Origin of the sequence: Ruegeria sp. Ofav3-42 (assembly GCF_022347725.1) — a bacterium.
Lineage (GTDB): Bacteria > Pseudomonadota > Alphaproteobacteria > Rhodobacterales > Rhodobacteraceae > Ruegeria.
This window is the reverse complement of the sequence record NZ_JAKRGB010000006.1, coordinates 112821-167552: the sequence shown is the minus strand read 5'-3', so window position 1 is coordinate 167552 and position 54732 is coordinate 112821. Positions and strand designations below refer to the sequence as shown.

Annotated in this window: 62 protein-coding genes and 1 pseudogene (1 of these 63 cut by a window edge); 32 read left to right on the top strand and 31 right to left on the bottom strand. The window is 57.7% G+C overall.

The window, feature by feature from the left end; translation table 11 throughout:
• Positions 1-11: 11 nt before the first annotated feature.
• From MHN28_RS11165 to MHN28_RS11155, 3 genes are all read left to right on the top strand, one after another.
• Complete coding sequence (locus MHN28_RS11165) at positions 12-227, top strand: DUF2007 domain-containing protein (RefSeq protein ID WP_170387439.1); 216 nt, start codon at positions 12-14, stop codon at positions 225-227.
• A complete protein-coding gene (locus MHN28_RS11160) occupies positions 224-997 on the top strand; it encodes a tRNA1(Val) (adenine(37)-N6)-methyltransferase (protein ID WP_239339049.1) in 774 nt (257 codons plus the stop codon). Before MHN28_RS11165 ends, MHN28_RS11160 begins: the two co-directional genes overlap by 4 nt.
• A 121-nt stretch (positions 998-1118) precedes the next feature.
• Positions 1119-1283, top strand: a complete 165-nt coding sequence (locus MHN28_RS11155) for a YdcH family protein (protein ID WP_170742008.1) — start codon at positions 1119-1121, stop codon at positions 1281-1283.
• Here the strand turns inward: MHN28_RS11155 and MHN28_RS11150 are convergent.
• The 11 genes from MHN28_RS11150 to MHN28_RS11100 form a co-directional block, all read right to left on the bottom strand.
• Complete coding sequence (locus tag MHN28_RS11150; protein WP_239339045.1) at positions 1280-2146, bottom strand: DMT family transporter; 867 nt, start codon at positions 2144-2146, stop codon at positions 1280-1282. The two genes, MHN28_RS11155 and MHN28_RS11150, sit on opposite strands and share 4 nt — an antisense overlap.
• A complete protein-coding gene (locus MHN28_RS11145) occupies positions 2143-3090 on the bottom strand; it encodes a transcriptional regulator GcvA (protein ID WP_239339042.1) in 948 nt (315 codons plus the stop codon). Before MHN28_RS11145 ends, MHN28_RS11150 begins: the two co-directional genes overlap by 4 nt.
• Positions 3091-3392: 302 nt before the next feature.
• Complete coding sequence (gene phbB, locus MHN28_RS11140) at positions 3393-4115, bottom strand: acetoacetyl-CoA reductase (RefSeq protein ID WP_155149791.1); 723 nt, start codon at positions 4113-4115, stop codon at positions 3393-3395.
• 187 nt (positions 4116-4302) lie between these two features.
• Positions 4303-5478, bottom strand: coding sequence for an acetyl-CoA C-acetyltransferase (locus MHN28_RS11135; RefSeq protein WP_239339040.1), 1176 nt, complete (start codon positions 5476-5478; stop codon positions 4303-4305).
• Positions 5479-5661: 183 nt separating this feature from the next.
• On the bottom strand, positions 5662-6495 hold the full coding sequence (locus MHN28_RS11130) for an EAL domain-containing protein (protein WP_239339038.1): 834 nt from the start codon (positions 6493-6495) through the stop codon (positions 5662-5664).
• 102 nt (positions 6496-6597) lie between these two features.
• Complete coding sequence (locus MHN28_RS11125; protein WP_239339036.1) at positions 6598-6786, bottom strand: hypothetical protein; 189 nt, start codon at positions 6784-6786, stop codon at positions 6598-6600.
• A gap of 92 nt (positions 6787-6878) precedes the next feature.
• Entirely contained in the window at positions 6879-7850 is a 972-nt protein-coding gene (locus MHN28_RS11120; RefSeq protein WP_239339034.1) for a sterol desaturase family protein, read from the bottom strand.
• Entirely contained in the window at positions 7847-8233 is a 387-nt protein-coding gene (locus tag MHN28_RS11115) for a hypothetical protein (protein WP_239339032.1), read from the bottom strand. The genes MHN28_RS11120 and MHN28_RS11115 overlap by 4 nt, the downstream gene beginning before the upstream one ends.
• Before the next feature lie 60 nt (positions 8234-8293).
• Positions 8294-8623: a hypothetical protein gene (locus tag MHN28_RS11110; protein WP_239339030.1), complete on the bottom strand. Its 330-nt coding sequence runs from the start codon at positions 8621-8623 to the stop codon at positions 8294-8296.
• 90 nt (positions 8624-8713) lie between these two features.
• Positions 8714-9076, bottom strand: coding sequence for a hypothetical protein (locus MHN28_RS11105; RefSeq protein WP_239339028.1), 363 nt, complete (start codon positions 9074-9076; stop codon positions 8714-8716).
• Positions 9077-9137: 61 nt separating this feature from the next.
• Positions 9138-9704 (bottom strand): TlpA disulfide reductase family protein, encoded by a 567-nt coding sequence (locus tag MHN28_RS11100; protein ID WP_239339026.1) that lies wholly within the window; start codon positions 9702-9704, stop codon positions 9138-9140.
• Positions 9705-9725: 21 nt separating this feature from the next.
• Here MHN28_RS11100 and argH point away from each other — a divergent pair, with 21 nt between their 5' ends.
• The 5 genes from argH (at position 9726) to MHN28_RS11075 (ending at position 15440) form a co-directional block, all read left to right on the top strand.
• Positions 9726-11114 (top strand): argininosuccinate lyase, encoded by a 1389-nt coding sequence (gene argH, locus MHN28_RS11095; protein ID WP_239339024.1) that lies wholly within the window; start codon positions 9726-9728, stop codon positions 11112-11114.
• Positions 11114-11296, top strand: a complete 183-nt coding sequence (locus tag MHN28_RS11090; RefSeq protein ID WP_239339021.1) for an argininosuccinate lyase — start codon at positions 11114-11116, stop codon at positions 11294-11296. Before argH ends, MHN28_RS11090 begins: the two co-directional genes overlap by 1 nt.
• 84 nt (positions 11297-11380) lie before the next feature.
• Positions 11381-11530 (top strand): hypothetical protein, encoded by a 150-nt coding sequence (locus MHN28_RS11085; protein ID WP_239339018.1) that lies wholly within the window; start codon positions 11381-11383, stop codon positions 11528-11530.
• Positions 11531-11594: 64 nt separating this feature from the next.
• Positions 11595-12860 carry a diaminopimelate decarboxylase gene (lysA, locus tag MHN28_RS11080; protein WP_239339016.1) on the top strand — a complete coding sequence of 422 codons (1266 nt, stop codon included), beginning with the start codon at positions 11595-11597 and terminating at the stop codon, positions 12858-12860.
• 36 nt (positions 12861-12896) lie between these two features.
• Positions 12897-15440, top strand: coding sequence for a TIGR02302 family protein (locus MHN28_RS11075; protein WP_370645690.1), 2544 nt, complete (start codon positions 12897-12899; stop codon positions 15438-15440).
• A gap of 9 nt (positions 15441-15449) precedes the next feature.
• Here MHN28_RS11075 and MHN28_RS11070 read toward each other — a convergent pair whose 3' ends face one another.
• Entirely contained in the window at positions 15450-16187 is a 738-nt protein-coding gene (locus MHN28_RS11070) for a zinc-ribbon domain-containing protein (RefSeq protein WP_239339014.1), read from the bottom strand.
• Between the two features lie 183 nt (positions 16188-16370).
• Here MHN28_RS11070 and MHN28_RS11065 point away from each other — a divergent pair, with 183 nt between their 5' ends.
• From MHN28_RS11065 to MHN28_RS11050, 4 genes are read left to right on the top strand one after another with little or no spacing between them, the layout of a single operon-like run.
• On the top strand, positions 16371-17048 hold the full coding sequence (locus tag MHN28_RS11065; RefSeq protein WP_239339012.1) for an ATP-binding cassette domain-containing protein: 678 nt from the start codon (positions 16371-16373) through the stop codon (positions 17046-17048).
• Positions 17045-17944, top strand: a complete 900-nt coding sequence (locus MHN28_RS11060) for an ABC transporter permease (protein ID WP_239339010.1) — start codon at positions 17045-17047, stop codon at positions 17942-17944. Before MHN28_RS11065 ends, MHN28_RS11060 begins: the two co-directional genes overlap by 4 nt.
• Positions 17944-18684: a 1-acyl-sn-glycerol-3-phosphate acyltransferase gene (locus MHN28_RS11055; RefSeq protein WP_239339008.1), complete on the top strand. Its 741-nt coding sequence runs from the start codon at positions 17944-17946 to the stop codon at positions 18682-18684. The genes MHN28_RS11060 and MHN28_RS11055 overlap by 1 nt, the downstream gene beginning before the upstream one ends.
• Positions 18671-19276 carry a pyridoxamine 5'-phosphate oxidase family protein gene (locus tag MHN28_RS11050; protein ID WP_239339006.1) on the top strand — a complete coding sequence of 202 codons (606 nt, stop codon included), beginning with the start codon at positions 18671-18673 and terminating at the stop codon, positions 19274-19276. The genes MHN28_RS11055 and MHN28_RS11050 overlap by 14 nt, the downstream gene beginning before the upstream one ends.
• A 9-nt stretch (positions 19277-19285) precedes the next feature.
• Here the strand turns inward: MHN28_RS11050 and MHN28_RS11045 are convergent, their stop codons facing one another.
• Positions 19286-19879, bottom strand: coding sequence for an NAD(P)H-dependent oxidoreductase (locus MHN28_RS11045; protein WP_239339004.1), 594 nt, complete (start codon positions 19877-19879; stop codon positions 19286-19288).
• Between the two features lie 102 nt (positions 19880-19981).
• Between MHN28_RS11045 and MHN28_RS11040 the strand changes: the two genes are divergently transcribed.
• Entirely contained in the window at positions 19982-20560 is a 579-nt protein-coding gene (locus tag MHN28_RS11040) for a TetR/AcrR family transcriptional regulator (RefSeq protein WP_239339002.1), read from the top strand.
• A gap of 20 nt (positions 20561-20580) precedes the next feature.
• On the opposite strand, the gene lpdA is transcribed toward MHN28_RS11040, so the two are convergent.
• From lpdA to mdh, 12 genes are all read right to left on the bottom strand, one after another.
• Positions 20581-21969, bottom strand: a complete 1389-nt coding sequence (gene lpdA, locus MHN28_RS11035) for a dihydrolipoyl dehydrogenase (protein ID WP_239339000.1) — start codon at positions 21967-21969, stop codon at positions 20581-20583.
• A 90-nt stretch (positions 21970-22059) separates the two neighbouring features.
• Complete coding sequence (locus MHN28_RS11030; protein WP_239338998.1) at positions 22060-22449, bottom strand: MAPEG family protein; 390 nt, start codon at positions 22447-22449, stop codon at positions 22060-22062.
• An 81-nt stretch (positions 22450-22530) separates the two neighbouring features.
• Complete coding sequence (locus MHN28_RS11025; RefSeq protein ID WP_239338996.1) at positions 22531-22800, bottom strand: hypothetical protein; 270 nt, start codon at positions 22798-22800, stop codon at positions 22531-22533.
• A 2-nt stretch (positions 22801-22802) separates the two neighbouring features.
• A complete protein-coding gene (odhB, locus tag MHN28_RS11020; RefSeq protein WP_239338994.1) occupies positions 22803-24320 on the bottom strand; it encodes a 2-oxoglutarate dehydrogenase complex dihydrolipoyllysine-residue succinyltransferase in 1518 nt (505 codons plus the stop codon).
• Between the two features lie 3 nt (positions 24321-24323).
• A complete protein-coding gene (locus MHN28_RS11015) occupies positions 24324-27281 on the bottom strand; it encodes a 2-oxoglutarate dehydrogenase E1 component (RefSeq protein ID WP_239338992.1) in 2958 nt (985 codons plus the stop codon).
• Positions 27278-27820: a DUF805 domain-containing protein gene (locus tag MHN28_RS11010; RefSeq protein ID WP_370645700.1), complete on the bottom strand. Its 543-nt coding sequence runs from the start codon at positions 27818-27820 to the stop codon at positions 27278-27280. Before MHN28_RS11010 ends, MHN28_RS11015 begins: the two co-directional genes overlap by 4 nt.
• A 2-nt stretch (positions 27821-27822) precedes the next feature.
• Entirely contained in the window at positions 27823-28518 is a 696-nt protein-coding gene (locus MHN28_RS11005; protein WP_239338988.1) for a hypothetical protein, read from the bottom strand.
• Position 28519: 1 nt separating this feature from the next.
• Positions 28520-29401, bottom strand: a complete 882-nt coding sequence (sucD, locus tag MHN28_RS11000) for a succinate--CoA ligase subunit alpha (protein WP_170350627.1) — start codon at positions 29399-29401, stop codon at positions 28520-28522.
• Between the two features lies 1 nt (position 29402).
• Entirely contained in the window at positions 29403-29903 is a 501-nt protein-coding gene (locus tag MHN28_RS24990) for an STM3941 family protein (protein WP_370645698.1), read from the bottom strand.
• Between the two features lie 36 nt (positions 29904-29939).
• Positions 29940-31133, bottom strand: a complete 1194-nt coding sequence (sucC, locus tag MHN28_RS10995) for an ADP-forming succinate--CoA ligase subunit beta (RefSeq protein ID WP_239338986.1) — start codon at positions 31131-31133, stop codon at positions 29940-29942.
• Between the two features lie 225 nt (positions 31134-31358).
• A complete protein-coding gene (locus MHN28_RS10990; protein ID WP_239338984.1) occupies positions 31359-32207 on the bottom strand; it encodes a putative nucleotide-diphospho-sugar transferase in 849 nt (282 codons plus the stop codon).
• A 70-nt stretch (positions 32208-32277) separates the two neighbouring features.
• Positions 32278-33240, bottom strand: coding sequence for a malate dehydrogenase (mdh, locus tag MHN28_RS10985; RefSeq protein ID WP_239338982.1), 963 nt, complete (start codon positions 33238-33240; stop codon positions 32278-32280).
• Positions 33241-33400: 160 nt separating this feature from the next.
• Here mdh and MHN28_RS10980 point away from each other — a divergent pair, with 160 nt between their 5' ends.
• On the top strand, positions 33401-34156 hold the full coding sequence (locus MHN28_RS10980) for a sulfite exporter TauE/SafE family protein (protein ID WP_239338980.1): 756 nt from the start codon (positions 33401-33403) through the stop codon (positions 34154-34156).
• Here the strand turns inward: MHN28_RS10980 and MHN28_RS10975 are convergent, their stop codons facing one another.
• Complete coding sequence (locus MHN28_RS10975) at positions 34157-34456, bottom strand: hypothetical protein (RefSeq protein WP_239338978.1); 300 nt, start codon at positions 34454-34456, stop codon at positions 34157-34159. It lies immediately after the preceding gene.
• 170 nt (positions 34457-34626) lie between these two features.
• On the opposite strand from MHN28_RS10975, the gene MHN28_RS10970 reads away from it, so the two are divergent.
• The 9 genes from MHN28_RS10970 (at position 34627) to MHN28_RS10930 (ending at position 41708) form a co-directional block, all read left to right on the top strand.
• Positions 34627-35484, top strand: a complete 858-nt coding sequence (locus MHN28_RS10970) for a CoA ester lyase (protein ID WP_239338976.1) — start codon at positions 34627-34629, stop codon at positions 35482-35484.
• 6 nt (positions 35485-35490) lie between these two features.
• Positions 35491-36045 (top strand): NnrU family protein, encoded by a 555-nt coding sequence (locus MHN28_RS10965; RefSeq protein WP_239338974.1) that lies wholly within the window; start codon positions 35491-35493, stop codon positions 36043-36045.
• A gap of 12 nt (positions 36046-36057) precedes the next feature.
• Positions 36058-36264 carry a DUF1737 domain-containing protein gene (locus tag MHN28_RS10960; protein WP_170332370.1) on the top strand — a complete coding sequence of 69 codons (207 nt, stop codon included), beginning with the start codon at positions 36058-36060 and terminating at the stop codon, positions 36262-36264.
• Positions 36264-37292, top strand: coding sequence for a MaoC family dehydratase (locus MHN28_RS10955; RefSeq protein ID WP_239338972.1), 1029 nt, complete (start codon positions 36264-36266; stop codon positions 37290-37292). Before MHN28_RS10960 ends, MHN28_RS10955 begins: the two co-directional genes overlap by 1 nt.
• Before the next feature lie 45 nt (positions 37293-37337).
• Positions 37338-38000 (top strand): DUF1194 domain-containing protein, encoded by a 663-nt coding sequence (locus MHN28_RS10950; protein ID WP_239338969.1) that lies wholly within the window; start codon positions 37338-37340, stop codon positions 37998-38000.
• A gap of 199 nt (positions 38001-38199) precedes the next feature.
• A complete protein-coding gene (gene sdhC, locus MHN28_RS10945) occupies positions 38200-38583 on the top strand; it encodes a succinate dehydrogenase, cytochrome b556 subunit (protein WP_239338967.1) in 384 nt (127 codons plus the stop codon).
• 11 nt (positions 38584-38594) lie between these two features.
• Positions 38595-38966, top strand: a complete 372-nt coding sequence (gene sdhD, locus MHN28_RS10940; protein WP_239338965.1) for a succinate dehydrogenase, hydrophobic membrane anchor protein — start codon at positions 38595-38597, stop codon at positions 38964-38966.
• 23 nt (positions 38967-38989) lie between these two features.
• Positions 38990-40798 (top strand): succinate dehydrogenase flavoprotein subunit, encoded by a 1809-nt coding sequence (gene sdhA, locus MHN28_RS10935; protein WP_239338963.1) that lies wholly within the window; start codon positions 38990-38992, stop codon positions 40796-40798.
• A gap of 208 nt (positions 40799-41006) precedes the next feature.
• Complete coding sequence (locus tag MHN28_RS10930) at positions 41007-41708, top strand: hypothetical protein (protein ID WP_239338961.1); 702 nt, start codon at positions 41007-41009, stop codon at positions 41706-41708.
• 13 nt (positions 41709-41721) lie between these two features.
• Here the strand turns inward: MHN28_RS10930 and MHN28_RS10925 are convergent, their stop codons facing one another.
• Positions 41722-42777 carry a glycosyltransferase family 4 protein gene (locus MHN28_RS10925; RefSeq protein ID WP_239338959.1) on the bottom strand — a complete coding sequence of 352 codons (1056 nt, stop codon included), beginning with the start codon at positions 42775-42777 and terminating at the stop codon, positions 41722-41724.
• Between the two features lie 162 nt (positions 42778-42939).
• Between MHN28_RS10925 and MHN28_RS10920 the strand changes: the two genes are divergently transcribed.
• Positions 42940-43719 (top strand): succinate dehydrogenase iron-sulfur subunit, encoded by a 780-nt coding sequence (locus MHN28_RS10920; RefSeq protein WP_170562789.1) that lies wholly within the window; start codon positions 42940-42942, stop codon positions 43717-43719.
• Positions 43720-43856: 137 nt separating this feature from the next.
• Entirely contained in the window at positions 43857-44003 is a 147-nt protein-coding gene (locus tag MHN28_RS10915) for a hypothetical protein (RefSeq protein WP_239338957.1), read from the top strand.
• A 274-nt stretch (positions 44004-44277) separates the two neighbouring features.
• Here the strand turns inward: MHN28_RS10915 and deoD are convergent, their stop codons facing one another.
• From deoD to MHN28_RS10900, 3 genes and pseudogenes are all read right to left on the bottom strand, one after another.
• On the bottom strand, positions 44278-44991 hold the full coding sequence (deoD, locus tag MHN28_RS10910) for a purine-nucleoside phosphorylase (protein ID WP_239338955.1): 714 nt from the start codon (positions 44989-44991) through the stop codon (positions 44278-44280).
• Between the two features lie 24 nt (positions 44992-45015).
• Positions 45016-45336, bottom strand: a complete 321-nt coding sequence (locus tag MHN28_RS10905) for an H-NS family nucleoid-associated regulatory protein (RefSeq protein ID WP_255732652.1) — start codon at positions 45334-45336, stop codon at positions 45016-45018.
• A 119-nt stretch (positions 45337-45455) separates the two neighbouring features.
• A pseudogene (locus MHN28_RS10900) lies at positions 45456-47432 on the bottom strand (methylmalonyl-CoA mutase family protein); the annotation flags it as partial.
• 135 nt (positions 47433-47567) lie between these two features.
• Here MHN28_RS10900 and MHN28_RS10895 point away from each other — a divergent pair.
• From MHN28_RS10895 to MHN28_RS10865, 7 genes are all read left to right on the top strand, one after another.
• A complete protein-coding gene (locus MHN28_RS10895) occupies positions 47568-48956 on the top strand; it encodes a 1-acyl-sn-glycerol-3-phosphate acyltransferase (protein ID WP_239338951.1) in 1389 nt (462 codons plus the stop codon).
• Positions 48957-49068: 112 nt separating this feature from the next.
• Positions 49069-50355, top strand: a complete 1287-nt coding sequence (ccrA, locus tag MHN28_RS10890) for a crotonyl-CoA carboxylase/reductase (RefSeq protein WP_239338949.1) — start codon at positions 49069-49071, stop codon at positions 50353-50355.
• Between the two features lie 208 nt (positions 50356-50563).
• The gene (locus MHN28_RS10885; protein WP_239338946.1) at positions 50564-50782 is read left to right on the top strand and encodes a hypothetical protein; all 219 of its coding nucleotides are present in this window, start codon (positions 50564-50566) and stop codon (positions 50780-50782) included.
• Positions 50721-51440: a LuxR family transcriptional regulator gene (locus tag MHN28_RS10880; protein ID WP_239338943.1), complete on the top strand. Its 720-nt coding sequence runs from the start codon at positions 50721-50723 to the stop codon at positions 51438-51440. The genes MHN28_RS10885 and MHN28_RS10880 overlap by 62 nt, the downstream gene beginning before the upstream one ends.
• A gap of 82 nt (positions 51441-51522) precedes the next feature.
• Positions 51523-52161: an acyl-homoserine-lactone synthase gene (locus tag MHN28_RS10875; protein ID WP_239338940.1), complete on the top strand. Its 639-nt coding sequence runs from the start codon at positions 51523-51525 to the stop codon at positions 52159-52161.
• Positions 52162-52221: 60 nt separating this feature from the next.
• Positions 52222-53754, top strand: coding sequence for an ATP-dependent RecD-like DNA helicase (locus MHN28_RS10870; protein WP_239338937.1), 1533 nt, complete (start codon positions 52222-52224; stop codon positions 53752-53754).
• A complete protein-coding gene (locus MHN28_RS10865) occupies positions 53751-54479 on the top strand; it encodes an SDR family oxidoreductase (RefSeq protein ID WP_239338934.1) in 729 nt (242 codons plus the stop codon). Before MHN28_RS10870 ends, MHN28_RS10865 begins: the two co-directional genes overlap by 4 nt.
• Before the next feature lie 7 nt (positions 54480-54486).
• Here the strand turns inward: MHN28_RS10865 and MHN28_RS10860 are convergent, their stop codons facing one another.
• Positions 54487-54732, bottom strand: partial view of a TIGR02186 family protein gene (locus tag MHN28_RS10860; protein ID WP_239338932.1) — the 3' portion only. The gene runs 519 nt beyond the window's last position; the window shows 246 of its 765 coding nt (coding positions 520-765); its start codon lies beyond the right edge, outside the window; its stop codon occupies positions 54487-54489.

Genomic DNA, 54732 nt, shown 5'->3' with positions numbered 1-54732 from the left:
CATCCATCCCCATGAAAGAACTTTTGCGCAGCACCGATCCGACGATCCTGGCCTTTGCATCCGCCCTTCTTGAAGGCGAGGATATAGACTGCTTTCAGATGGACGTAAATATGAGCATCCTCGAAGGAGGCATCGGAATCTTTCCGCGACGCCTGATGGTGCGGGCGGATGACCTGACCCGCGCGGAACGGGTGATGCGTGACAACGACATTCCGCTGGGCAGATGAGCCTGTTTTCCGACAGTGAACTGACCCGAAACGATTTTCTCGGCGGGCGAGTGCGACTACTGCAGCCGCGTTCGGGATATCGTGCTGGTGTCGATCCGGTCCTGCTGGCCGCTGCGGTCCCGGCGACACGTGGTCACACCGTTTTGGAACTGGGCTGTGGCGCCGGTGCCGCGATCCTGTGCCTGATGGCCCGCGTTCCGGGGCTGCAGGGTGTCGGGGTCGAACTCCAGGCGGACTATGCTGATCTGGCGCGTCGAAACGCAGTTGAGAACAGTGCGCCGCTGGAGGTGATTGAAGCTGATTTGGGCGTCTTGCCTGCTGACCTCAAACAACGGCAATTCGACCATGTGATTGCCAACCCCCCCTATTATCGTGCGGGGGCGCACAGTTCGGCCTCTGACAAAGGGCGCAGTGTCGCTTTGGGTGAGCAAACGCCACTGAGTCAGTGGTTCGAAACTGCGGCCAAACGTCTCACGCCGCGTGGGTACCTGCACATGATCCAGAAAGCCGACCGCCTGCCCGACATGTTGGTGGCGTGCACTGGGCGGCTGGGGTCGGTCGAAGCGTTGCCCTTGGCGGCCAGAACCGGTCGCAAGGCCGAACTGGTGATTTTGCGCGCCAGAAAGGGTGGGCGGGCCGATTTTCAGCTGCATGCTCCGTTGATATTGCACGAAGGGGATCGTCACGAACTTGATGGTGAAAGCTATGCACCGCAGGTCTCGAAAGTGTTGCGTGAAGGGGCCGCGTTGCCCGGGTTTTCTGGCCAATAGGCATTAACCAGCCGAATTTGTCGGATTTATTACAGATTCTGTGCGTCTGCGGCGTGACAGGCTGGAAACGATGTGGTCAACTTCTTACGTGAAACTCAGACACCAACAAAGGAGTATCGCCATGAGCGTGAGCGCACACCTGACCGAACTGAAGAAAAAGCACGAAAATCTCGGTCTTGAAGTTGAACAAGCCCAACGCTCGCCAGGCATCGATGATCTCCATATCGCTCAACTCAAAAAGCAAAAACTAAAGCTGAAGGAAGAGATCGAGCGCCTGTCAAACTAGCGTTCCATACTAGCCCGCGCGGCAATCGCCGCGCCGCCAGTTATCAATAAGGCCGCGATCGCAAGACCCCCAGACGGGACGGCGATCCCGGCCAAAACCAAAGCAAGCGTAGACAACAGGGGTGCCGCGTATGAAGCTGTGCCAAGGACCTGTATGTCACCCTGCTTTACGCCGATATCCCAGACATAGAACGCCAATCCAACTGGCCCCAGGCCCAGTGCAATAACTGATGCCCAGCCAAAGGCGCTGTCGGGCCAGACCGTATCCTCAACGGCAAAGTGCATTACACCGGACGCGATGGCCGCGGCGATGCAGAATATGGCGACAGAACTGGTAGGGGTATCGCCCAGCCGGCGTGACAGAACGGAATAGCTCGACCACGTCAGGGCGCACAGTAAGGCCAGCGCGTAACCCGGTAGGTGGTCGAATTGAAACCCGGCCCCGCCTCCGCCTGCGATAATCACAGCAGCCCCGGCAAAACCCAGGCAGGCACCGATCAAATGCCCAACGCGCAATTGTTCGCCGGGCAGCAACCCGGAAAACAGCACGATCAGCAATGGCCAGAGATAGGCGATCAGCCCGGCTTCGGCCGCCGGGGCCATCCGCAGCGCTGAAAAATACAATGCGTGGTATCCAAACAATCCAACTGTGCCAAACAAGTATGTGGTCCACGGGACGTCGACTAGCTGACGCAGGCCGCCGTTGCTCCAAGCCCAGATCAGGCCCAGAGTGCCACCGATCGAAAAGCAAATCGTATTCAGTAAAAGCGGCGGCGTGGGTGAAGAACCCACGGTAAACAGCGCCAGCAGAGACCACAGAAGAACGGCGCCAAATCCGATGGCCGTAGCGCGTGTTTTGGTCATGGCATCAGAACCTCTTCGACCGGGACAATGTGGAACTCATCCGAGATATGCGCCGTCTTCTCAATCTCGGACATGAACCAGTCGCGGAATGCTGCGATCTGAGGCCTGTTTTCCGCGCCCGGCAGGCACAAAAACCGAAACCGCCCACGCGTTTCGATAGCCGTTTTGAAAGGCGCGACAAGGCGGCCTTCGGTCAGGTCTTTGATGATCATTGCCCGGCGCCCCAGCACCGCACCAACACCTGCGACAGCGGCGTCAATGGCGTGATCCGCGTTCGAGAAATGCGCACCGTGTGTGGGCGCAAAGTCCACCCCAACGGCCCGGAACCAGGTTGGCCAGTCGCTAGGGGGCTGCAGGAAGGCAATTGAATCGTCAAAGATCAGGGGGGCTTCTTTCAGGCTTTCCGGGGTCGGGAACTGGGCGGCCAGTTCCGGGGTCATCACAGGGGTCAGCCACTCCTTGCGGACCGGAAGGGAATACAGCCCCTCATCCCCGCCATAGCCGAACCTGATGGCGACATCCACATCGTCCCGTTCAAGGTCCATGTTTCGCAACGTTGCCGAGAACTTGAGATCGATCTCGGGATGCGCCCTGGCAAACTCATACAGACGCGGCGCGAGCCACTTTGCCGTCAGCGCAGGCCCTGCCGTCACCGTCAGGCTGGTATCGTTGCCCTGCCGCCTTGCGGCTTGCCAGGCCGTCTGAAGTGCGGCGAACCCTTCTGCTGCACCGGGGGCAAGGGCGCGCCCGGCTTCGGTCAATTCAACCGCCCGATTCAGGCGATGAAACAAAGGGCGGCCTAGGTGTTCCTCAAGTGATTTGATCTGGAAGGAAAGGGCGGCCGGGGTGACATGCAGTTCCTCCGCAGCCTTGGCAAAGGACATATGGCGCGCGGCGGCATCAAAGGCACGCAAGGCAGTCAGAGGGGGAAGATAGTCGCTCATTTTGACACAAGTAAAACTTAACTGAACTGAGGAAAAAGCTCGTTTGTTAGCCTAATGCATAAGCTGCATATTGGGTGCAAGTCAAACAAAGCTGAACTGAAAGGAAGACTGCCATGATCGAAATGACGACCAACCCAGCAGCTGCCCGCGCCTTTCAGCGGGCCCATGCCGAACGCGGTAAAATTGTCAAATACGCCCTGAATTGGCTTTTCGGTTCCCGCTGAACGCAGCGCGCGCGTTCTTACGGGATAAAAAAGGGCCGGTCCGCAAGGACCGGCCCGTTGTCTTTTCTGCGCCTTGGATCAGACGAAGAACTGTGCACCGTTGGCCGAAATGGTCGAGCCGTTGATGAACTGAGAATCGTCGGATGCAAGGAACGCAACGCAACGCGCGATTTCTTCCGGCTCACCCAGGCGGCCGGCCGGGATCTGGCCGATGATGGATTCGCGGACTTTCTCCGGTACCGCCATGACCATCTCAGTCGCGATATAGCCTGGGCAGATAGCGTTTGCGGTGATGCCTGCGCGTGCGCCTTCTTGTGCCAGAGATTTCACGATGCCCAGATCGCCCGCTTTGGTCGCGGCATAGTTCACCTGCGCAAACTGGCCTTTCTGACCGTTGATTGAGCTGATGACGATAACGCGGCCGAACTTGCGCTCGCGCATACCGTTCCAGACGGGGTGTACGGTGTTGAACACGCCGGTCAGGTTGGTGTCGATCACCTGGTGCCACTGCTCGGGCGTCATCTTGTGGAACGGCGCGTCGCGGGTGATGCCCGCGTTGGCGACAACGATGTCGATCGGGCCGACTTCGGCTTCGACCTTTTCGATGCCGGCTTTGGATTCGTCATAATCGGCCACATTCCACTTGTAGGTGGCGATGCCAGTCTCTTCGGTGAACTTCGCGGCGGCTTCGTCGTTCCCCGCATAGGTGGCTGCAACGTTGTACCCTTCGGCCTTGAGCGCCTTGGAAATTGCTGCGCCGATGCCGCGGGAGCCGCCGGTAACGAGTGCTGTACGTGCCATTTAGGAATCCTCCAATTTAAGTCGTCTTGGTAATGCTGTTACTTTGAGAGGTGATCGTGCGCAATATTGTTTCGTCATGAAATTTGAATTTCCGGTTAGCAATATCGTCGCATCTAAGGGGTAAGACCCCAATGTAACAAAAAAGGGCGCCCAGCGGACGCCCTTTACTATTTGGTTATCAACGCACTTAGTCGCGCTCCACGCACAGTGCTACACCCATGCCGCCACCGATGCACAGGGTCGCGAGACCTTTCTTCGCATCGCGGCGCTTCATTTCGAACAGAAGCGTGTTCAGAACGCGGCAGCCCGAAGCACCGATCGGGTGGCCGATGGCGATGGCACCGCCGTTCACATTCACGATCGACGGGTCCCAGCCCATGTCCTTGTTCACAGCGCAGGCTTGCGCGGCAAAGGCTTCGTTCGCCTCGACCAGATCCAGATCGTCAACCGACCAGCCAGCTTTTTCCAGCGCCTTGCGCGACGCGTAAATCGGGCCGACGCCCATGATCGACGGGTCCAGACCAGCGGTTGCGTAGGACGCGATGCGGGCCAGAGGCTCAATCCCGCGCTTTTCGGCGTTCTCGGCCGACATCAGCAACGTTGCCGCCGCGCCGTCGTTCAGACCGGATGCGTTTGCGGCCGTGACCGAACCGTCCTTAGTGAAGGCTGGGCGCAGTTTGGCCATCGCTTCCATAGTTGCGCCGTGGCGGATGTATTCGTCCTTGTCCATCACGATATCGCCCTTGCGGGTCTTGATTGTGAAGGGCACGATCTCGTCTGCGAATTTGCCCGCCTTTTGCGCGGCCTCGGCCTTGTTCTGCGAGGCGACGGCGAATTCGTCCTGCATGTCGCGGCTGATTTGCCACTTCTCGGCGACGTTTTCAGCGGTCTGCCCCATGTGATAGCCGTTGAACGCATCCCACAGACCGTCGCGGATCATGGTGTCGATGTACTTCATGTCGCCCATCTTGTGACCGGCGCGCAGCGCAGCGGCGTGGGGCGAAAGGGTCATGTTTTCCTGACCACCGGCGGCCACGATATCGGCATCGCCGAGCTGGATGTGCTGAGCACCCAAAGCCACGGCGCGCAGGCCGGAACCGCACACCTGGTTGATCCCCCAGGCCGCGCTTTCCTGCGGCAGACCTGCATTGATATGCGCCTGACGGGCGGGGTTCTGACCCTGCGCAGCCGTCAGCACTTGACCCATAATGGTTTCGCTGACTTCGCCTTTGTCCACGCCTGCGCGTTCTACCACGGCCTCCAGTACGGCGGCGCCCAGATCATGCGCGGGTGTGTTTGCAAACGAGCCGCCAAAGCTGCCGACACCGGTGCGCGCGGCGGATGCGATTACTACGTTGGTCATTTAGACAATCCTTTACCGTCAAGGTCCTGCGGGATATTCGACGGCGCGGATCGCACAGAGGAAACTCTGTGATAGCAAGAGCGCCTCATGTTCCCCGCTCCAACTCCTCATGGCATAGCGCAACGCTGCAGTTGCAGCAACGGTTAGCTTGTCTCAGGCAGGTTGTGGATCGGCCAATTCACTCTAACTGGCTGTAAGCTTGCGGTTTTCCGCCTTCCAGGGGGCGTAAACGGTTGGGGCGCCGAACAGAAACCCCTGCAAACAGTCGACACCGTTAGCGATAAGGAATTCGGCATCCTTTTGCGTTTCGACTGATTCGGCGGTGATCAGGATCTCGAATTCCCGGGCCACAGCAATCAAGGCCCGTACAAGCGCCTGATTGTCCGTGTTATCGTGGATGCCGTGGATGAACTGGCCGTCGATCTTGGCGGCATCAAAGAAAAACTCTCGGAAATGGCGAAAACTGAAATTGCTTGCGCCAAAGTCATCCAGGGCGAAGGCGATACCGCGCGGCTGCAGCCGGTCCATAAAGTCGATGACCAGTTCCGGCACTGTCATGGCCGAGCTTTCCGAGATTTCCAAAATCAGCCTTTCGCCAATCCCGGCGTCCTTTTTCAGAAACCGTTCCAGAACCCGCGACCAGCGGGCATAGCCGATCGAGCGGGCAGACATGTTGATCGACAGACGAATGTCCGGGTTTTTGATGAGTGTGCGCAGACCCATTTCAAGCGCGACGCAGTCCAGCTCGCGACCGATAGGCGTGTTTTCCAGCTGTGGCATGAACTCGCGCGCAGGGATGACCCGACCGGTTTCGTCGAGAACGCGGATGAAGCCCTCATAGAAGGCGACGTCCTGTGGAGCGTTGGCCTGCATGACCGGTTGGAAGGCCAGTTTGCACTGTTTGTGCTTTACGGCTTCGGTCGCCATATCGACTGTGGATGCGTCGCGGGATTTGACGGCCGCGTTCAGCGGGCTGTCCCCACCTTCAGGCAAATCTGCCAGGTCCTTTTTCCGCATGTGCAACCCGTTTCCCTTTGTGTCGCCGGTTCGGTGACGATTTCAGGGGAAAGGTATGAATCTGCGGTTAAGACAAACCTATTTGAAGATGGATGATTTGGACTAGCGGGATGTTTCCCAGATGCGCCCAAGTGCGGCAAAGCCGCCGACAACCGCGCCCATGAAGCCCAAAAGCATCATGCCGAAGCCCAGTGCGACAATTGCAACCGCGCCACTGGCCAGAGCGGTCAACATGGCCAGCACCATACCAGTCAGACCCATTACGGTGGACAGGGTTGTCAATCTGGTCATCTGGGCCTCCGGTCACTCAACACTTTGCACATCGGGTGGATATGGGGCGTGAGGGCCGGATTTCAAGAATCGGGTCGGTCGGTTCGGCGGGATCAGGCCTGTTTTGCCTGTGTATTGGGCTGTTTGGCCTCAAATTGTTCGAATCCGGGCGTTCCGCGATCTTCGGGGTAGCGCGCCAAATGCTTGGCTTTGATCTGCTCGGAATTGTCCCGGCTGCCGTTGTGGCTGTAGCCCGGAGGCGCAAAACAATAAGCCAGCCGCTGACGCAGTGTCAGACCCGGCTGAGTTGCGTCGCGCCAGATACCGACCCATTCGTGGAAGGCCACGCGCAGCGGGTTGAACGTGCCGATGTTGTGAACCAGACCATAGTCGACGCGGTCATCCTCTTGTTCGGGTACAAAAGTGCCGAACATTTTGTCCCAGATGATAAAGACACCAGCATAGTTGCAATCGAGATACCGCGCATTGCGACCGTGATGGGCGCGGTGGTGGCTGGGCGTGTTCATCACGGCCTCGAACCAGCGGGGCATTTTGCCAATGGCCTCGGTGTGGATCCAGAACTGGTAGATCAGGTTCAGGCCGCCACAGAACAGCACCATGGCAGGGTGAAACCCCAGCAGGATCAACGGCGCGCGGACAACCATCATGAAAGTGAACGTATAGGTCCAGGTCTGCCGCAGCGCCGTTGTCAGGTTGTAATGCTGAGAGCTGTGGTGGTTCACATGGCTGGCCCAGACCCAGCGGATCCGGTGGCCAAAGCGGTGCACCCAGTAATAGCGCAGATCATCCAGCACAAAGCACAGGATGATGACGGGGATCGACGTACCCAGGTTCAAGGGGGTGATCTGCCATAGCCACATGAAGAACGCGTAGGCAATGAAGCCCAGCAAAAAGCCAGAGGCGATGTTGCCTGCCCCCATGATCAGTGATGTTACCGCGTCCCGCGTCTCATACCGGCCGCCTTTGCCTTTGACGGCGATCCACAGAAATTCGGCCAGAATGCCGGCAATGAAGAAGGGGACGGCCCATTGCACGGCGTCCGGGAAAGTCACTTGGTCGGTCATGCGGGCTCCATCAGGTGCTGCCAATGGCGGCGTTCGAGTTCGTCGAGGTGGATAATGGCTTTGGGGGCTCCGAATTCGTGGAACTGAACCTCAAAACCTTGCGGATGCTCCAGTAAGTCAAAATCCAGCAGGTGCCGGGCGACAGTGTCTGCACCGAAAGACCACAACAGCCCGTTTCCGGCATCGGTCCGGATCAAAGCCGCGTGACCGTCATGCGAAACTGTGACGTCGATGACTGCGTCGTCGGGCGCATGGCGCAGCCATTCCGACCGCGCGCTTTCGGGTGTCAGCATGCGTAAGCGCGACTTGCCCGTCAGATGCAACATCGCCGTTATCCCGGCGATGCCTCCGACCACCAGAACCAATAGAATTTCAAGCGGCATTCCGTCCTCCCGCCCGGCAGAGTGCAAAGCAGCAGGCAAACTGTCAAAGGTGGCGTGGCGTCAGCTATGTTCGAGACTGTCCAGAATCTCATACTGAACAACGCGCTGGACAAAAGGCACCAACCCATCCGGGCCCGAGGCGCGATCCTTGAGGTGGATGCAGATATCTGGCCTGCGTGCCGCAATAATACCCACCATCTCTCCGCGAACCTTGTCGTCAAGTCCGGCGCCCATGATTGCGCAGGATATGCGTGGTTCTTCGTCCAATTGTCGTCTGACTTCTTCCTGATCATGCGCGCCAAGCCACTGAATCGGCAGGTGATCCAGTTGACGCGCGACATCTCCGATTACATTGGGCAGTTTCCCAATCAACAGAACTACCGGTTTCATCGCACTCTCCCTTCCTTCAAGTCGCAAAGGAAAACCGGCCCGTTAGGGCCGGTTTCAGAGTATCACAAAATAAGAAGCTGTGCCGCTGCCTTAGTTGGAGACGGTATAGACAACGGCGTCACCTTTGCCCTTGTTCCTTGTGAACTGCACCTGATCGCCGTCGATCGATACTGTCAGGCAGTCTTGTGGAAACGCCCTTTGACCGACCACAACGTTTCGACAAAAGAACCTCTTGTTCCAGACCCATGCCCCAGTGAGCTTCGCATTGTTGCGGCCAACGCCGTCAATTTTCCCGTCAGGGGTAATGACCAGCCACGTGTCCCCACTGACCAGCTTTTTACCGACGACAGCCTCGAGAAACTGGTTTTCTTTTCGAAGATCTTTAGCCGCGGCGGAACCGGCGGTTATCAAAGAAAGGCTGGCCAGCACGGCCACAGCGCAAACGCGTCTCATAAAAATCCTCCTGGTTAAAACCCCAGGAGGATACCATGATTCGCCCCGTTTCTCTGGTCGGTTAGCTTTCAGCGCCCACCAGGGTCGACACGATCGCCTTGGCACTGTCCGAATTCCACTCGGCGTCGCCGATCAGGCGGGCGATTTCGTTGCCGTCGGGGTCAAGAATGACGGTGATCGGCAAGGCGATAACACCCATTTCCCGTGCGACGGCTGATTTAGGGTCCTGATGACGCGGCAGGTTGTTGATGCCGTTTTCCTCGAAGAATTTCTTGATACCGGCCGGCGAATTGCGCCCGGTTGCCAGTGTCAGGACCTCGAATTTTTCGCCGCCGAATTCCTCCTGCAGCTCCGCAATCTGCGGCATTTCCTTGCGGCAAGGTGCGCACCATGTGGCCCAGAAGTTCAACAGGACATACTTGCCCTTATAATCCTCCAGCGTCGCGACGCCTCCGTCATCTTCAAGCTGGAACTCTACCGCTTCGACGGGTTTGGGCTCTTTGTGCAGGATCAGCCGCTTCAGCGTTCCATCGCGCAGAGGGGCCAGAGTTTCGGCATCTGTGGCCAAAGCCGCGTTTGCACCCAGCGCAAGGGCCATATAAAGGGGGATCAGACGAAATAGGCGCATATCAACTCCGGGTTTTCCAACATGACCGATCAATCCTCGAACCAGATGTGGGGCGGCCGCTTTGCCGCCGGTCCAGACGCGATCATGGAGGCGATCAACGCCTCGATCGGGTTCGATCAGCGGATGGCAGCCCAGGACATCGCAGGCTCGCGCGCCCATGCCGCCATGCTCGCGGCCACAGGCGTTATAACTGATAGTGATGCGCAGGCCATTCGGGAAGGGCTGCTCACCGTTTTGTCAGAAATCCAGAACGGGGAATTTCAGTTCTCGACCGCGCTGGAAGACATCCACATGAATGTCGAAGCGCGCCTGAAGGAGGTCATTGGTGAGCCAGCAGGCCGTCTACACACAGGCCGGTCGCGGAATGATCAGGTGGCGACCGATTTCAAACTCTGGGTCCGTGATCAGCTGGACGCGGCGGAAACCGGCCTTTTGGCCCTGATCCGCGCGCTTTTGGCGCAGGCTGAGGCAGGTGCTGATTGGGTGATGCCCGGCTTTACCCACCTGCAAACCGCGCAGCCGGTGACATGGGGCCATCACATGATGGCCTATGTCGAGATGTTTGGTCGTGACCTGTCCCGTGTCCGCGATGCGCGCGCCCGGATGAACGAATCCCCGTTGGGTGCTGCGGCACTGGCCGGAACGTCTTTCCCAATCGACCGTCAGATGACAGCCGAAGCGCTGGGCTTTGACCGCCCTGCCGCGAACTCGCTGGATGCGGTCAGCGACCGCGATTTCGCGCTGGAGTTCCTGTCGACCGCTTCGATCTGCGCCGTGCACCTGTCGCGCTTTGCCGAAGAACTGGTGATCTGGTCCTCGGCCCAGTTCCGGTTTGTGACGTTGTCCGACCGGTTCTCGACCGGTTCGTCCATCATGCCGCAGAAGAAAAACCCCGATGCGGCGGAACTGATCCGCGCCAAAGTGGGGCGTATCTACGGGGCCAACACCGCGTTGATGATGGTGATGAAAGGCCTGCCGCTGGCCTATTCCAAGGACATGCAGGAAGACAAGGAACAGGTCTTTGATGCTGCCGATAACTGGATGCTGGCGCTGGCCGCGATGGAAGGCATGGTCAAGGACATGACCGCCAACCGCGAAAGCCTTGCCACTGCCGCGGGCTCGGGTTTCTCGACTGCGACCGATCTGGCCGACTGGCTGGTGCGTGTGCTGGGGCTGCCGTTCCGTGATGCGCACCATGTCACCGGATCGCTTGTGGCGATGGCCGAAAGCAAAGGTTGCGACTTGCCCGATCTGAAGCTGGCAGACATGCAATCGGTCCACGCTGACATCACCGATGATGTCTTTTCTGTCCTTACCGTCGAAAATTCAGTAAACTCCCGCCAATCCTATGGTGGCACGGCCCCCGATCAGGTCCGCGCCCAGATTGAGCGATGGAAGGCGCTGGTGTGATGCAGATACTACGTGTGGTCCTTCTGATCTCGGCCGGGATTGCCCTGGCCGGGTGCGGTGCGGATGGCGAACCCATTCAGCCCTCGATGAGCGCTAATATCGGCGTCGGCAGCAGCGGTACCTATGGTGGTGTCGGCGTGGGACTGCGTCGCGGCGGGTTTGGCGTTTTCCTGGGGCTGTAACGAAGATTTGCATTTTGCCTGCGGCATGCCCATCTACCGGGCATGAATGGCCTTGCGCCAAAGCTCTGAAAAGAAGACCAAACAATGAAAATTATCGGCCTGATCCTCTCACTCGCTGTTCTGGCGGCCTGCGATCCATCGTACAAACCCCGCCCTGAACCTGCGGACACCTCAAGCGGATCCGGTATCAAAGTATCGGGCTATGGCCGCGTTGGCGTCTCGACGTCCAACTGATACAACACGCGACCTGCGCAGAATCCATTGATCCGCGAGGTCGTTTTGGTCTAAGCGCGCAGGTATGGATCACTTTCTCTACCGCGACGGCGCGCTTTACGCCGAGGATGTCCCGATCTCCGAAATCGCAGCCGCGGTCGGAACCCCGTTTTATGTCTATTCCACCGCCACGCTGTTGCGGCACTTCCAGCTGTTTGATGACGCGCTGGAAGGGACCGACCACCTTGTCTGCTATGCGATGAAAGCGGCCAGCAATCAGGCGATCCTGAAGACGCTGGCGCAGGCAGGTGCGGGAATGGACGTGGTCTCGGGCGGGGAATACCTGCGCGCCAAAGCGGCAGGCGTGCCGGGCGACAAGATCGTGTTCTCGGGCGTCGGTAAAACCGCGGATGAGATCCGAACCGCGCTGAGCGGTGGCATTCGCCAGTTCAACGTGGAATCTGAACCCGAGATGGAAGTGATCAACGCTATCGCGTTGGAACTGGGGCTGGTCGCGCCGATCACCGTTCGGGTGAACCCGGATGTGGACGCCAAGACCCATGCCAAGATCGCCACAGGCAAGTCCGAGAACAAGTTCGGCATCCCAATCGCCCGCGCCTCCGAGGTCTATGCCCATGCGGCCAGCCTGCCGGGGTTGGAGGTGATCGGTATCGACGTCCATATCGGCTCGCAATTGACTGAGTTGGAGCCGTTCGAACTGGCCTATACCAAAGTGGCGGAACTGACCGAAAAACTGCGCTCGGAAGGGCACAACATTCGTCGCCTCGATCTGGGCGGTGGTTTGGGAATTCCCTACACGCGTTCGAATGATGCGCCGCCGCTGCCTGTGGAGTACGGCGCGCTTATCAAGAAAACACTGGGCCATCTGGATTGCGAGATCGAGATCGAACCGGGGCGTCTGATCGCCGGGAATGCCGGTCTGATGGTCAGCAAGGTGATCTATGTTAAATCGGGCGAAGGTCGCGACTTCTTGATCCTTGATGGCGCTATGAACGACCTGATCCGCCCCGCCATGTACGAGGCACATCACGACATCGTCGCCGTTCAGGAGCCCGCGCCGGGTGTGGAACAACAGCCCTACGACATCGTCGGTCCGGTCTGCGAAACCGGCGATACCTTTGCCAAACAACGCAACATGCCGCCGCTGGAACCGGGCGATCTGGTCGCTTTCCGCAGTGCCGGGGCTTATGGCGCGGTGATGGCCAGCGAATATAATACGCGCCCCCTGATCCCCGAGGTTCTGGTGCACGGGGATCAATTTGCAGTTATTCGTGAACGCCCAAGCTTTGACGAAATCATAAACCGCGATACCATACCCACGTGGCTTTGACGCGATAGGCGCGCGGGCCCGGTCAGGAGGCCCGCCTTGAGCGCTAGACACAACCTGCCGATCCCAAAACTGTCCCTGTGGCTGACGCACGCAGGGATGCTGGCCGAGCAGGTTTTACGCGCGTTTTGGCCGTTTTTTTCGGTTTTGATGGCAATTCTCGCGGCTTTGATGCTGGGCTTGCAGGATGAAGTCCGGGTCGAATTCGTTTGGGGTGTCGGCGCATTGTCGCTTCTGGGCCTGTTCGCCACGCTGTTTGTTGGCGCAAGGCGATTCCATTTCCCCACCCGGGCCGAGGCGCTGATGCGGCTGGATGCGGCCCTTCCAGGGCGGCCCATTCAGGCCTTGATGGATGAACAGGCCATCGGTGCGATGGACGCGGATTCGGTGGCATTATGGCATGCGCATCAGAACCGAATGGCGCAGCGTGTCGCAATGGCCGAACCGGTCAAGCCTGACCTGCGGCTGGCCAGCCGCGATCCTTACGCACTGCGCTATTCAGCTTTGATGGCGTTGGTGATCGCCGCCATGTTCGGCTCGTTCTGGCGGATCGGTTCGGTGGCTGAAATGACCCCGGGTGCCGCTGTGGCCGGGCAGGGCCCCAGCTGGGAAGGCTGGGTTGAACCGCCTCGCTATACCGGGTTACCGACGCTTTATCTGGCCGATCAATCCGATCCGACGTTGTCTGTCCCGCAAGGCAGCCGCATTACGTTGCGGTTCTACGGAGAGGTCGGCGCGCACAGCCTGACGGAAACAATCACGCCTCTGGGAACTGATGGCGCGACTCAGCCGGAACAGGACTTTGTCGCCGAACAGACGGGGCAGTTGACGATCGATGGTCCATCCGGCCGTAACTGGGCGTTGAACGTGATAGCGGATATGCCGCCTAAGGTTACTGTTGCCGGTGTGGCTGAGTCTGAAGCCGGTGGACAAATGAAACTGCCCTTTGCCGCCAGCGACGACTATGGCGTTGTGTCCGGTTCCGCACTGATTGCGCTTGATCTGCCATCTGTGGACCGCCGTTATGGTCTGACAACCGCACCTGAGCCGCGCGAGGTGATTGAGGTTGAACTGCCGATGCCCATCACTGGCGACCGGGCGGACTTTACCGAGGACCTGATCGAAGACTTTTCGCAGCACCCCTGGGCGCATCTGCCTGTAAAAATCACCCTGATGGCCCGCGATGCAGCGGATCAGGAAGGGCAATCCGAACCCTATATAACTGCTCTGCCCGCGCGTCGCTTCTTTGATCCGCTGGCGGCGGCTGTGATCGAACAGCGCCGGGATCTTCTGTGGACGCGCGAAAACGCTACTCGGGTTGCTCAGATCCTGCGCGCGGTTTCGCATCTGCCGGAAGATTTTTTCCGGTCCGATACGGCCTATCTGCGCCTGCGCGTGATCCTGCGCAGGCTGGAGACGTTCAACGCGTACGGCCTGAAGCCCGAACAACAGGCAGAAATCGCCGAAGCCTTGTGGGAACTTGGCGTTCTGATCGAAGACGGTACACTTGCGGATGCGCTTGAACGAATGCGCCGCGCGCAGGAACGCCTGAGCGAAGCGATGAAGAACGGTGCAAGTGACGAAGAGATCGCCGAACTGATGCAGGAACTGCGTGAGGCAACGCAGGACTATATGCGCCAACTGCAGCGTCTGGCACAGGAGAACGGCGAGTTCGACGAGAACCAGCAAGGTCAGAATGGCGAGTCCATTCAGATGACGCAGGATGATCTGCAACGCATGATGGACCGCATTCAGGAACTGATGGAACAGGGTCGCATGGCCGAGGCGCAACAGGCGCTGGAAGAGTTCCAGCAGATGATGGAGAACATGCGCATCACGCAAGGTCAGGGCCAGGGCCAGCAATCCGAGGGCCAACAGGCGATGGAAGGGCTGGCCGAAACTCTGCGCGAACAGCAAGGCCTGAGCGATCAGGCGTTCCGCGACTTGCAGGAACAGTTCAACCCCGGTGCGCAGGCCGGCGAAAGCCAGGGCAACGAAGGTCGCTCGGGCGGTCAGGGCCGTGGTCAGAGCCATGAAGGTCAAGGCAATCAGGGTCAGGGGTCGGAACAAGGCGGTGGCGGTCAGCAAGGTCAGGGATCACTGGCGGATCGCCAACAGGCCCTGCGCGATGAGCTGAGCCGCCAGCAACAAGGCCTGCCCGGTGCCGGAACCCCGGAAGGTGACGCCGCACGCGACGCGCTGGACCGCGCGGGACGCGCGATGGATGGTGCCGAAGAGGCCTTGCGCAGTGATGATCTGGCCGAAGCCATCGACCGCCAATCTGAAGCGATGGAGGCGCTGCGTGAAGGTATGCGGTCATTGGGCGAAGCGCTGGCGCAAAACCAGCAAAACCAGCCCGGCCAAGGGTCACAAGAAGGCGATATGCAAGCCAACAACCGTGACCCTCTGGGACGCAGCCCGGGCGCGAACGGGTCAATCTCGACAGATGAAAACCTGCTGCAGGGCGAAGACGTCTATCGCCGGGCGCGCGAATTGCTGGATGAAATCCGCCGTCGTACCGGTGAATCGGATCGCCCCCAGATCGAGCTTGAGTACCTCAAACGCTTGCTCGAGCGGTTCTGATCGTTTCCGTCAGTTCTGTGCTGTGCCCGAGCCGGTCTGCGTCTCAAGCCACACGCGCGCCTGATCGACCAGAGAGACATAGCTGTTCAGCACCGGGTCAGCCTGTGGAACCGCTTCGGAAATCTTTTGGGCATTGCCGTAGATCAGAAACAGGATCACACCGATAATCACAACCAGCAGAAATCCGCGCCGAAAGCCACCGGATTTACGCGGCAGAGGCTGATCCTCTTCCACTTCTGATATGGGTTCGTCGCTGCGCAGGCTGGAATTGATCGCCTCGACATCCGGCAACGCATCATTCTGACCTGAATCCTTGGCTGTTTCCGTGGCGATCACGTCCTTGGCAGCCTTTTCCACTTCGGGCGGCGCATCCAGGGCCAGATCTGTCTGCGTCTCAAGGCTACCGCCCTCTTGCGCGCGCAGGTCAGCCTCTCGTTCGGCTTCCTCTTTGAGGATATTGGCGACAGCGGGGTCGACATTCCCGGTCGAGGTTGCCTCGGCGGGCTCGGGCGCTGGTTTGGGGGCGTCAGCAGGCTCTTCTTCTGGCTCCGGTTTCGCAGCCTTTTCCGCGGGTTCAACAACTTGAGCAGGCGGTTCCGTTTTTACCGGTTCAGCCTCAGTTTCGGGATGTTTGGCCTGGAACCAGGTCTTTTCGCAGTTGGAACACTGCACATCGCGGCCTTCCTCGGGAATGACCTCGTCTGGCACTTCGTACTGAGCGCCACAATTCGGACAAGTAAGACGCATGCTGCCTCCCGGTCGGGGTGTCGACCTGATAATAGTTTTTTCAGGGATGATATTCCGTTAAGACCTGACCGCAAAGGGTGTTTTCGGTTTCACACGACAAGTGTCACCAATTCGACCCGGTGCAGGCATTGAAACCACGACCGCGCTCGGGCAAGAAGAGCGGCAACAAGAACGGGGGCCCCTGTGATCGAGCTGGAAAACGTCAGCTACACCTATGGCGATGGTGAGTTGCTGAGCGATGTGTCGCTTCAGTTGCAGCCCGGATCGTTCCACTTTCTGACCGGTCCGTCAGGAGCGGGAAAGACCACCCTGCTCAAGCTGTGCTACGGTGCGTTGTTGCCTACATCGGGGCGGCTGAATGCCTTTGAACAGGACATTGCGCGCCTTGACCGCGATCAGATGGCATTGCTGCGACGCCGGATCGGAGTCGTGCATCAGGATTGCCGCTTTCTGGACCACATGACCTTGGCCGAAAACGTTTCTCTGCCGCTGATGGTTTCGGGTAAAGGTGAAAATGCCCAGAAAGAGGACCTGCTGGAGTTGCTGAACTGGGTCGGGCTGGGCACACGGCTTGATGCGCTCCCACCCGAACTGTCTGGCGGTGAACGTCAGCGCGCGGCGCTGGCGCGTGCGGTGATCTTGTCACCGGACGTTGTATTAGCGGATGAACCGACCGGCAATGTGGATTGGGAGATGTCTCAGCGCCTTCTGCGACTTCTGGTTGAACTGAACAAGATGGGCAAGACCGTGTTGATCGCGACCCATGACCTCAGCTTGATCCGAGCCACGAAGAGTCAGGTTCAGGCCCGTGTCTTGCGTATTTCGCAGCGCCAGATTCAACTGGCGGGGGCGGATCTATGAGCAAGGGTACAATCCGCAACATGCTGACTCGGGACAAGCGCGCCGACAGGGTTGTGCCACCTTCGGGGTATACGGCGCAGCTGACCCTGTTCGTTTCGGGCGCAATGGCGTTTCTGGCCGTTTTTGCACTTGCGTTGTCTTTGGCCTCGGGTCGCCTTGCGGATCGTTGGGCATCGGAACTGGCCGGGGCCGCCACCCTGCGCATCAATGCGCCGGCGGAACAGCTTGCTGCCCAGACCGAGGCCGCGCTGACCGTATTGGCCCAAACGCCCGGCGTCGCGTCGGCTCGCGCCCTGAGCGCGGAGGAACAGGTCGCCCTGTTGTCCCCATGGTTTGGCCCGGACCTGCCTTTGGACACGCTGCCGGTTCCGCAACTGATTGAAATCGTGGAAGGCGCACCTGGTCTGGATGCTACAGGTCTGCGCCTGCGACTGGGGGCAGAGGTGCCGGGGGCCGTGCTGGACGACCATTCGCGCTGGCGCGAACCGCTGGTGGATGCGGCGACTTCACTGCGGCGGCTGGGCTGGGTGTCCATTCTGCTGATCGGTGGCGCAACGGCGGCCATGATCACGCTTGCCGCCAATGCATCCCTTGCCGCCAATGCGCAGATTATCGAGGTGCTGCGCCTTGTCGGTGCTCGCGACCGCTTTATCGCCAGTGCATTCGTGCGTCGCTTCACCTACCGCGCGTTCTTTGGCGCTCTGGTTGGCGTGCTGTTTGGTATGACCGGCGTTTTGCTGTTGCCCGAAGCCTCGGAAGAGGGCGGCTTTCTGACTGGGTTGGGATTTCAGGGGGGTGGCTGGCTGTTGCCCGCGCTGATACCCCTGCTGGGGGCTGCGGTGGCGTTTTTGGCCACATGGACGGCCGCTGCGCGTAAATTAAAGGAGCTTTCCTGATGGCTACAGCGATCCAATGGGCCCGCTCATTGATCTTCATGATCGTGATTTATGCGTGGATGCTGATACTGGGTATCGTGTTTGCTCCTTATGCGTTGTTCAACAAACGCGGGGCTTTGCAGGCCTGCAAGACATACGCACGCACCACGATCTGGATGGCCGGTTGGATGGTGGGCATCCGATGCGAAGTGCGTGGAACCGCACCCGTGGATGAGGTTGTGATCGGAGCCAAGCATCAGTCCTTCCTCGATATCATCATGATCTTCGACGCCATTCCACACGGTAAATTCATCATGAAGAGAGAATTGCTGTGGACCCCGATCATTGGCCTTTACGCGCGCCGCCTAGGGTGCATCCCGGTCGATCGCGGCAAAAAGGGTGCGGCGGTGGCCAAAATGGTCAAGGACGTGGCCAAAGAGTTTTCGGAACCCGGCCAGCTGGTGATCTATCCGCAGGGCACGCGCGTCGCACCCGGCGTGAAGAAGCCATACAAGGTCGGGACTGCGGTTTTGTATGAGGGGCTGGGTTTTCCCTGCGTTCCCGTTGCCACAAATGCCGGGGTGTTCTGGCCCCGGACGGGGGTGATGCGTAAACCTGGTCTGGCGATCGTCGATTTTCTTGATCCGATCGAACCGGGGGTCGCGCGGAACGCCTTCCTTGGGCGTCTCGAAGACGTCATCGAGACGCGGTCCAATGCATTGATGCGTGAAGTGGGGTTTGAACCGGATGGAATTCGTTAAGGACATTGAAACGCTCGAAGCGCTTTATGGTACGCCCGGCGCACCAGCGTTGCGCAAAGTGGCGCGGCAACTGACGCCGCTTTACCGCAATTGGATCATGGCCTCGCGCCTGTGCGTCCTCAGCACGGTCGGTCCAGAAGGCGTCGATGGCAGCCCACGTGGCGACGACGGCCCGGTTGTACTGGAGATTGATCCGCACACACTGGCAATGCCGGACTGGCGCGGCAATAATCGTCTGGACAGCCTGCGTAACATCGTGCGCGACCCGCGTGTATCTTTGATGTTCATGGTTCCTGGATCAAACAATGTGGTCCGGCTGAACGGAACGGCTCGAGTGACCACCGATGACCCGTTACGGGAACGGTTTGAAAAACAGGGCAAACGACCCGCCACCGTCATCGTCATAGAAATCACCGAGATTTACACGCAGTGCGCCCGCGCCCTGATGCGCGCGCGGACGTGGCGCAGTGGCGACGAAACGGCCCATCTGCCCACCGTGGGTGAGATACTGGCCGAGGCGTCTGATGGTGAGGAAGGTGGCGCGCGCTATGATCGCGAATGGGGCGCGCGCGCCGAGAAAACAATGTGGTGAACACCGAGATCAGGCCGCCGCAGCGCCAATCCTCGCCACCTTTGAAACCCAGCGTTCTACACTGCCGGGCTTTGGATAGCTGGCGCCTGCGAAATAGGTGAAACGCGTTGGTTTGAAGCCGACAAACCCCAGAATCTGATCGCGAACCTGCCGGATCAGTGCTTGCCTGTAGATCAGGCGCATGAACCAACCGGGCGTATCCGATGTCAGGATGACCCGGGCCGTGCGCCCGGTCAGCATTGGTGCCGGAAAGCCGATCTTGGTCGTGTTCTGTGTGTCGAAGGTACGTCCGGGGATGAAGGTCCGATCGATCAGACCCTTCAGTTTGGCGGGCAGGCCACCCCACCACATCGGTGCTGTGAGAACCAGGTGTTCGCTCCATTCAAGGTCTTGCAGCACGTGCTCCAACATGGGTTCCAGCGGTTTGAAATCTTCGTAATTACCCTGACCAAAGTCATGATCGAACTGCAATTCGCTCAGATGGATCATACGCACATCATGGCCTTTTTGTCGGGCAGCATCAGCATAGGTTTCGGCAAACGTACGGGACAGGCTGGTTTCGCCGGGGTGTCCGTCGAGGATCAGTATTTTCTTAGATTGCATCGGGAATCTCCTGAAAGTGACCATGGTCAGTTTGTAGGTTAAAAAAATGACCATGGTCAATATTAAATTTGACCACGGTCAAAAAACATGCGAACAGGGTGTATGCAAAAGACAATTCAAAAACGAACTCTCAAAACCCGCGCACGCTTGATCGAGGCGGCAGAGGACGTTATTCGCAAGAATGGCTATCAGGCACTTCGGGTTGAAGAAGTGGTTCAGGCCGCAGGTGTCGCCAAAGGTACCTTCTTTGCGCACTTCCGCGACAAAGACGCTTTGATGGAGCGGTTGATCGGAGAAAAGCTGGTCGCTTGCTTTGACCAGGTCGAACAGGGGCCAGTTCCGTATACCGCACCAGAAATCGCAACAACGCTGGAACCGATCCATGCCTTTATGACGTCGGAGCGGTACGTGTTTGACCTGATCATTCGCTATTCAGGCGCCGCGGCAATCGTCGAAGTCGGTCCGATCGCGCAATGCTTCGAACGTTACGTGCGCATGGTTGCCGGTTGGTTGGAAACCGCAAAAGTCCGCAAAGACATTTCCACCGACCTGCTGGCTGAGGGCGTTCAGGCTTTCGCCATTCAATCGATGTCTTTGAAGTTTTGCGCTCTGCACGAATCCCAGAGCTTTAAGGACAGATTGGAAATCTATCTTGATGCGTGGTTGACCCCGGCCACCTGAAGGTCGCCGGGGTTGCCAAATCAGCTGTGGATTGGTCCGTCGCCGCAGGCCAGAGCCGCCTCGCGTACGGCCTCGGAATAGGTCGGGTGGGCATGACAGGTCAGGGCCAGATCTTCGGCCGAGGCGCCAAATTCCATTGCCACACAGACCTCATGGATCAGGTCACCCGCTGCCGGGCCGATGATGTGACAACCCAGAATGCGGTCGGTCTCTTTGTCGGCCAGGATTTTCACAAACCCGTCCGTCATCAAGTTAGCCTTAGCGCGCCCGTTGCCCATGAACATGAACTTGCCGACCTTGTAGGCCCGGCCCTGTTCTTTCAGCGTCTCTTCGGTTTCGCCCACATTGGCGACCTCGGGCCAAGTGTAGATGACACCCGGGATGACGCCATAGTTCACATGGCCATGCTTGCCCGCCACTTGCTCGGCTGCGGCCATGCCTTCATCTTCGGCTTTGTGGGCGAGCATCGGGCCGTCAATCACGTCACCGATGGCATAAATACCCGGTACGTTGGTTTGCCAGTCAGCGCCCACCTTGATCTGGCCGCGTGGTGACAACTCGACGCCAAGCGCCTCCAGTCCCAGGCCATCCGAATACGGTTTGCGGCCGGTTGCGACCAGCACGGTATCGGCATCGATCACATGTTCGCTGTCATCCTTGCGCAGCTTGTACGTTACCTTTGCCTTGGTCTTGGTCGCCTCGGTCTTTTGAACCGCTGCGCCCATGATGAATTTCAGGCCTTGTTTCTTGAGAATGCGCTGGAAGGTCTTCTGCACCTCGGGGTCCATGCCCGGAGTGATTGCGTCGAGGAATTCGATCACTGTGACCTCGGCTCCCAGTCGCTGATAGACCGAGCCCAATTCCAGCCCAATTACGCCCGCGCCGATCACAACCATCTTTTTTGGAATCTTGCCCAGCGACAGGGCGCCGGTCGAGGTTACGACGACCTTTTCGTCTACTACAACACCGGGCAGAGAGGACGGCTCGGACCCGGATGCGATGATGATGTTCTTGGCGGTGTGCAGTTCATCGCCCACCTTGACTTGACCAGCGGCAGGGATCGATCCCCAGCCTTTGAGCCAGTCGATCTTGTTCTTTTTAAACAGGAATTCGATGCCCTTGGTGTTGCCGTCGATGGTTTCCTGCTTGTAGGCCTGCATTTGCTTCCAATCGACAGAGGGGCTTTTACCCTTCAGTCCCATCTTGGCGAAGTTATGCTCGGCCTCATGCAGTTGGTGCGAGGCATGTAACAGCGCCTTTGACGGGATACATCCTACGTTCAGGCAGGTGCCGCCCAGCGTTTCGCGTCCTTCGACACAGGCGGTCTTCAGGCCCAGCTGAGCGCAACGGATGGCGCAGACATAGCCGCCGGGGCCTGATCCGATTACGATAACGTCATAGTTTGCCATATGTCAGGTCCTTATCGTTTGCGGGGATGGCGACAGTTTTCGTTTGCGCCGGGGCCGTTCCCCATTTGTTAATCTATGCTGGTGACGGAATCAAAGTACCGCAGCCAACAGCATTGCAGTGGTGGCCGCCAGTCCGACGATCCAGATTACGGTGCGCCACGGCGTCCAGCCGAATGCGTAGGCAGGGACATAGAGAAGTCGGGCAATCAGGTAGACCCAGCTGCAGGTGGCCGTAAAGTTATTCGACTGGTTGGAAACCGTCAGAACAAGTGCCGCAATTCCGAAAAGAACCAAGCCTTCGGTGTGATTGCCGAGCGCGCGGTGCAAGCGTCCGGAAACCCCCGGCTTGTCAAAAGGTTTATCGCGGGGACCGATGGCATGGCCAAGGTCGATCTTCCCATGCCCGGCAGTCAGATAGGCCACAAACTGCGCGACCCAAAGCAAAGCGGCAAGGGACAAGACGGTCAATTCCGTGGTCATCCGAAAGTTTCCTTTGAGTTCGCCAAAGGCATCAGGTTACCAGTTTGTTCTGTGCCCCTGGACGGGGCACAAAATCTAAAACTAAACAGGCTCTAACACTTTGACCTGAATGTGAGCGACGCCGCCGCGTTCGTGGTGCATGGCCAGCTCTTCAGATTCCATAAAGTCCTGAGCCCGGTCCAGATCCGTCACCTCAAACATGGCAACCGCATGATCCTTCTGATCGGGGTCCTTCCAGATGTGGAGGTCGCGGATGCCCGCGGCCTCTCTCATCGGTTGGTCTTCCCGAAACACTTTCAGCCAGACATCGAAATCGGCCACATCGGCCTGCCAGAGTACATGTGTCGCCATGATTACAGATCCATCAACAGGCGGCGCGGATCTTCCAGCGCCTCTTTCACGCGAACAAGGAACGTCACGGCGCCTTTGCCGTCAACGATCCGGTGGTCATAGGACAGCGCCAGATACATCATCGGGCGAATTTTGATCTCGCCATTGATGACCATCGGACGGTCCTGAATCTTGTGCATGCCCAGAATACCCGACTGTGGGGGGTTCAGGATCGGCGACGACATCAGCGAGCCGTAAACACCACCGTTCGAGATGGTGAAGGTGCCGCCCTGCATTTCCGCCATGGAAAGTTTGCCGTCGCGGGCGCGCTTGCCCTTTTCGGCGATGGCCTTCTCGATGGCAGCAAACGACATGCTGTCAGCGTCGCGGATGACCGGAACCACCAGACCCTGCGGCGTACCGGCAGCGACGCCCATATGCACAAAGTTCTTGTAGACGATGTCGGTACCGTCAATCTCGGCGTTGACCTCGGGAACCTCTTTCAGCGCGTGGCAGCAAGCCTTGGTGAAGAAGGACATGAAACCCAGACGCACGCCGTGTTTTTTCTCGAACTGCTCTTTGTACTGATTGCGCAGAGCCATCACCTCGGTCATGTCCACCTCGTTGAAGGTGGTCAGGATCGCCGCGGTGTTCTGGGCGTCTTTCAGACGTTTTGCAATGGTCTGACGCAGACGGGTCATGCGCACGCGCTCTTCCCGGCCGGCATCCTGCGCCGCAACCGGTGCCCGTGGCGCTTGCACCGGGGCTGGGGCAGCCGCGGCAGGCGCAGGGGCTGCAGCCGAAGCAGCCGCGCGGGCGACATCCTCTTTCATGATCCGGCCATCGCGACCGGTGCCGGTGACCTGATCGGCGGATAGGCCGGCCTCGGCCATGGCCTTTTCGGCCGATGGTGCATTGGCAATGTCCTTGCCGCCGACGCTTGCACCAGCAACCGGAGCCGCCGCGGCGGCCACCGGAGCAGCAACGCCGCCCGCTACCGCGCCAGAGATGACCGCCAGCTTGGCCGTCGCATCCACTGTGGCCCCTTCGGGTGCCACAATCTCAGCCAGAACGCCCGCAGCCGGAGAGGGAACTTCGACCGAAACCTTGTCGGTTTCCAGTTCACACAGCATCTCGTCCTGCGCGACACTGTCGCCGACTTGCTTGAACCACGTCGAAACGGTGGCCTCGGTCACGGATTCGCCCAGCGTGGGCACCATGACGTCGACACTGCCACCGGCCCCGGCGGGTGCTGCCGCAGCCGCCGGGGCCGGGGAAGCTGCCGGAGCGGGCGCGGCGCCTTCGCCAGCGGCAATAGTCGCCAGCAGTGCATCAACGCCAACAGTTTCACCTTCGGCGGCGACGATCTCGCCCATCACGCCAGCGGTGGGCGAGGGGACTTCGACGGTGACCTTGTCGGTCTCCAACTCACAGAGCATTTCGTCCACGGCAACAGCGTCGCCGGGTTTCTTGAACCATGTCGCAACCGTGGCTTCGGTTACCGATTCGCCAAGCGTGGGAACTCGAACTTCAATGGACATCGATTATTTTCCTTCAATGCTCAGCGCTTCGTCGACCAGCGCTTCTTGTTGGGCTTTGTGTTGGCTGGCCAGACCCGTTGCGGGCGAGGCCGAAGTGGCGCGGCCGACGTAGCGTGGCCGTGTATGCTTGGCTCCGATACGGGTCAGAACCCATTCGATGTTCGGCTCGATAAAGGTCCAGGCACCCTGGTTCTTGGGTTCTTCCTGACACCAGATCACCTCGGCACCCTTGAAACGCTCAAGCTCATTGATCAGCGAATGTGCCGGGAAGGGATAGAATTGCTCGATCCGCATCAGGTAGACATCGTCGATACCACGCGCATCACGTTCTTCCAGAAGATCGTAATAGACCTTGCCGGAACACATCACCACGCGCTTGATCTCGTCGTCCTTGACCAGCGTGGTGTCCGAGTTGCCCTTTTGCGCATCATCCCACAGCACCCGGTGGAAGCTGGAGCCGGTGGTGAAATCGTCGGCCGTGCTGACCGCCAACTTGTGACGCAGCAGCGATTTCGGAGTCACCAGGATAAGTGGTTTGCGGAATGTGCGATGCAACTGACGGCGCAGGATGTGAAAGTAGTTCGCAGGCGTCGTACAGTTCGCCACGATCCAGTTGTCCTGACCGCACATCTGCAGGAACCGTTCCAGACGGGCCGAGCTGTGCTCGGGGCCTTGCCCTTCGAACCCGTGCGGCAGCAGGGTGACCAGACCGGACATGCGCAGCCACTTGCTTTCGCCCGAGCTGATGAACTGGTCGAACATGATCTGCGCGCCGTTGGCAAAATCACCGAACTGCGCTTCCCACAGGGTCAGAGCGTTCGGTTCCGCCAGCGAGAAGCCATATTCGAAGCCAAGAACCGCATATTCGGACAGCATCGAGTCGATCACTTCGTATTTCGACTGACCTTCACGAATGTTGTTCAGCGGATAGTATCGTTCTTCGGTTTCCTGATGCACGAAACCCGAATGACGCTGACTGAACGTCCCGCGCGTCGCGTCCTGGCCGGACAAACGCACCGGATAACCTTCGGTCAGCAGCGAGCCAAAGGCCAAGGCTTCACCTGTGGCCCAGTCGAAGCCTTTGCCGCTGTCAAACATTTGTTTCTTGTGGTCCAGCAGTCGCGCGACCGTCTTGTGAACGGCGATATCTGCCGGTGCATGGGTCAGGGCATTCCCGACCTCGGCCAGCGTTTCGGGCGCGATGGCGGTGTCACCGCGGACGTACTCTTCCTTGTTCTTGTCGAGATGCGACCAGCGCCCATCCAGCCAGTCGGCCTTGTTGGGCTTGTAGTCTTTGCCGGCCTCGAACTCATCATTCAGATGGGCCTGGAAGGCGGCTTTCATGTCCTCGATCTCACCCTCGGGGATAAGGCCGTCCTTGACCAGACGCTCGGTATAGAGGCTGAGCGTGGTCTTATGGGTTTTGATCTTCTTGTACATGATCGGGTTGGTGAACATAGGCTCATCGCCCTCGTTGTGACCAAACCGGCGATAGCAGAAGATGTCTATGACCACGTCCTTGTGGAACTTTTGGCGGAACTCTGTCGCGACCTTGGCGGCGTGAACAACCGCCTCGGGGTCGTCGCCGTTGACGTGGAAGATCGGCGCCTCAACCATCAGCGCGATATCCGTCGGATAGGGGCTGGAACGGCTGAAATGCGGTGCGGTGGTAAAGCCGATCTGGTTGTTCACAACGATATGCATCGTGCCGCCGGTCTTGTGGCCCTTGAGGCCAGACAGGCCAAATCCTTCGGCCACAACACCCTGACCGGCAAAGGCCGCATCCCCGTGCAGAAGGATGCCCATGACCTTGGTGCGGTCTTCGTCGCCCAACTGATCCTGTTTGGCGCGAACCTTGCCCAGAACAACCGGGTTCACCGCCTCAAGGTGGCTGGGGTTCGCAGTCAGTGACAAGTGTACGGCGTTGCCATCAAACTCACGGTCACTGGACGCGCCGAGGTGATACTTCACGTCGCCCGAACCATCCACATCTTCGGGTTTGAAACTGCCGCCCTGAAACTCGTTGAAGATCGCGCGGTAAGGTTTGCGCATCACGTTGGCCAGGATGTTCAGGCGGCCACGGTGGGGCATACCGATGACGATATCGCTGACACCCAGCGCACCGCCGCGCTTGATGATCTGCTCCATCGCAGGGATCAGCGCTTCGCCCCCGTCCAGACCAAACCGCTTGGTGCCCATGTATTTCACATGCAGGAACTTCTCAAAGCCCTCGGCCTCGACCATCTTGTTCAGGATCGCCTTACGGCCTTCCTTGGTGAACTGGATTTCCTTGCCGTAGCCCTCGATCCGCTCTTTCAGCCAAGCGGCCTGTTCCGGATCTGAGATATGCATGTATTGCAGCGCAAAGGTGCCGCAGTAGGTCCGCTTCACGATCTCGACGATCTGGCGCATGCTGGCCATCTGCAAGCCCAGCACGTTGTCGATGAAAATCGGCCGATCCATGTCGGCCTCGGTAAAGCCGTAGGTTTTAGGGTCCAGCTCAGGATGTGTGCTGGCTGCGCGCATACCCAGCGGATCCAGATTGGCGGCCAGATGGCCCCGGATACGATAAGCCCGGATCAGCATCAGTGCCCGCAGGCTGTCCAGCACCGCGCGTTTAATTTGATCTTCGCTGACCGTGACGCCTTTGTCCGCCGCCTTGTCCTTGATTTTCTTGCCTGCCGCCTTGGCGTCGATTTCGGCCCATTCGCCCGTCAATGCGCCCGTCAGGTCATCCGCTGGCATCGGAGGCCAGTCGGTGCGCGCCCAGGATGGCCCTTCAGCCTCGCGTTGAACGTCCGGTGTGGCATCGCCCATGGTCCGGAAAAACTCGACCCAGGCAGCATCCACCGCATTTGGGTCTTTAGTGTACTGGGCATAGAGCTGCTCCAGGTATTCCGCATTGTGCCCCTGCATAAAGCTTGAGGCATGGAAGGCAGAGTTGGGCGTGTGTTCGGTCATTGGGCTACCTCATGTGGGTTGGGACCGTATTGGTTGGTGCCTGGTTGGCTGGGGCGGGTTAGCCACCACAGAACCAGGAGGGGCGACACAATCAAAACAAGCAGTGTCGGAAGGACGACCAGCAAAGTGGCGCGGGTGAACAAAATGTCCAGATTGCCGCCATGCTGGAAACTGGAGGCAAGGCCGATGCCAAAGATCAGCACCGCAAAGGCCCCGAGGATCAGCAGGATCGGCAACAGAGCGTAAAGCCCGCTGCGCCCGGTATCATGCATCCGCCGCCACGCGACGGCCAGATGTGGGATGAACACGATCAGGCCGACGATGCTTTGTACTGGCGCAGAGGACGTCGCAGTTACGGCTTTGACCTCGTCAGTTTGGCTGACCGAGACCTGAGTGAAGAACTGCCAGTCGATGATCCCGGCAATAAAGCTCCAGATTACGATGAACAGGAAAAAGAACCAGTATTCGGGTCGTGAGGCACGACCCGAGAAGGTGAAGAATTTAGAGAAACAGGTGCGGATGGCGTCGGAGAAGGTCATGTTCATTCGCTGACCTCCGGTACGACTATTTGCTCAGACGTTCGCCTGATTTGGGTCCAGTAGACAGGCGCGTTATCGCCAAATGCCTCAAAGGCACCGGGCAATAGTTCCACGTAGAGCAACCCATCGGTGCGTCTTGGTTCTCCTTTTCTAAACCTGAGATTGTATGCTCTAGAAGCGGGCGTCACTTTCGTTCCATATGCTTCTTTTGCAACTGCCGCCGAGATCAACTCCGATGTGATCTGGCTATTTTTCATCAAGTGATAGCACAAATCAAAGTAGAAACGATTTGCTTCTGTTCCTTTGATGTCAGTGGTGCCTGCGATAACGATCCCATCACTGATTGGGTCCATCAGAATCTCTGGGCGGCTCTGGTATGCCTCAAAGTACAGCTCTTTAATGTTGCCAGTGTACGAGTTGAGTACCGCGAGACGTTTCTCTGCCCCATCCAAGCCATTTTCCCAAAAGTAAGTGTTAAGAACGCCTATCCATTGTTCGGACAACATAGCCGATCTTTGCGTCGCATCATCTGCGTCGATCCAGCCGTTTTGACGCAGCCGGGAAACAACTTCCCGGCTGTCCACTTCAAGTTCACTGCAGATTGACTCAGGCCAGTTTAATTCATCTGCGACCAGAACGTTTGCCGATAAGCAAAACGCCGAAGCAATCAAACAACCGTGGAGTCTGCGAGCGAGCATGTTAGCCAATCGCTTCCAGCACAGCCTCACCCAGCTGCGCCGGGCTTTCGGCCACGACGATACCGGCCGAGCGCATGGCTTCGATCTTGTCCTCGGCACCGCCCTTGCCGCCAGCGACGATGGCGCCCGCGTGGCCCATGCGGCGGCCCGGAGGGGCCGTGCGGCCTGCGATGAAACCGGCGGTCGGCTTCTTGCGGCCCTTCTTGGCCTCATCCGCCAGGAACTGCGCGGCCTCTTCCTCGGCCGAGCCACCGATCTCACCGATCATGATGATCGACTCGGTCTCGTCATCCGCCAGGAACCATTCCAGCACGTCGATATGCTCGGTGCCTTTGATCGGGTCGCCGCCGATGCCCACACAGGTCGACTGGCCCAGACCCACATCGGTGGTCTGCTTTACGGCCTCATAGGTCAGGGTGCCCGAGCGCGACACAACACCGACCGAGCCACGCTTGTGGATGTGGCCGGGCATGATGCCGATCTTGCAGGCGTCGGGCGTGATGACACCGGGGCAGTTCGGGCCGATCAGGCGCGAGCTTGAGCCTTCCAGCGCGCGTTTCACCTTCATCATGTCCAGAACCGGGATACCCTCGGTGATGCAGACAATCACTTCCATCTCTGCATCAATCGCTTCGAGGATCGAATCAGCCGCAAAGGGCGGCGGCACGTAGATCACGCTGGCGTTGGCTTCGGTCACGTGTTTGGCTTCGTGGACCGAGTTGAATACGGGCAGGTCGAGATGGGTCATCCCGCCTTTGCCGGGCGTCACGCCGCCAACCATTTTGGTGCCATAGGCAATGGCCTGTTCAGAGTGGAATGTGCCCTGCGAGCCGGTAAAGCCCTGACAGATCACTTTGGTATTTTCGTCGATGAGGACTGCCATTTTAGGAGTCTCCTTGATTAGATAAATTCGTCGTTTTGGCCGCCGGTCGATAGGCCGAATGCGCGTTGAAGACAGCACGATAGAGCTGATCGAAATTGGCCTTCAGAAGGGTCGCCCGGAACTTTAGCTGACTTCGACCCGTCCAGAAGTTCCGTCGCACCGAAGCTTCTGGTGACAGGTTGAGGACAACGTAGCTGTTCAATCCAATAGTCTTGGACGAAACGGAAACTATGTCTCTCCATGGAACCTCGGCTGGGGAACTTGGAAAGAAAGTGATTCCCGTATCCGAGATACAGCAGAGATTCTTTGGAAACCTAATCAGATTGATGATTTCCTTGATTCCAAACCAGCCAAAGAACAATGCACAAGACCAACCAGAAACATACGCTCTTGTCGGGTTGTTATATGTATCGGAGGTTTGAACCATCCAAGTACCGCCGACAAAGGCCAAGATGCATATACCTAGAACGAGCACAGTTCTACCCTTTGAACGCTCGATCACTAAGGCTTGCTGATTGGTCGCGCTATTAGACAAAGCTCAACCCTTAACCGCCTTCACGATCTTCTCGGCACCATCTTTCAGGTTGTCCGCCGCGATCACGTCCAGGCCAGAGGTGTTGATGATCTCTTTGCCTTTCTCAACGTTCGTCCCCTCCAGACGCACAACCAGCGGAACCTGCAGGCCGACCTCTTTCACTGCGGCGACAACGCCTTCGGCGATGACGTCACAGCGCATGATGCCGCCGAAGATGTTGACCAGAATGCCTTTGACCTGCGGGTCCGAGGTGATGATCTTGAACGCCTCGGTCACTTTCTCTTTGGTGGCACCACCGCCCACATCGAGGAAGTTGGCAGGCTCGGCACCGTAGAGCTTGATGATGTCCATCGTCGCCATCGCCAGACCCGCACCGTTGACCATGCAGCCGATCTCACCATCCAGTGCGATGTAGTTCAGGTCGTATTTCGACGCTTCCAGTTCCTTGGGATCTTCCTCGGTCGTGTCGCGCAACTCGGCGATATCGGGGTGGCGGTAGACCGCGTTGCCGTCAAAGCCGACCTTGGCGTCCAGCACCTTGAGGTCGCCGCTGTCCGAGACGATCAGCGGGTTGATCTCCAGCATCTCCATGTCCTTCTCGACGAAGGCTGCGTAAAGCTGGCTCATCAGTTTGACGCATTGTTTGACTTGCGCGCCTTCCAGGCCCAGCGAGAAGGCGATGCGGCGTCCATGATAGGGCTGATAGCCGGTTGCCGGATCGACCGAGAAGGACAGGATTTTCTCGGGCGTGGCTGCGGCCACTTCTTCGATGTCCATGCCGCCTTCGGTCGAGCACACAAACGAGATGCGGCTGGTCTGGCGATCCACCAGCAGGGCCAGATACAATTCACGCTCGATGCCGGAACCGGCTTCGATGTAGATGCGGTTGACTTGCTTGCCCGCGGGGCCTGTCTGATGCGTGACCAGCGTGCGGCCCAGCATCTTCTTGGCTTCTTCGGCCGCTTCTTCGACCGACTTGGTCAGACGGACACCGCCCTTTTCACCGGCGTCGGCCTCTTTGAACGAACCTTTGCCGCGGCCACCCGCGTGGATTTGTGCTTTGACAACCCAAAGCGGGCCATCCAGTTCACCGGCTGCGGTTTTGGCTTCCTCGGCGCGCAGAACCGCGCGACCTTCGGAGACCGGAGCGCCATAGCTGCGAAGAAGCGCTTTGGCCTGATATTCGTGAATGTTCATCGAAACTGTCCTGTCTGACTACGATTAAACCGTTATAGGGGTTTCTAGGGGGCAAGTTTAAAGGCTTTTTTGACAGGGATGCGGTATTTCACGAAGATTTTCATAATTTGTGATCACAGGTTTTTCGCGTGTGATCACAAAATGCGGAAAGGGACCATCCTTTGATTCGTCAGGGTCAACGCCCTTTAGAATAAAGACAGATTTCAGCTAGCGCTAAACCAAAACCTAACTTCGCCACAGGCGCACGATCCCCTTTTTGGCTGACAATATCAGTTTGCGCATCTTGCCGAGCACGCCTTTGTCTACCAATGGGCGCACCTTTTTCGACGTTCCCGGGGTCAATTGGGCATCTGCCTCGATCAATGCGTGAAGGTGACGTTCAAGGTCGGGTCCAACCAGCCCGGCAACCGACCGCGCGCTGTCGAGCCGTTTGTTGTGACGGCTGTGAAACTTGTAGTGGTGCAGCAGGCGCGGGGCGCTGTGCAGAAAGCCGAACATCTCGGCCTGCCGGTAATCGAGGAAATTGTATTCGGGAGGCAGGACGGCCAATCGCAGGTCGCTGTCGAAGAGTTTCTCTCGGATCAGCGCCTGATCGGATTTCAGATCTTCCGCGATGATCGTCTCCTGCACCTCGCGCAGAAAAGCCAGCACCTCGTCTGACGCGCGAATACCGACAAGCCCTCCGTTCAGATGTGGAAAGGCATTGGGCAGAGCGGTTTTCCAAACGCGTTGAGCATGCGGTGAATTGCGCAGAGGATCATGCACCATGGCGATGTCGAAACGATCTAGAACGGTGAAGATGTCGGACATATCGGCCAGGCATCGGACATCGGCGTCCATATAGACTGTTTTGTCGAACCGTGACCTTACAAGGCTTTCGAACTTTGGGCGGAACCAACTTTTGTCCAGCATGTGGATCTGATCGAATATTTCGGTTCCGGGTGCGCCTTCGATATCGGTGAACAGGTCGACCGGAACATCGGGCATCGCTGCCTTCAGAGAAACAGCAGCTTCAACGGCGGTCTCGATATAGTCCTCTCCGCTAGCGGCGATGACAAAACCCTGAGATGGCATAGCAAATTCCCAAAAGAAAACCCGGCCCACCAACAGGTCAGCCGGGTTCTGTTTAACGGCTATAGCCGGATCAGGCCAGAGAGCTGTCGATGCCCTTACATGCCTCGATCAGACCCTTAACGGCATTGACCGAGTTGTCGAAGCCGGCTTGTTCGTCTTCGTTCAGTTTAATGTCGACGATCCGTTCAACACCACCGGCGCCGATCACGGTCGGGACTCCGACGTAGAGGCCGTCTACGCCCAGCTCGCCGCTGCAGTAGGCGGCGCAAGGCAGAACGCGTTTTTGGTCTTTCAGGTAGGCTTCGGCCATTTCGATCGCCGAAGTGGCAGGCGCGTAATAGGCCGAGCCGGTTTTCAGTAGGCCAACGATCTCAGCGCCGCCGTCACGGGTGCGCTGCACGATGGCGTCCAGCTTGTCCTGCGTGGTCCAGCCCATTTCGACCAGATCGGGCAGCGGGATACCTGCAACGGTCGAGTAACGGACCGAAGGAACCATGGTGTCGCCGTGGCCGCCCAGAACGAATGCGGTGACATCACGCATCGAAACGTTGAACTCTTCCGACAGGAAATGCGCGAAACGAGCCGAGTCCAGAACCCCTGCCATGCCGCAGACCTTGTTGTGGGGCAGACCCGAGAATTCACGCAGAGCCCACACCATCGCGTCCAACGGGTTGGTGATGCAGATCACGAACGCGTTGGGTGCGTGGGCTGCAATGCCTTCACCAACCGACTTCATGACTTTCAGGTTGATGCCCAGCAGGTCATCGCGGCTCATGCCCGGTTTGCGGGCGACTCCTGCGGTCACGATGCAGACGTCCGCGCCCGCGATATCGGCATAGTCGCTGGTGCCGGACATTGCGGCGTCGAACCCTTCCGAGGGGCCGGATTCAGCGATGTCGAGCGCCTTGCCCTGCGGCAGTCCGTCTGCGATGTCGAACAGGACAACGTCACCCAGTTCTTTGACAGCTGCGAGGTGCGCAAGCGTGCCGCCGATGTTCCCCGCGCCGATCAGCGCAATCTTGGGTCTGGCCATTTGGAAAATCTCCGGTCGGAATTGAAATCGCGGTTGTGCTAGTCGCTAAATGTCTTTCGCGCAAGTGTTCAGCGGCGCGGCATGCAACCGCATACAGTTTGCACTTCCCGATCTGATTGCGCTAAACGGCCAGTGACACAAGCCTAAACCGGGACGCCGCATGTTCGAATTGAACCTGATGTTTTTTGCTGTGGCGATCCCGGCGGTGATCTTTGCAGGCATCTCAAAGGGCGGGTTTGGCTCGGGCGTGGCCTTTGCGTCCTCCTCGATTCTGGCGTTGATTTTGGATCCGGGGCAGGCGCTTGCCCTGATGCTGCCGATCCTGATGGTGATCGATGTGGCAACACTGGGACCCTACTGGAAACGCTGGAGCTGGCCGGATTCGCGTCTGCTGATCCTTGGGGCCGTGCCGGGCGTTGCGTTGGGGGCATTGCTCTTTCGTGCAACGAATGATGATCTTTTGCGTCTGCTGATAGGAGGAATCTCAGTCGGGTTTGTGGTTTGGCACGTAAGCCAGTCCAAAGGCTGGATACGTGGCTTTGCAAACAGATTGCCTGCCCCTGCCGGGCTCTTAGCCGGTTTGGTTGCTGGATTCACCAGCTTTGTCAGTCATGCGGGCGGTCCGCCGGCCGCCGTTTACCTGCTGTCACAGCGCTTGTCGAAAACCGAGTTTCAAGCCACGACTGTTTTGGTTTTTTGGGTCATCAATACCGCGAAGTTTGTGCCTTACGCCTTTTTGGGCATGTTCACATGGCATACCGCGTGGGCTGATTTACTGCTGACCCCGTTCGCCATCTTTGGTGCCTTGTTGGGCGTCAGGGCGCATTTTATGCTATCCGAACGCCTGTTTTTCGGCCTCGCTTATGTGCTCTTGACGCTTACGGGCAGCAAACTGATCTGGGACGCACTGACCTGATCAAACGTTTGGTGGCAGGGTTTCAGCCACATTCTCATAGGCCTGTCCCGATGCCACAAGGCATGTCATCCCGTCAGGCAACGTCACTGTGACTGTCCAACTGCCACTTTGATCCGAGGCATAAACCTCCATCACCGCCCCCTGACGCGCGATGCCCATTCCCTGGCGAGTTTCGCCGTAGGTTTCGATCAGCCGTTTAATCACCTCGTCACGCGGCGCACAGTTGCGGGCGTGGACCTGTTGCGCGGCCAGAACCATTATTCCAAGGCCCATCGTCAACTTGAACAGCGTCTTTTGCATCTTCGACCTCATTCGATTCCAACTGGCAATCAAGCTGACGACTACAAGCCGAAATTCGGTTAAGCGAACGCACGTTGCGTCGCGCATGCTGCGATGCGGCGATTTTGCGCTTGAACTTTCCGACAAAAAATGCCCCATTCCGCGCAACTTTATTTCCCTGGGAGAAACCAATGGATCCGCGCCAGCGCCCTTATCGCTCTGTTCTATATATCCCCGGCTCAAAGGATCGGGCGCTGGACAAGGCCCGCACCTTGCCGGTGGACGCGATCATCTTTGACCTCGAAGACGCTGTGGCTGCGGATGAAAAGGAAAACGCACGCGCAACGCTCAAAGCGGCTCTGGCCGCAGGCGGTTACGGCGAGCGGGTCAAGATTGTCCGCATCAACGGGCTGGACACAGAATGGGGCCGCGCCGATGCCGAAGCTGTGCGTGATATGGACGCTGACGTTGTCCTGTTGCCCAAGGTGAATTCTGCCGCGGATGTCGACGCTCTGGCTGCGATCACCGGAGATATCCCGATCTGGGCGATGATGGAGACCCCACGTGGCATGCTGAACGCAGCTGAGATCGCCGCCCATCCGCTGATGGCGGGCTTCGTCATGGGCACCAATGATTTGGCGAAGGAACTGCAATCCCGCTTCCGCCCGGATCGGTTGCCGCTGATGACGTCGTTGGGCCTGTGCCTGCTGGCTGCAAAAGCCGAGGGGCTGATTATCGTCGACGGTGTCTATAACGCGTTCAAGGACGATGAAGGTCTGGCCGCCGAATGTGCGCAAGGCCGCGACATGGGATTTGACGGCAAGACACTGATCCACCCCGCTCAGGTCGACGTCACCAACGCGGCATATGCGCCGTCGGAGACCGAGATCGATCTGGCGCGTCGCCAGATCGCGGCTTTTGAAGAGGTTGAGGCGCAAGGTCAGGGCGTGGCAGTGGTCGATGGTAAGATCGTAGAAAACCTGCACGTTGTAACTGCCCGTGAAATTCTGGCAAAAGCGGAGGCGATTACAGCTTTGCAAGCGGGGTAAGCCAGCATGGGCTTCGTTCTTCTGATTTTTGGTGTGGCGCTATGGTGGGCCGCACATCTGTTCAAACGTGTGATGCCGGCGCAGCGCGCGGCGATGGGCGATGCGGGCAAAGGCGCGGTCGCGCTGGCGTTGGTGGTGTCGATCCTGTTGATGATCTTCGGTTATCGCATGACCGACTTCATCTACGTTTGGGCACCGCCAACCTTCATGATTCACATCAACAATCTGCTGGTGTTGATTGCGATTTATATGATGAGCCCCGCCGGAACCAAAGGACGCTTGCTGAACAAAGTCCGTCATCCAATGCTCGGTGGGTTCAAACTGTGGGCTTTCGCGCATTTGCTGGTGAATGGAGATCTGGCTTCGATCATCCTGTTTGGCGGTTTGCTGGCCTGGGCCGTGGTCGAAGTGATCGTGATCAACAAATCCGAGCCTGACTGGACCCCCGCAGAACCCGGAACCTATGGCAAGGACGCGATGTTCTTTGTGGCCTCAATCGTGCTGCTGGGCATCATCGGATACATTCACGGGCTGGTTGGTCCGTCACCTTTCCCCTCGTAAGGATTTGACACCATGGCGAAACTCTACCGTCTGTTGACCGAGGAAGACACATCCGCCTTCTGCCACAAAGTGTCAGATGCGCTGGCAAAAGGGTGGGAGCTGTATGGCGACCCATCCTACGCCTATGACGAAAACAGCCGCATGATGCGTTGCGCACAGGCCGTGACCAAAGAGGTCGAGGCCGACTATTCACCTGACATGAAACTGGGACAGCAATAATGGCAAAAACCAATCCGGGCCGCTTTTTCGAGGACTACTCCGTTGGTCAGGTTCTGCACCATGCCGTGCCGCGGACAGTGACCGATGGCGAGCGGGCGCTCTATCATGCGCTCTATCCAGCGAGACATGCGCTTTATTCCTCGGACGAGTTCGCCCGGAATTGTGGTCTGCCTCAAAGCCCGATGGATGATCTGGCGGCGTTTCATGTCGTGTTTGGCAAGACCGTACCAGACGTCTCGCTGAATGCTGTGGCCAATCTGGGCTATGCTGAGGGGCGCTGGCTGAAGCCAGTTTATCCCGGCGACACGCTGCGCTCAGAATCCGAGGTGATCGGGGTCAAGCAGAACTCGAACGGTAAGACCGGCGTAGTCTGGGTCCGCACCCGTGGGCTGAACCAGCGTGACGAGGTTGTGATCGAATACGTGCGCTGGGTCATGGTGCGCAAGGAAAACTCCAATGCACCGGCGCCAGAGACAGTTGTGCCAGAGCTGAAAAAGGCGCTCGATCCGCAGGATCTAGTGGTGCCGCAGGGCCTCGATTTCTCGAAATACGATTTTAGCCAGGCTGGTGAGGCGCATCGCTGGGGTGACTATGAGGTTGGTGAAACCATCGATCACGTCGATGGCGTAACCGTTGAAGAGGCCGAGCATATGCTGGCCACGCGCCTGTGGCAGAACACCGCCAAGGTGCATTTCGACCTGACCTTCCGCCCCGAAGGGCGGCTGATCTATGGCGGACACGTGATCTCGATGGCGCGGACCCTGTCGTTCAACGGTCTGGCAAACGCGCAAATGATCGTCGGCCTGAACGGCGGCGCACACGCCAACCCCTGCTTTGCGGGCGACACGATCAAGGCTTGGTCCGAGGTTCTGGACAAAGCTGAAACCTCTGTGCCGGGCGTTGGTGCGGTACGTCTGCGGCTGGTCGCCACCAAGGGCGGAGAGCCGTTTGAACTAAAAGACGAAGACGGTCGGTACCTGCCCAACGTTTTGCTCGATTTGGATTATTGGGCGCTGATGCCGGTCTGACATTCATTTGATCGCAGCCTGCTGCAATCGTGCTAGGCTGCGATCATGGTCCTGTTTCGTTCAATCGCTGCCTGCCTTTGCCTGACCCCGCCTGCCTTGGCCTGCGACTTGGCATTGGCTCTGGCCGTAGATGTTTCTGGCTCGGTCGATTCGACTGAGTACAGAATCCAAATGGACGGTCTGGCAGCAGGATTGCGTGATCCGATCGTGTCTGAGGCGCTTGTGCGTGGGCAGGCTCACGTGATGCTTGTGCAGTGGACCGGGTCTTCTCGCCAGAAGGTAACAGTTCCCTGGACACGTATCGACAGCTTCGAAACGATTGATCTGTTTGCGGATAGGGTGGCCCGCGACCCAAGGGTCTGGCGCAACTTCTCGACTGCGATTGGAGAGGCGTTGGAGATGACAATGTCCAGTTTTGATGAGGTCTCACACTGCACACGGCACCTGATCGACATATCGGGCGATGGCGTGTCCAACGAAGGGGTCGAGCCATCGGAAGTGCATAGAATTCTGCGGACGCGAGGGGTGACTGTAAACGCAATCGCGATCGAGGAAAGCGAACCGGACCTGACTGCTTATTTCTTTGAAAACGTCATCGTCGGCGAGGGGGCCTTTGTCGTCTCAGCCTCGGGTTTTGCCGACTATCCCGAACGTATTCGCAAGAAATTGCTGAGGGAAGTGACCCAACAAACCGCTGAATTAAAGTAGACGCATTGCAGATTCGGAACTGCAGGCGCTAACATCAAGTCAATCGGGAAGTTTTTGTGATCACGAGTTTATTTTGTGTGATCACATTCAGTAAATAACCGACATTTTGCGTGAATTATCGGCTTTTTTGCAACTGCAGCACGTGACAGAACGGCAAAAAACGGTAAAACCTTCGGAAGCCAACCGTAAAGGAGCCAACATGGCCGATGTAAATCGGGGCAATCGCCCTCTTTCACCACACCTTACGATCTATCGTCCACAGTTGACCTCGGTGACTTCGATCCTTGTACGTATCACCGGCATTGCGTCGCTTGTGATCGCATTTTTTGTCGTTTGGTGGTTCCTGGCAGCCGCAACATCCGAGGCGTCGTTCGATTTCATCGACGGTCTGATGAGAAGCTGGCTGGGTGATCTGGTGATGTTCGCTGCGACTTGGGCGATTTTCTATCACATGCTGGGCCGCCTGCGTCACGTGATCTGGGATCTGGGGTATTGCGTTGATGTCCGGATTTCCGAGAAGATGGGGATTGGCATGCTGGTACTGGCCACCATCCTCGCATTCATCACGGCAATTGCGGTTTAAGGAGGCTGGCAATGAACTATCTCACTGACCGCAAACGCGCGCAGGGAACCGGTGCCGGCGGAGAAGGCACACATCATCACTGGCAGATGATGGTCAGCTCGGCGGCCCTTGTCATTCTCGTACCGCTGTTTGTTTTCGTCTTCGCAAACGGGTTGGGCAGATCCTATGAAGAGGTTCTGGCCTACTACAGCCGTCCCTTCCCGGCGATTGTGACTGGCCTGACAATGGTCGTCGTCATTATCCATCTGGTCCGCGAGACTCAGGTCGCGATTGAGGACTATGTCCACGGTGTTGCAGAGAAGCTGAGCCTCATGGCCGTCGCGGCTTTTGGCTACACTCTGATTGCTGCGGGGCTGTTTGCCCTGATCAAGCTGGCTCTGTGAACGCGCGGTAAGGATCAAGATAAATGACAGCTGCATACGAATACGAAACACACGAATATGACGTGGTTGTTGTCGGCGCTGGCGGAGCAGGTCTGCGGGCGACCCTGGGTATGGCCGAGCAGGGCCTGCGCACGGCGTGCGTGACCAAGGTATTCCCGACACGCTCACACACTGTTGCCGCGCAGGGCGGTATTGCTGCTTCCCTGTCCAACATGGGCCCGGACCACTGGCAGTGGCACATGTATGACACCGTCAAGGGCTCGGACTGGCTGGGTGACACCGACGCGATGGAATACCTCGCGCGCGAGGCTCCCAAGGCTGTGTACGAGCTGGAGCATTACGGTGTGCCCTTCAGCCGGACCGAGGAAGGCAAAATCTATCAGCGCCCCTTTGGCGGCCACACGACCGAATTTGGCGAAGGCCCCGCCGTGCAGCGGACCTGTGCCGCCGCCGACCGGACCGGCCACGCGATCCTGCATACGCTGTATGGTCAGTCGCTGAAGAACAACGCCGAGTTCTACATCGAATACTTTGCCATCGACCTGATCATGTCCGAGGACGGGCAGTGTCAGGGCGTCGTCTGCTGGAAGCTGGACGACGGCACGATGCACGTCTTCAACGCTAAAATGGTGGTGCTGGCGACCGGCGGGTATGGCCGGGCATACTTCAGCGCGACTTCGGCGCACACTTGCACCGGTGACGGTGGCGGCATGGTGGCCCGCGCGGGTCTCGCACTGCAGGATATGGAGTTCGTTCAGTTCCACCCGACCGGCATCTACGGCTCTGGCTGCCTGATTACCGAGGGCGCACGGGGTGAGGGCGGATATCTGACCAACTCGGAAGGCGAGCGGTTCATGGAGCGCTATGCGCCCCAATACAAGGACCTCGCACCCCGGGATTACGTCTCGCGTTCAATGACCATGGAAATCCGCGAAGGTCGTGGTCACGGTGACAACGGTGACCACATCCACCTGAACCTCAGCCACCTGCCAGCCGAAGCTCTGGCCGAACGCCTGCCGGGTATTTCGGAATCGGCGCGCGTTTTTGCGGGCGTGGATGTCACTAAGGAGCCGATCCCGGTTCTACCGACCGTTCACTACAACATGGGTGGTATCCCGACGAACTATTGGGGTGAGGTTCTGAACCCGACAGCCGAGAACCCGACCGCTGTCGTCCCCGGCCTGATGGCTGTGGGTGAGGCGGGTTGCGCATCAGTTCACGGTGCGAACCGGTTGGGTTCGAATTCGCTGATCGACCTTGTCGTGTTTGGCCGCGCTGCTGCGATCAAGGCGGGCAAGGTTGTGGATGCTGAAGCGCCCAACCCAGTGCTGAATCAGGCCTCGGTCGACAAGGCATTTGACCGCTTCGACGCGGTTCGCAATGCATCCGGCGAGATCGCCACCGCTGATCTGAGGCTTGAGATGCAGCGCACCATGCAGGAAGACGCCGCCGTCTTCCGGACCGCCAAGACCATGGCCGAAGGCGTCGAAAAAATGACGGCGATCGCCGCCAAGATGGAAGACCTGAAAGTCAGCGACCGCTCGCTAGTCTGGAACAGTGACCTGATGGAAACGCTGGAACTGACCAACCTGATGCCGAGTGCGTTGGCCACCATCGTCGGTGCCGAGGCGCGTAAGGAATCCCGCGGTGCCCACGCGCACGAGGATTTCACCGAGCGTGACGACGAAAACTGGCGCGTTCACACCGTTTCCCGGGTCGAGGGCAACAAGGTCGAGCTCAGCTATCGCCCGGTCATTGTTGATCCGCTGACAACCGAGGATGAAGGCGGAATCAGCCTGAAGAAAATCGCGCCCAAGGCGCGGACGTTCTGACAAAGCGGAAGCGCTGGATTGAGCCTCACGCAAATTGAGTGCTCGGCGTGCTAAACGACTAAAACTGAAGGCCGCAGATTTCTTGTCTGCGGCCTTCCTGCATTCTTTGGCAGCCTGATTTGAACAAGTGTCTCGAAACTCAGATGGAAAAACTGCTAGGTCTTTGTCAGCTGTGTTTGGTTCAACCACATCGAAAGGAAACACGACGATGATCAGAGCTCATATGGCGTCCTACCCAATGCGGGAGAAGATGTTGCCGCAGGCGCTGAGTTCGATCATTGATCAGGTCGATACGCTCCACTTGTGTCTGAACGAATGGGGCGAAGTACCAGCCGAGTACCGGGATCACCCCAAGATTTGCGCCTTTGTGCCTGAAGAGGATCAGAAAGATGTCGGCAAGTTCATCACCACTCCCGATCCCGACGACATCGTTTTTTTGGTCGATGACGATCTGAATTACAGCGAGAATTATGTTCGGCGGATGGTGAAGTGCCTGGAAGATCATGACGCGACCAAAGTGGTCATTGGTACGCATGGATCAACGTATACCAGCCAATCTCCGAAAAACGCACATCAAAGAACGTCTATAAAATTCGGTCGCCCGCAGGCTAACATGCAGCGTGTTGATCAGCTTGGAACTGGCGGTTTGGTTGCTTTGGGCAAAAATATTGCGCCCTACGAGTACATGAAAACCAGTCAGAAGTTTGTGGATGTTCGCTATGCACGCTGGTTGTACGAACATGGAATCGAAAGCTGGGTCATCAATCGGGATGAGTGGGGATTTGTCGGGCGCGTTCCAGTCGAAGGGGAACACGAGACAATTTTTAAAACCTTCACCAAACGCACACCCCAAGCTGTTCTGGAGGAAATTGCGGTTTTTGCTGGTCGCGCAATTGAAGTCGCCGAGTGAAGTTGCGCTGAAATCAAACCAGTTCCGACAAGGCGCGCTTTAAGTCACTGGACACGCAATCTGGGTGCCGTTTCTTTGCGAAATCGATACAAGCCTGCCGCTTTTCGGTAAGCTCTTCCTTCGACATTCCGATAACGCGGATCATGGTCCGGATCAAACCTCTTGGACTTTCGACGGGGTAAAGCAGGTCATGGCAAGCTTCCGGAGTTGTCTGTTTGTGCGGTTCAATGTCGGGGCCAATGATCGGCAGGCCGAAGGTTTGGGCCAGCATGGCTGTGCCGGATGTAAACGTTGTAGTCGACGGCAGTATGTAGGCGTGCGCCTGGGAAAACACGCTGGGAATTTCATCGTCGGGAATACGATTTGGTACAACTGAAATGTTGGGGTTTACTCGCATGCGACGCATCAATCGCCGCCCAGATGGGAACACCCGTCCAACGACCGACAAGTGAAATTCGTAACCGCGATTGGTCAGCTTCTTGGACGCTTGCTGAAGTCGGTCCAACTGACGGCTGCTGCGCATAGTGCCAAAAGTCAAAAACCGGGTGTGATCACGAATAGCCATTGGCCGCTTCAGCGTCAGCGCAGCCGGCTCGTAAACACCCAAATAGCTGGGATGCGGGATTAATCGCAACTTGTCTGGGTCGGCGCCATACTCAGAAATCATATGTTGTCCGGCATGGGGGGTGTGGACGTGAATCAGATCGACAATTTGCGCCAGTTGCCGGCGGTTCTCTCGAAAATAGTTCGTTTCGCCCTCTTCGGAGTGAGCAAACTGATTATGAATGGTCCAGATCAAACGCCCACCATTTGCCTGATATTGCTTCAGACCAGTGCGTGCGGCGATGAATGCAGATTCCTGACTGGCGGCCTCAGGCTCGGGAAACAGGCGGTCGTCCCAGTGAATGTGAATTATTCCTTTATCGGGCTGAAAATCAGCCTTTGCAAACTCGGAAAGAGGTGCATTTCGGGGGCCGGTCAGGCAGAATTCCGGCCCGCAAGCAGAATACATCATATCCTGATATGGGTTCTTTGTTCCGTAGGGTATGTTGACGACTTTTGTCGGCATTTGCGGTCCTGCACCCAGCCATTTTCTCAACCCGTACGTTCTTTGTGCGAAACGGGATTGTAAAGATGAAAACGCCCAATTTTCCTGGGTGTTTTCAAGGTTAAAGGTTGGCTTTCTGCGCTGCGGAGTATATCTATTGGCGGGATTTTAGCGAGGTCGGAAATGGTACAACTCACCCTGCCAAAGAACTCCCGGATCACGACCGGAAAAACCTGGCCCAAGCCTGAAGGCGCGACCAACGTTCGTAAGTTTCAGATCTACCGCTGGAACCCGGACGATGGCCAAAACCCTCGCGTCGACACCTACTTCGTCGATATGGACAGCTGCGGTCCGATGGTTCTGGATGCGCTGATCAAGATCAAGAATGAGATCGACCCGACGCTGACGTTCCGGCGTTCTTGCCGCGAGGGGATTTGCGGATCCTGCGCGATGAATATCGACGGGATTAACACCTTGGCCTGCATCTACGGGATGGATGAGATCAAGGGCGACGTGAAAATCTATCCGCTGCCGCACATGCCGGTGGTTAAGGATCTGATTCCCGACCTGACCCATTTCTACGCACAGCATGCAAGCATCATGCCGTGGCTGGAAACCAAAACGAACCGTCCCGCGAAAGAGTGGAAGCAATCCATCGAAGACCGCAAAAAGCTGGATGGTCTGTACGAATGCGTGATGTGTGCTAGCTGCTCGACCTCGTGCCCGAGCTATTGGTGGAATGGGGACCGTTACCTTGGCCCCGCCGCGTTGCTGCATGCATATCGCTGGATCATCGACAGCCGGGATGAAGCGACGGGTGAGCGCTTGGACGAGTTGGAAGATCCCTTCAAACTGTATCGCTGCCACACGATCATGAACTGCGCCAAGACCTGCCCGAAGGGTCTGAACCCGGCCAAGGCAATTGCCGAAATCAAGAAGATGATGGTCGATCGCGCGGTTTAAAGCGGTTTAAAATCATGCGCTTGCCGCCTTGCGGTGAGCGCATGTCGAGATTGCAAATTTATGCAATGCGACGCCCCTCGATCCCCGCTATCTTTCGATCAGGGAGGAGTGATGTTACCGAGAACGGAACCGCTCCGATGCAAAATCAAGAACCACAATCCACGACAAGTCCTGCCGAAGCGCTGGAGTTGCTAGATCAAGCTTGGGCATACTATTCGCCTGTTCCTGCGGCGGCGGAAGATCAACGCGAACCAGAACTGTTCGAATACGCAAACGCTGCTTAAAGCGACGTTGGGCTTGCGGTAAGCACTCAAAATGGGCCATGCATTGACATGCCCATTTTGCTTCTCATCCTCGCTGGCGGTGTATTTGCATATTTTTTGTGGCGGTCACGCACGTCATCATTGACCCGCGATTGCCGTTGGCGGCAACACCGGAAAGAAGGCGTTTGGGTCTGTGCATTTTGCGGGGCACAGCAACAGGGCGCTGACTCGCCAACACGTTGTCTGAAGGACAAGTAGGATGCGGACAGGGTGGTGTTTCCCACCCTGCGCGGTCTTACTGTGACGCTGGGAATGCTGCTTGCAGGGCGATTTCAACCATATCCCCGAAGCTGCGCTCGCGCTCGGAAGACGGCAACGCTTCTCCGGTCAGCAAGTGATCGGAAACGGTTAGAACAGCCAGTGCCCGGCACTTGTGGCGTGCTGCGAGAACATACAATTCAGCAGCTTCCATCTCGACCCCGAGAATACCGTGCCGAACCATCTGTTCGTTCAGGTCGGGGCGCTCATCGTAGAAAACATCCGACGAATAGATGCCACCGACATGGGTTGGCGTGCCTTTGGCAGCCGCTGCCTGAGCCGCGCCCTGAAGTAGGCCCCAATCGGCGCAGGGGGCAAAGTTCAGCTCTTTCATGATGCCGCGCGACGGCGTGCTGAGCGTGGTCGAGGTCATCGCAAGGATGACGTCCCGGACATTGACGCTGTCCTGCATTCCACCGCAGGAACCGATGCGGATCAGTGTTTTAGCACCGAAATCCCGGATCAGTTCGTTGACGTAGATCGAGAGGGACGGCATTCCCATACCGCTACCCTGAATTGTGACGGGATTACCTTTCCAGTTTCCGGTAAAGCCCAGCATGCCCCGCACGTCATTGACCTGCTTTACGTCTTCCAAAAACGTTTCGGCCGCCCATTTTGCCCGATAAGGATCACCGGGCAAAAGAACTGTTTCTGCGATATCGCCTTTTTCGGCGCCAATATGAATTGTCATTTTGGGATCAGTTCCAATTAGACTTCAGATTTCCAAATCCGAGATATCTGCACCGGATTTCAACGCGTCATGAATCCATTGCGGTTTACGTCCCCGACCCGACCATGTTTGTTTTGGATTAGCCGGGTTGCGGTATTTCGCATTTGATTTCGGGCCTTTGGTAGAAAGCGGTGAATCCTTTGCCAGTTCTGACAAAGAAAATCCGAATTCCGCCGCGGCTTTTTCAGCAGCCTGCAATGCCTCTTTCCGTTCGCGTTTTTCGGCGTCTACCAGCGCTTTTTCAACCTGATCGCGTAATTCCAGCAGTTCTTTACGTGACAGGTTTTCAAGATTTGTCCCCACCATTCTTCTCCATTGGTTATTTGACGGTGCCCCCGATGGCACACCGTAATTCCAAACAGAAGGATTATCTATCCCCTTTTAGTCAGGGGATAGAAACAGGACGAACAAAAAATGCCGATTTGTTATTCAGCCGCGAGGTTTTGTGGATCGACCAGGGTAACGATGTCGCCCATGATCGCATTCAACTCAAAATTCTTGGGTGTATAGATTTTCGCGACGCCCATGGCCTTTAGCTTGGCGGAATCGTCATCGGGAATGATACCACCGACAACGACCGGAATATGGCCCAGACCTGCGTCGCGCAGGCGGGTCATGACATCCTGTACCAACGGAATATGACTTCCGGACAGGATCGACAGGCCAATCACATGCGCATCGTCTTCGGCAGCGGCGGTCACAATTTCCTCAGGCGTCAGACGAATGCCTTCATAGCTGATGTCCATGCCGCAATCGCGTGCGCGGAACGCGATCTGTTCGGCGCCGTTCGAGTGACCATCCAGGCCGGGTTTTCCCACCAGGAATTTCAGGCGGCGACCCAGCTTGTCGCTGACCGCATCCACCGCGGCGCGCAGGCCGTCCAATCCTTCAGTCTTGTTTGAGACCGAACCCGACACGCCGGTTGGCCCCCTATAGGTGCCGTAGACTTTGCGCATTTCTTCTGCCCATTCACCGGTGGTGACGCCAGCCTTGGCTGCCGCGATCGACGGCTCCATGACGTTGGCTCCGGTCTGTGCTGCTTCGCGCAGTGCGGCCAGCGCAGCCGCGACGGCTGCGTCGTCGCGATCGCTGCGCCATTCATTCAGGCGGTCGATTTGTTCCTGCTCAACGGCCGGATCGACGACCATGATGCCGCCATCTTCGGTTTGCAGGGGCGAGGGTTCGCCTTCGATCCATTTGTTTACGCCAACGACAACGGTTTCATTCCGCTCGATTCGGTTCAGGCGTTCCGCATTCGAATCCACCAGGCGGGACTTCATATACTCGATCGAAGCAACCGCGCCGCCCATGGAATCCAGGTTGGCCAATTCGGCGCGAGCGCCTTCCTTCAGTTCTTCGACCTTCGCCTCCACGGCCGGGTTGCCGTCGAACAGGTCCCCGTACTCCAAAAGGTCGGTTTCATAAGCCAGAATTTGCTGCATCCGCATCGACCATTGCTGATCCCATGGGCGCGGCAAACCGAGTGCTTCATTCCATGCGGGCAATTGCACCGCACGTGCGCGGGCTTTTTTCGACAAAGTAACGGCCAGCATCTCGATCAGGATGCGGTAGACGTTGTTCTCTGGCTGCTGCTCCGTCAGGCCCAGCGAGTTGACCTGAACGCCATAGCGGAAACGGCGGAATTTTGCGTTCTCAACGCCGTAGCGCTCTTGCAGGATTTCGTCCCAAAGATCAACAAAGGCGCGCATTTTGCACATCTCGGTGACAAACCGGATGCCCGCGTTCACAAAAAACGAAATCCGTCCGCAAAGTGCGGGGAAATCTTCCGCTGGGACACGGGGGCGAAGCTCATCCAGCACAGCGATGGCTGTGGCCAGAGCATAAGCCAGTTCCTGTTCCGGCGTCGCGCCAGCCTCTTGCAGGTGATAGGAACACACATTCATCGGGTTCCATTTCGGCACGTTCGTATAGCAATACTCTGCTACGTCCGCGATCATCTTCAGCGACGGCTTCGGCGGGCAGACATAGGTGCCGCGGCTCAGGTATTCCTTGATCAGATCGTTCTGAACGGTGCCCTGCAGCTTGGAGACATCCGCGCCTTGTTCCTCTGCCACGGCGATATATAGCGCAAGCAGCCAAGGGGCCGTCGCGTTGATCGTCATCGACGTGTTCATCTGTTCCAGAGGGATCTCGTCAAACAGCACCCGCATGTCACCCAGATGGCAGACGGGCACACCCACTTTGCCCACTTCGCCGCGCGCCAGAGTGTGGTCGCTGTCATACCCGGTCTGAGTCGGCAGATCGAACGCAACAGAAAGACCCGTCTGACCCTTTGCAAGGTTCCCACGATACAATGCGTTTGACGCTTTGGCGGTGGAATGACCGGCATAGGTTCGGATGAGCCAGGGGCGATCTTTCTGCGTCTGCGTCATAGCTGGACCTCGTGAGTTAGGTGGGCAACAAAATTACGTTCACGGCCTCTAAAGCGCAATTTTCGGGATATGTCAATTCGCTGCATCGCGGCATATCTGGTTCTTCAGATTGTAGCCCATTATATTTGGTGGCAGGGTGCGTGCATGACTCAGACCGTGGAACTTCCGCTTTGGCTGTTTTTGCTGATCGTGGTGTTTGCCATGGTCACTCTGGCTTCGCATTTTCTGTTTCCATCAGTGCGATGGTTCTTTCGACGCCGCCTTGAACGGGCCGTCAAACAATTGAACACTCGCCTGCAGCGGCCGATTCAACCCTTTAAATTGGCGCGCCGTCACGACATGATCCAACGCCTGATCTATGACCCGCAGGTGGGGCAGGCGGTTCAGGAACATGCACGCGAAACAGGGGTCCCCGAGGCGGTGGCGTTCGAGAAGGCCCGGCGTTACGCGCGGGAGATTGTCCCCTCCTTTTCTGCCGTTGCCTATTTCAGCTTTGCGATCCGCGTGGCCCGGTTGTTGAGCAATGCGTTCTATCATGTGCGTCTCAGCTACCAGGACGAAACGGCGGTCAAGAACATTGATCCGGATGCAACGGTTGTTTTTGTCATGAATCATCGCAGCAACATGGATTACGTGTTGGTTACGTATCTTGCTGCGGAACATTCCGCCTTGTCATATGCGGTGGGCGAGTGGGCTCGTGTCTGGCCGCTAAGCCGGTTGATCCGTGCGATGGGGGCATACTTTATCCGCCGCAGGTCGGGTAGTGATCTGTATCGGCAGATTCTGTCCTGCTACGTACGGCATGCGACCGAAGCCGGCGTCACTCAGGCCATGTTCCCTGAAGGGGGGCTGAGCCTCACGGGTGGTCTGGGGCGCCCGAAGCTTGGGCTGCTCAAGTACATAATCGACGGAACCACCGTAGACGGGCGCGACGTGGTGTTCGTGCCGGTGGCGCTGAACTATGACCGCGTGTTGGAGGACACAATCCTGACCCGGGCCGCGCTTGGCACTGAACGCCGATTTCGCGCCAGAATCGGAGTGATCACCCGGTGGATTCTCAAACAGGTCTGGCGGCGCGTTATTGGCCGTTACAAGAGGTTCGGTCTGGCGTCTGTCAGATACGGCGAACCAATATCGCTGCACGCTTTTCGGGCGACGCATAAGCGGGATTTGATGACCGATCTGGCGCGCGACCTGATGGCGCGGATAAGTGATGCAATCCCCCTGGTCCCGGCACCAGCCGCGTGTTGGCTGGTGCAAGAGCACGGAGAAATGTCCGAGGCCGATGCTATCGACCTGATTGCCGATCATATGCGACGCAACGGAATTTCGGACAAAGAAAACCGGACCTCGATCAAGGATGCCATCAACCAACTGGTCGAGAGGCGGATACTCAAGCGAAATGCCGGAAAAATTTCTCAATCCGGCCAAAGGGTTGATCTATTGCACTACTATGCGGCCTCAGCCCCGCTGAATTCAGGCGGGGATGATGCTGCGGTCGCGAAAGAAGTTTCTGCATCCGCTGGGTCATAAAATTTCAAAATAGCACCAAAATCTATTGCATTATTTCTCGAAGGCCAATATTCCATCGGTTAATGCAAGCGATTCTGCATCGCGGCAATGGTTTTGAATAAAGGAGGCCAACATGGCTCTGGACACCGACAGCGGCATCGCGTCGTACGAGGCACCGGAAAAAGACCTCTATGAGATGGGCGAAATCCCCCCGATGGGATATGTCCCGAAACAAATGTATGCGTGGGCCATCCGCAAGGAACGCCACGGCGAGCCGAACACGGCCATGCAACTGGAAGTGGTGGATGTCCCGAAACTGGACAGCCACGAAGTCCTGGTTCTCGTGATGGCGGCCGGCGTCAACTACAACGGCGTCTGGGCCTCGCTGGGTAAGCCGATCAGCCCGTTTGACGGCCACGGCCAGCCTTTCCACATCGCTGGTTCGGATGCTTCGGGCATCGTTTGGGCCGTTGGCGACAAGGTGAAGCGCTGGAAGGTCGGCGACGAAGTCGTAATCCACTGCAACCAGGATGATGGCGACGACGAAGCCTGTAACGGTGGCGACCCGATGTACTCGGACTCGCAGCGTATCTGGGGTTATGAGACGCCCGATGGTTCGTTCGCGCAGTTCACCAACGTTCAGGCACAGCAGCTGATGCCGCGTCCCAAGCATCTGACCTGGGAAGAAAGCGCCTGCTACACGCTGACTTTGGCCACCGCGTACCGCATGCTGTTCGGCCACGAGCCGCACGATCTGAAGCCGGGCCAGAACGTTTTGGTTTGGGGCGCATCGGGTGGTTTGGGTTCCTACGCGATCCAGCTGATCAACACTGCGGGCGCAAATGCGATCGGTGTGATCTCGGACGAAAGCAAGCGTGACTTTGTCATGGGGCTTGGCGCCAAAGGCGTCCTGAACCGTAAGGACTTCAACTGCTGGGGTCAGTTGCCCACAGTGAACACGCCGGAATATGCCGAGTGGTTTAAAGAAGCGCGTAAGTTCGGCAAGGCCATCTGGGATATCACCGGCAAAGGCGTAAACGTCGACATGGTCTTCGAACACCCGGGCGAAAGCACTTTCCCGGTTTCGACCTTCGTCGTGAAAAAAGGCGGCATGGTCGTGATCTGTGCTGGTACCACCGGCTACAACCTGACCTTTGACGTGCGCTACATGTGGATGCACCAGAAGCGCCTGCAGGGGTCACACTTTGCGCACCTCAAGCAAGCCTCGGCCGCAAACCAGCTGATGGTTGAGCGCCGTCTGGATCCGTGCATGTCCGAAGTGTTCACCTGGCAGGACTTGCCCGAAGCGCACATGAAGATGATGCGTAACGAACATAAACCGGGCAATATGTCTGTTCTGGTTCAGGCGCCACAGACCGGTATGCGCACTTTGGAAGAGGTTCTGGCCGCGCGCGGCTAACCAATTCCAAAATTTTTGTCGAGATCGCCCGCGAATCGCTTTACCGGTTCGCGGGTGATCCTTTTTTGAGCTTAATTGCTGTAATTTCAATTACTTATCTCCTTATCCCTCACTGTTTTTGGGGAGTAGAAACCAGTGAATAGGCCAAAAAAACCTGTACATGCTATGGTTGTGTTAACCCTTCGTTAACCGTTTCGGAGAGACCCTGATGGCGCAAAATGAGTGGATACTGGACGTTCTGTCGGACCTCAGCGCCTTTGCTGTTGAAAACGGTTTGACCGCGCTGGCCGAGCAGTTGGATGACACCAAACTGATCGCCGCAGCCGAGATTGCGTCCAGTAAGAATGAGGTTCGGGCGCCCGCGGATGGGAACAAAACTCGATATGAGCCAGGTTCTGGAGGACTTGGAAAACACCAGCACGCTTGATGAGTTAAGCGATGTTGCTGTTCGTTTGCGGGACAGGCTGCAGGTCGAACACCTTATCTATCATTGGGTTGATGGTGCTGGGGATCAATATGGCTATACGACCTATCCCGACACTTGGGCCGAAAGGTACCGAGAGCGGAATTATCATCGTATAGATCCAGTTATTCTTGGCTGTTTCCAACGGTTCCACCCAGTCGATTGGAAGACACTGGATTGGTCGGGAAAAGTAGCAAAGAACTTTCTAAGGGATGCGCAGGATCACGGCGTTGGCAACCAAGGTTATTCCATTCCGATCCGCGGACCGAACGGGCAATTCGCCCTGTTTACGGTAAACCATTCCTGTGATGACGCGGCCTGGCGGAAATTTATCGAAACGCATGGCCGCGAACTGATCTTGATTGCCCACTACTTCAACCGAAAGGCGCTGGAGTTCGAAAGTGACCGTCAACCTGAGTCCTCTCGTAGTTTGTCGCCGCGTGAGGTGGACGCGATGACTTTGCTTGCTTTGGGCTACAGTCGCGCGCAGGTCGCGCATTCCTTATCGATTTCCGAACACACTCTGCGCGTCTACATTGAGAGCGCCCGGGCCAAGCTTGGCGCGCAAAACACGACCCACGCCATCGCCACGGCATTAAGCCGAGGGTTAATAGTGGTTTAAGGCGCGCGCTCCCTCCGAACGGGAAATTAACCACAACTTTGTACCCCCTTCGTTCTTGCACAGGACGACAAGGGGAAAAGTCATGTTGCGCTATGTCTATGCGGACGAATTGCACAAATTTCCGAAATTGGCCGAAGGGATGTTTAGGGACCGCGCCGACCAGTTCAAAACGCGGCTGGGTTGGGACGTTCACGTTAACGAAAAAGGAGAGGAGCGGGATCAATACGATGACCTGAACCCGCTTTATGTCATTTGGGAGGAACCGGATGGCAGCCACGGGGGCTCGATGCGGGTGTTGCCCACAACGGGTCCGGTTATGATTAACGAGGTCTTTGGCCACCTGAACGAGGGCAGCCCGATTTGCAGCCCGTTGATTTGGGAAGTGACCCGGTTCTGCCTGTCACGCACCGCAAGCCCCCATACCGCCGGGGCCATCATGCTCAGCGGCGGTGAAATGATGGAGGGGTTCGGTCTGACCCACATCGCGGGTGTCTTTGATGCGCGCATGATTCGGATCTACCGGCTGATCGGGTCGTCTCCGACAGTGCTGGGCACCGAAGGGACAGGGGGTGATCAGATCTCTGTCGGGCTGTGGTCCTATTCAGCGGATGACTGCAATCGGGTGGCTGAGCGAGCGGGTATCCCCCGGGAATTGTCGCGACTGTGGTTCAAGACGGCGTTTGGCGTCGGCAGGCAGCATCGGTTCGCGATGACGGCCTGATCGCACGAAAACCCAATTCCGTATCTGGCGATAGGCGGCGCGGCCTTGTAGGGTCGCGCCATGTCTTTGCCCCCCGTTACCTTTTCCGACGACCAGGCCGCTGCTTATGACAACATCTCGGAGATGTTGAAATCCGCAGGCGTTGACCTTGATGATGATGCCCTGCTGAAACTGCCGGGGGCTGGCAAGTCCGGTGTGATGGCGGTGATTGGTAAGGCAGGGTCGGGTAAAACTCTGTTATTGGCCGAACTGTACAAAGCCCTGGCTGAGACTGGTGTTCAGATTGTGTCCGGGGATTTTGAAAGCCGCAAAGTCAAAGAGAAACGCAGCCTCGCCATCCTCGCCCCTACCAACAAGGCCGCCAGCGTCTTGCGGTTGCGTGGGGTGCCCGCGACGACGATTCACCGCATTCTCTATACGCCCGTCTACGACCCGGAATATGAGCGGATCGCCGAATGGCTGGCGGGCAACGATGAGCGGCCAGAGATCGAAGGTCTGACCGACGAAGCGCTGGATCGCGCGGCGGCGTTTTATCAGAACAACAAATCCATTCCCGGTGCATTGGCGGCTGCAGGCTTGCGTGGATCCGATTTTATCACCGGTTGGAAACGCCGGGACGAGCCACTGGATATCGGGTTTGTGGACGAAGCCTCGATGTTGGATGATCGCCAGTTCGAAGACCTGCAAGAGATTTTCCCGACGTTGCTGCTGTTTGGTGACCCTGCGCAGCTGGCTCCGGTCAATCAGTCGGGCAGCATGGTGTTTGAAAGCTTGCCGGAACCACGCAAGCAAATCCTGCACCGCGTCCACCGGCAGGAGGCGGACAACCCCATTCTGGACCTTGCACATGCTCTGGCTGATCCGCAAATGGGGTTCGAGGATTTCGAGCGTCTGATCGAACAGACTGCCCGGCAGGACGATCGGGTCGTCTGGGGCCAACGGGTCGAGGTTGACCTAATGGCCCGAAGCCCGGTTCTGGTCTGGCGCAACGCAACGCGTATTCGGTTGATTCAGGCCTTTCGGAACGTACACGGCGCGCCCGATACCGAGCTGCTGGAAGGCGAGCCGCTGATTTGCGACGGCATCGAACTGCCTTTGAAACACCGCAAAAAACGGCTGGACCTGGAAGCGCGTGGGCTCATCAAGGGGGCTCAGGTCATCTATCTGGGACCGGGCCGCAAGCCGGGATTTTCGAGGTTGCATGTAATGGGCGCCGAAGACCCTCAGGTCAGTGCTGCATCCATCGTCAAAATCGAAAAACCGGACGAGGAAGAGCCATTCATTCCCTACGCCGCCCGCATGGGCGCCACTTTCCTGCACGGCGCGGCAGTCACGATTCACAAGGCACAGGGGTCGCAATGGGATACGGTGCAAGTCTTCGCACCGGACATCTACGCCGCCGCCCGTATGGGCCGCACAGAAGCCGGACAGCCACTGTGGAAACGTCTGGCCTATGTGGCCATCACCCGCGCGCAGGAACGGCTGATCTGGGTGGTCCGAAACCGACTTGCCAAACCGACCTATCCGCTGCGTGTGGATGATCTGCGCGCGGTGCCGGCGGCATCGCTGACTTTGGAGGCAGAGGAAACATGACATCCATTATCGTGACCGGCGCAAGCTCGGGCATCGGGCGGGCCACGGCTGAATTGTTTCTGGCCGAAGGATGGACGGTCGGCTTGTTGGCGCGCAGTGTTGATACGCTGAACCAGATGGCTTCGGATAAACCAAACGCGGTTCCGCTGGTTGCGGACGTGACCGATACCGATGCGGTCGCGGCTGCCTTTAGTTCCTTTCAGGAAAAGGCTGGCCGCCTCGACGTTCTGTTCAACAACGCTGGAATTTTCGCGCCGGGAGGCACGATTGACGAGATCGCACTGGACGATTGGTATCAGAGCGTCAACGTCAACCTGAACGGTATGTTCCTGTGTGCCCGCGAGGCATTTCGGATCATGCGTCATCAGTCACCGCAAGGCGGACGCATCATCAACAACGGCTCGATTGCCGCGCATGTGCCACGCCCGAACTCGGTGCACTACTCGGCGACCAAACACGCGATAACGGGCCTGACCCGCAGCCTGTCCCTTGACGGACGTGAGTTTGCTATTGCCTGTGGTCAGATCGACATCGGCAATGCGCGCACGCAGATGGTCCAGGGGTTGGTCGACGCGGCCATTGCCGATGGGCAAGAACCCGATCCGACAATGACCGTAGAAGACGCGGCGCGGTCCGTTCTGCACATGGCAAACCTGCCGCCCGAGGCCAATGTTCAGTTCATGACCGTTATGGCCACGACGATGCCTTATATCGGCCGCGGGTAGCGACCCGTTACTCGCGCAGTAAGCGGAACGCTGTCGAAGCGCCCCAACCGGCCGCGATGGCGATGACCAGCGACATCAGACCGTACCAGACTGGCTGCTGACGGGACATGTTGTACAAAAACCGCTCGAGCCCCACTTTGCGAACATCGATGGTGGTCTCGAACTGTGAAACGACAGCGCCGTCTCGGGTCAGGAAGATACGCGCCGCGTATTCCCCTTCGGTCAGGTCCGCCGGCATCTCAATCGACGTTCG

Coding starts and splice junctions, on each gene's coding strand:
- MHN28_RS11155 (WP_170742008.1), top strand. CDS start 1,119: ATGAGCGTGAGCGCACACCTGACCGAACTGAAGAAAAAGCACGAAAAT.
- MHN28_RS10865 (WP_239338934.1), top strand. CDS start 53,751: ATGACATCCATTATCGTGACCGGCGCAAGCTCGGGCATCGGGCGGGCC.
- MHN28_RS10925 (WP_239338959.1), bottom strand. CDS start 42,777: ATGCCGACAAAAGTCGTCAACATACCCTACGGAACAAAGAACCCATAT.
- sucC (WP_239338986.1), bottom strand. CDS start 31,133: ATGAACATTCACGAATATCAGGCCAAAGCGCTTCTTCGCAGCTATGGC.
- sdhA (WP_239338963.1), top strand. CDS start 38,990: ATGACAGCTGCATACGAATACGAAACACACGAATATGACGTGGTTGTT.
- MHN28_RS10955 (WP_239338972.1), top strand. CDS start 36,264: ATGGCAAAAACCAATCCGGGCCGCTTTTTCGAGGACTACTCCGTTGGT.
- MHN28_RS11055 (WP_239339008.1), top strand. CDS start 17,944: ATGGCTACAGCGATCCAATGGGCCCGCTCATTGATCTTCATGATCGTG.
- MHN28_RS10880 (WP_239338943.1), top strand. CDS start 50,721: ATGGGAACAAAACTCGATATGAGCCAGGTTCTGGAGGACTTGGAAAAC.
- MHN28_RS11025 (WP_239338996.1), bottom strand. CDS start 22,800: ATGGCGACACATGTACTCTGGCAGGCCGATGTGGCCGATTTCGATGTC.
- MHN28_RS10920 (WP_170562789.1), top strand. CDS start 42,940: ATGGTACAACTCACCCTGCCAAAGAACTCCCGGATCACGACCGGAAAA.
- MHN28_RS10875 (WP_239338940.1), top strand. CDS start 51,523: ATGTTGCGCTATGTCTATGCGGACGAATTGCACAAATTTCCGAAATTG.
- MHN28_RS10905 (WP_255732652.1), bottom strand. CDS start 45,336: ATGGTGGGGACAAATCTTGAAAACCTGTCACGTAAAGAACTGCTGGAA.
- argH (WP_239339024.1), top strand. CDS start 9,726: ATGACCGATCAATCCTCGAACCAGATGTGGGGCGGCCGCTTTGCCGCC.
- ccrA (WP_239338949.1), top strand. CDS start 49,069: ATGGCTCTGGACACCGACAGCGGCATCGCGTCGTACGAGGCACCGGAA.
- MHN28_RS10930 (WP_239338961.1), top strand. CDS start 41,007: ATGATCAGAGCTCATATGGCGTCCTACCCAATGCGGGAGAAGATGTTG.
- MHN28_RS10960 (WP_170332370.1), top strand. CDS start 36,058: ATGGCGAAACTCTACCGTCTGTTGACCGAGGAAGACACATCCGCCTTC.
- mdh (WP_239338982.1), bottom strand. CDS start 33,240: ATGGCCAGACCCAAGATTGCGCTGATCGGCGCGGGGAACATCGGCGGC.
- MHN28_RS11045 (WP_239339004.1), bottom strand. CDS start 19,879: ATGCAATCTAAGAAAATACTGATCCTCGACGGACACCCCGGCGAAACC.
- MHN28_RS11090 (WP_239339021.1), top strand. CDS start 11,114: ATGCAGATACTACGTGTGGTCCTTCTGATCTCGGCCGGGATTGCCCTG.
- MHN28_RS10950 (WP_239338969.1), top strand. CDS start 37,338: ATGGTCCTGTTTCGTTCAATCGCTGCCTGCCTTTGCCTGACCCCGCCT.
- MHN28_RS11050 (WP_239339006.1), top strand. CDS start 18,671: ATGGAATTCGTTAAGGACATTGAAACGCTCGAAGCGCTTTATGGTACG.
- MHN28_RS11100 (WP_239339026.1), bottom strand. CDS start 9,704: ATGCGCCTATTTCGTCTGATCCCCCTTTATATGGCCCTTGCGCTGGGT.
- MHN28_RS11030 (WP_239338998.1), bottom strand. CDS start 22,449: ATGACCACGGAATTGACCGTCTTGTCCCTTGCCGCTTTGCTTTGGGTC.
- MHN28_RS11010 (WP_370645700.1), bottom strand. CDS start 27,820: ATGACCTTCTCCGACGCCATCCGCACCTGTTTCTCTAAATTCTTCACC.
- sdhC (WP_239338967.1), top strand. CDS start 38,200: ATGGCCGATGTAAATCGGGGCAATCGCCCTCTTTCACCACACCTTACG.
- MHN28_RS11070 (WP_239339014.1), bottom strand. CDS start 16,187: ATGCGTCTTACTTGTCCGAATTGTGGCGCTCAGTACGAAGTGCCAGAC.
- MHN28_RS11060 (WP_239339010.1), top strand. CDS start 17,045: ATGAGCAAGGGTACAATCCGCAACATGCTGACTCGGGACAAGCGCGCC.
- MHN28_RS10975 (WP_239338978.1), bottom strand. CDS start 34,456: ATGCAAAAGACGCTGTTCAAGTTGACGATGGGCCTTGGAATAATGGTT.
- deoD (WP_239338955.1), bottom strand. CDS start 44,991: ATGACAATTCATATTGGCGCCGAAAAAGGCGATATCGCAGAAACAGTT.
- sdhD (WP_239338965.1), top strand. CDS start 38,595: ATGAACTATCTCACTGACCGCAAACGCGCGCAGGGAACCGGTGCCGGC.
- MHN28_RS11125 (WP_239339036.1), bottom strand. CDS start 6,786: ATGACCAGATTGACAACCCTGTCCACCGTAATGGGTCTGACTGGTATG.
- MHN28_RS10915 (WP_239338957.1), top strand. CDS start 43,857: ATGCAAAATCAAGAACCACAATCCACGACAAGTCCTGCCGAAGCGCTG.
- MHN28_RS11150 (WP_239339045.1), bottom strand. CDS start 2,146: ATGACCAAAACACGCGCTACGGCCATCGGATTTGGCGCCGTTCTTCTG.
- MHN28_RS11015 (WP_239338992.1), bottom strand. CDS start 27,281: ATGACCGAACACACGCCCAACTCTGCCTTCCATGCCTCAAGCTTTATG.
- MHN28_RS10965 (WP_239338974.1), top strand. CDS start 35,491: ATGGGCTTCGTTCTTCTGATTTTTGGTGTGGCGCTATGGTGGGCCGCA.
- MHN28_RS10990 (WP_239338984.1), bottom strand. CDS start 32,207: ATGCCATCTCAGGGTTTTGTCATCGCCGCTAGCGGAGAGGACTATATC.
- MHN28_RS11040 (WP_239339002.1), top strand. CDS start 19,982: ATGCAAAAGACAATTCAAAAACGAACTCTCAAAACCCGCGCACGCTTG.
- MHN28_RS11115 (WP_239339032.1), bottom strand. CDS start 8,233: ATGCCGCTTGAAATTCTATTGGTTCTGGTGGTCGGAGGCATCGCCGGG.
- lpdA (WP_239339000.1), bottom strand. CDS start 21,969: ATGGCAAACTATGACGTTATCGTAATCGGATCAGGCCCCGGCGGCTAT.
- lysA (WP_239339016.1), top strand. CDS start 11,595: ATGGATCACTTTCTCTACCGCGACGGCGCGCTTTACGCCGAGGATGTC.
- MHN28_RS11130 (WP_239339038.1), bottom strand. CDS start 6,495: ATGCGGAAAAAGGACCTGGCAGATTTGCCTGAAGGTGGGGACAGCCCG.
- MHN28_RS11165 (WP_170387439.1), top strand. CDS start 12: ATGAAAGAACTTTTGCGCAGCACCGATCCGACGATCCTGGCCTTTGCA.
- MHN28_RS11145 (WP_239339042.1), bottom strand. CDS start 3,090: ATGAGCGACTATCTTCCCCCTCTGACTGCCTTGCGTGCCTTTGATGCC.
- phbB (WP_155149791.1), bottom strand. CDS start 4,115: ATGGCACGTACAGCACTCGTTACCGGCGGCTCCCGCGGCATCGGCGCA.
- MHN28_RS11160 (WP_239339049.1), top strand. CDS start 224: ATGAGCCTGTTTTCCGACAGTGAACTGACCCGAAACGATTTTCTCGGC.
- MHN28_RS10970 (WP_239338976.1), top strand. CDS start 34,627: ATGGATCCGCGCCAGCGCCCTTATCGCTCTGTTCTATATATCCCCGGC.
- MHN28_RS10895 (WP_239338951.1), top strand. CDS start 47,568: ATGACTCAGACCGTGGAACTTCCGCTTTGGCTGTTTTTGCTGATCGTG.
- MHN28_RS10885 (WP_239338946.1), top strand. CDS start 50,564: ATGGCGCAAAATGAGTGGATACTGGACGTTCTGTCGGACCTCAGCGCC.
- odhB (WP_239338994.1), bottom strand. CDS start 24,320: ATGTCCATTGAAGTTCGAGTTCCCACGCTTGGCGAATCGGTAACCGAA.
- MHN28_RS11005 (WP_239338988.1), bottom strand. CDS start 28,518: ATGCTCGCTCGCAGACTCCACGGTTGTTTGATTGCTTCGGCGTTTTGC.
- MHN28_RS11110 (WP_239339030.1), bottom strand. CDS start 8,623: ATGAAACCGGTAGTTCTGTTGATTGGGAAACTGCCCAATGTAATCGGA.
- MHN28_RS11085 (WP_239339018.1), top strand. CDS start 11,381: ATGAAAATTATCGGCCTGATCCTCTCACTCGCTGTTCTGGCGGCCTGC.
- MHN28_RS11135 (WP_239339040.1), bottom strand. CDS start 5,478: ATGACCAACGTAGTAATCGCATCCGCCGCGCGCACCGGTGTCGGCAGC.
- MHN28_RS10870 (WP_239338937.1), top strand. CDS start 52,222: ATGTCTTTGCCCCCCGTTACCTTTTCCGACGACCAGGCCGCTGCTTAT.
- MHN28_RS10980 (WP_239338980.1), top strand. CDS start 33,401: ATGTTCGAATTGAACCTGATGTTTTTTGCTGTGGCGATCCCGGCGGTG.
- sucD (WP_170350627.1), bottom strand. CDS start 29,401: ATGGCAGTCCTCATCGACGAAAATACCAAAGTGATCTGTCAGGGCTTT.
- MHN28_RS11105 (WP_239339028.1), bottom strand. CDS start 9,076: ATGAGACGCGTTTGCGCTGTGGCCGTGCTGGCCAGCCTTTCTTTGATA.
- MHN28_RS11120 (WP_239339034.1), bottom strand. CDS start 7,850: ATGACCGACCAAGTGACTTTCCCGGACGCCGTGCAATGGGCCGTCCCC.